At 43.3% G+C, this 57,671-nt stretch carries 44 protein-coding genes and 1 pseudogene (2 of these 45 cut by a window edge); 34 read left to right on the top strand and 11 right to left on the bottom strand.

All coding sequences use genetic code 11. The features are described from left to right. From NYE58_RS17895 to NYE58_RS17915, 5 genes are all read right to left on the bottom strand, one after another. Positions 1-1,142, bottom strand: the start of a protein-coding gene (locus NYE58_RS17895) for an ABC transporter permease (protein ID WP_341002519.1). Its footprint begins 1,447 nt before the window's first position; 1,142 of the gene's 2,589 nt are visible here — the first part of the coding sequence; the start codon lies at positions 1,140-1,142; its stop codon lies beyond the left edge, outside the window. Further along, positions 1,139-1,825 carry an ABC transporter ATP-binding protein gene (locus NYE58_RS17900; RefSeq protein ID WP_076125710.1) on the bottom strand — a complete coding sequence of 229 codons (687 nt, stop codon included), beginning with the start codon at positions 1,823-1,825 and terminating at the stop codon, positions 1,139-1,141. The genes NYE58_RS17895 and NYE58_RS17900 overlap by 4 nt, the downstream gene beginning before the upstream one ends. Positions 1,826-1,907: 82 nt before the next feature. Next, positions 1,908-2,861, bottom strand: coding sequence for a sensor histidine kinase (locus NYE58_RS17905; protein WP_341002521.1), 954 nt, complete (start codon positions 2,859-2,861; stop codon positions 1,908-1,910). Between the two features lie 22 nt (positions 2,862-2,883). After that, positions 2,884-3,570 (bottom strand): response regulator transcription factor, encoded by a 687-nt coding sequence (locus tag NYE58_RS17910; protein ID WP_341002522.1) that lies wholly within the window; start codon positions 3,568-3,570, stop codon positions 2,884-2,886. A gap of 493 nt (positions 3,571-4,063) precedes the next feature. Further along, on the bottom strand, positions 4,064-7,543 hold the full coding sequence (locus NYE58_RS17915) for a sugar-binding domain-containing protein (protein WP_341002524.1): 3,480 nt from the start codon (positions 7,541-7,543) through the stop codon (positions 4,064-4,066). A gap of 472 nt (positions 7,544-8,015) precedes the next feature. Here NYE58_RS17915 and spoVB point away from each other — a divergent pair, with 472 nt between their 5' ends. Then, on the top strand, positions 8,016-9,572 hold the full coding sequence (spoVB, locus tag NYE58_RS17920) for a stage V sporulation protein B (protein ID WP_341002526.1): 1,557 nt from the start codon (positions 8,016-8,018) through the stop codon (positions 9,570-9,572). A 1,234-nt stretch (positions 9,573-10,806) separates the two neighbouring features. Here the strand turns inward: spoVB and shc are convergent. Together shc and NYE58_RS17930 are read right to left on the bottom strand one after the other, a co-directional pair. Continuing rightward, positions 10,807-12,699: a squalene--hopene cyclase gene (gene shc, locus NYE58_RS17925; RefSeq protein ID WP_341002528.1), complete on the bottom strand. Its 1,893-nt coding sequence runs from the start codon at positions 12,697-12,699 to the stop codon at positions 10,807-10,809. Between the two features lie 121 nt (positions 12,700-12,820). Beyond that, a complete protein-coding gene (locus NYE58_RS17930) occupies positions 12,821-13,267 on the bottom strand; it encodes an OsmC family protein (RefSeq protein WP_076125698.1) in 447 nt (148 codons plus the stop codon). Between the two features lie 192 nt (positions 13,268-13,459). Here NYE58_RS17930 and NYE58_RS17935 point away from each other — a divergent pair. From NYE58_RS17935 to NYE58_RS17985, 11 genes and pseudogenes are all read left to right on the top strand, one after another. Beyond that, positions 13,460-13,627, top strand: a pseudogene (locus NYE58_RS17935) (formylglycine-generating enzyme family protein); the annotation flags it as partial. A 115-nt stretch (positions 13,628-13,742) separates the two neighbouring features. Continuing rightward, entirely contained in the window at positions 13,743-14,072 is a 330-nt protein-coding gene (locus NYE58_RS17940) for a hypothetical protein (protein WP_341002530.1), read from the top strand. Between the two features lie 225 nt (positions 14,073-14,297). Continuing rightward, positions 14,298-15,653, top strand: a complete 1,356-nt coding sequence (locus NYE58_RS17945) for an extracellular solute-binding protein (RefSeq protein WP_341002531.1) — start codon at positions 14,298-14,300, stop codon at positions 15,651-15,653. A gap of 57 nt (positions 15,654-15,710) precedes the next feature. After that, positions 15,711-16,610 (top strand): carbohydrate ABC transporter permease, encoded by a 900-nt coding sequence (locus tag NYE58_RS17950; RefSeq protein ID WP_341002532.1) that lies wholly within the window; start codon positions 15,711-15,713, stop codon positions 16,608-16,610. Further along, on the top strand, positions 16,610-17,449 hold the full coding sequence (locus NYE58_RS17955) for a carbohydrate ABC transporter permease (protein WP_076125690.1): 840 nt from the start codon (positions 16,610-16,612) through the stop codon (positions 17,447-17,449). Before NYE58_RS17950 ends, NYE58_RS17955 begins: the two co-directional genes overlap by 1 nt. A gap of 104 nt (positions 17,450-17,553) precedes the next feature. After that, entirely contained in the window at positions 17,554-19,320 is a 1,767-nt protein-coding gene (locus NYE58_RS17960; protein ID WP_076217565.1) for a cache domain-containing sensor histidine kinase, read from the top strand. Beyond that, on the top strand, positions 19,310-20,914 hold the full coding sequence (locus NYE58_RS17965) for a response regulator (protein ID WP_341002534.1): 1,605 nt from the start codon (positions 19,310-19,312) through the stop codon (positions 20,912-20,914). The genes NYE58_RS17960 and NYE58_RS17965 overlap by 11 nt, the downstream gene beginning before the upstream one ends. A 201-nt stretch (positions 20,915-21,115) precedes the next feature. Then, positions 21,116-21,508 (top strand): hypothetical protein, encoded by a 393-nt coding sequence (locus tag NYE58_RS17970; RefSeq protein WP_076125684.1) that lies wholly within the window; start codon positions 21,116-21,118, stop codon positions 21,506-21,508. Next, complete coding sequence (locus NYE58_RS17975) at positions 21,495-21,980, top strand: nitroreductase family protein (RefSeq protein ID WP_076184571.1); 486 nt, start codon at positions 21,495-21,497, stop codon at positions 21,978-21,980. Before NYE58_RS17970 ends, NYE58_RS17975 begins: the two co-directional genes overlap by 14 nt. 18 nt (positions 21,981-21,998) lie before the next feature. After that, a complete protein-coding gene (locus NYE58_RS17980; protein ID WP_076276502.1) occupies positions 21,999-23,738 on the top strand; it encodes an ABC transporter ATP-binding protein in 1,740 nt (579 codons plus the stop codon). Continuing rightward, the gene (locus NYE58_RS17985) at positions 23,725-25,590 is read left to right on the top strand and encodes an ABC transporter ATP-binding protein (protein WP_081387453.1); all 1,866 of its coding nucleotides are present in this window, start codon (positions 23,725-23,727) and stop codon (positions 25,588-25,590) included. The genes NYE58_RS17980 and NYE58_RS17985 overlap by 14 nt, the downstream gene beginning before the upstream one ends. Before the next feature lie 318 nt (positions 25,591-25,908). On the opposite strand, the gene NYE58_RS17990 is transcribed toward NYE58_RS17985, so the two are convergent. Then, positions 25,909-26,454 carry a TetR/AcrR family transcriptional regulator gene (locus NYE58_RS17990; RefSeq protein ID WP_076276503.1) on the bottom strand — a complete coding sequence of 182 codons (546 nt, stop codon included), beginning with the start codon at positions 26,452-26,454 and terminating at the stop codon, positions 25,909-25,911. 168 nt (positions 26,455-26,622) lie between these two features. Here NYE58_RS17990 and NYE58_RS17995 point away from each other — a divergent pair, with 168 nt between their 5' ends. Beyond that, positions 26,623-27,369, top strand: a complete 747-nt coding sequence (locus NYE58_RS17995; protein WP_076276504.1) for an SDR family oxidoreductase — start codon at positions 26,623-26,625, stop codon at positions 27,367-27,369. 12 nt (positions 27,370-27,381) lie between these two features. Next, entirely contained in the window at positions 27,382-28,107 is a 726-nt protein-coding gene (locus tag NYE58_RS18000; protein WP_076276505.1) for a RibD family protein, read from the top strand. Positions 28,108-28,183: 76 nt separating this feature from the next. On the opposite strand, the gene NYE58_RS18005 is transcribed toward NYE58_RS18000, so the two are convergent. Next, a complete protein-coding gene (locus tag NYE58_RS18005; RefSeq protein ID WP_341002536.1) occupies positions 28,184-29,311 on the bottom strand; it encodes a glycosyltransferase family 61 protein in 1,128 nt (375 codons plus the stop codon). Positions 29,312-29,666: 355 nt separating this feature from the next. On the opposite strand from NYE58_RS18005, the gene NYE58_RS18010 reads away from it, so the two are divergent. After that, a complete protein-coding gene (locus NYE58_RS18010) occupies positions 29,667-30,647 on the top strand; it encodes an aldo/keto reductase (protein ID WP_076125870.1) in 981 nt (326 codons plus the stop codon). A 460-nt stretch (positions 30,648-31,107) separates the two neighbouring features. Here the strand turns inward: NYE58_RS18010 and NYE58_RS18015 are convergent, their stop codons facing one another. Then, on the bottom strand, positions 31,108-31,971 hold the full coding sequence (locus NYE58_RS18015) for an AraC family transcriptional regulator (protein WP_339248701.1): 864 nt from the start codon (positions 31,969-31,971) through the stop codon (positions 31,108-31,110). 143 nt (positions 31,972-32,114) lie between these two features. Between NYE58_RS18015 and NYE58_RS18020 the strand changes: the two genes are divergently transcribed. Beyond that, positions 32,115-33,611, top strand: coding sequence for a glycoside hydrolase family 43 protein (locus NYE58_RS18020; protein WP_341002538.1), 1,497 nt, complete (start codon positions 32,115-32,117; stop codon positions 33,609-33,611). Between the two features lie 546 nt (positions 33,612-34,157). On the opposite strand, the gene NYE58_RS18025 is transcribed toward NYE58_RS18020, so the two are convergent. After that, the gene (locus tag NYE58_RS18025) at positions 34,158-35,066 is read right to left on the bottom strand and encodes an AraC family transcriptional regulator (protein ID WP_076190385.1); all 909 of its coding nucleotides are present in this window, start codon (positions 35,064-35,066) and stop codon (positions 34,158-34,160) included. Positions 35,067-35,222: 156 nt separating this feature from the next. Between NYE58_RS18025 and NYE58_RS18030 the strand changes: the two genes are divergently transcribed. The 18 genes from NYE58_RS18030 to NYE58_RS18115 form a co-directional block, all read left to right on the top strand. Then, entirely contained in the window at positions 35,223-35,813 is a 591-nt protein-coding gene (locus tag NYE58_RS18030) for an NAD(P)H-binding protein (RefSeq protein WP_341002539.1), read from the top strand. A 15-nt stretch (positions 35,814-35,828) separates the two neighbouring features. Then, the gene (locus tag NYE58_RS18035) at positions 35,829-36,812 is read left to right on the top strand and encodes an aldo/keto reductase (RefSeq protein WP_076276509.1); all 984 of its coding nucleotides are present in this window, start codon (positions 35,829-35,831) and stop codon (positions 36,810-36,812) included. Between the two features lie 289 nt (positions 36,813-37,101). After that, entirely contained in the window at positions 37,102-38,916 is a 1,815-nt protein-coding gene (locus tag NYE58_RS18040) for a hypothetical protein (protein WP_341002542.1), read from the top strand. 170 nt (positions 38,917-39,086) lie between these two features. Further along, entirely contained in the window at positions 39,087-41,447 is a 2,361-nt protein-coding gene (locus NYE58_RS18045) for a glycoside hydrolase family 95 protein (RefSeq protein WP_341002543.1), read from the top strand. 179 nt (positions 41,448-41,626) lie between these two features. Further along, entirely contained in the window at positions 41,627-42,520 is an 894-nt protein-coding gene (locus NYE58_RS18050) for an ABC transporter permease (RefSeq protein WP_051491014.1), read from the top strand. An 18-nt stretch (positions 42,521-42,538) separates the two neighbouring features. After that, positions 42,539-43,402: a carbohydrate ABC transporter permease gene (locus NYE58_RS18055; RefSeq protein ID WP_076125649.1), complete on the top strand. Its 864-nt coding sequence runs from the start codon at positions 42,539-42,541 to the stop codon at positions 43,400-43,402. A gap of 171 nt (positions 43,403-43,573) precedes the next feature. Continuing rightward, entirely contained in the window at positions 43,574-44,599 is a 1,026-nt protein-coding gene (locus NYE58_RS18060) for a response regulator transcription factor (RefSeq protein ID WP_341002544.1), read from the top strand. Beyond that, positions 44,599-46,425: a cache domain-containing sensor histidine kinase gene (locus tag NYE58_RS18065; protein WP_341002545.1), complete on the top strand. Its 1,827-nt coding sequence runs from the start codon at positions 44,599-44,601 to the stop codon at positions 46,423-46,425. The genes NYE58_RS18060 and NYE58_RS18065 overlap by 1 nt, the downstream gene beginning before the upstream one ends. Before the next feature lie 209 nt (positions 46,426-46,634). Then, positions 46,635-48,197 (top strand): extracellular solute-binding protein, encoded by a 1,563-nt coding sequence (locus NYE58_RS18070; RefSeq protein WP_341002547.1) that lies wholly within the window; start codon positions 46,635-46,637, stop codon positions 48,195-48,197. Positions 48,198-48,256: 59 nt separating this feature from the next. Beyond that, entirely contained in the window at positions 48,257-49,456 is a 1,200-nt protein-coding gene (locus NYE58_RS18075; RefSeq protein ID WP_341002548.1) for a glucuronate isomerase, read from the top strand. A gap of 16 nt (positions 49,457-49,472) precedes the next feature. After that, on the top strand, positions 49,473-50,504 hold the full coding sequence (locus NYE58_RS18080) for a glycoside hydrolase family protein (RefSeq protein ID WP_341002549.1): 1,032 nt from the start codon (positions 49,473-49,475) through the stop codon (positions 50,502-50,504). A 47-nt stretch (positions 50,505-50,551) separates the two neighbouring features. Next, positions 50,552-51,718 (top strand): glycoside hydrolase family 88 protein, encoded by a 1,167-nt coding sequence (locus NYE58_RS18085; protein ID WP_341002550.1) that lies wholly within the window; start codon positions 50,552-50,554, stop codon positions 51,716-51,718. After that, positions 51,712-53,514: an alpha-L-fucosidase gene (locus tag NYE58_RS18090; RefSeq protein WP_341002551.1), complete on the top strand. Its 1,803-nt coding sequence runs from the start codon at positions 51,712-51,714 to the stop codon at positions 53,512-53,514. Before NYE58_RS18085 ends, NYE58_RS18090 begins: the two co-directional genes overlap by 7 nt. Positions 53,515-53,751: 237 nt before the next feature. After that, positions 53,752-54,495: a metal ABC transporter ATP-binding protein gene (locus tag NYE58_RS18095; protein WP_280753002.1), complete on the top strand. Its 744-nt coding sequence runs from the start codon at positions 53,752-53,754 to the stop codon at positions 54,493-54,495. Beyond that, the gene (locus NYE58_RS18100) at positions 54,488-55,330 is read left to right on the top strand and encodes a metal ABC transporter permease (protein WP_036677866.1); all 843 of its coding nucleotides are present in this window, start codon (positions 54,488-54,490) and stop codon (positions 55,328-55,330) included. The genes NYE58_RS18095 and NYE58_RS18100 overlap by 8 nt, the downstream gene beginning before the upstream one ends. Beyond that, positions 55,327-56,247: a metal ABC transporter substrate-binding protein gene (locus NYE58_RS18105; protein WP_036677864.1), complete on the top strand. Its 921-nt coding sequence runs from the start codon at positions 55,327-55,329 to the stop codon at positions 56,245-56,247. Before NYE58_RS18100 ends, NYE58_RS18105 begins: the two co-directional genes overlap by 4 nt. 213 nt (positions 56,248-56,460) lie before the next feature. Next, positions 56,461-57,351, top strand: coding sequence for a hypothetical protein (locus NYE58_RS18110; protein ID WP_339174258.1), 891 nt, complete (start codon positions 56,461-56,463; stop codon positions 57,349-57,351). 221 nt (positions 57,352-57,572) lie between these two features. Further along, on the top strand, positions 57,573-57,671 hold the 5' end (the start) of the coding sequence (locus tag NYE58_RS18115) for a BglG family transcription antiterminator (protein ID WP_341002552.1). 1,824 nt of this gene lie beyond the right edge of the window; 99 of the gene's 1,923 nt are visible here — the first part of the coding sequence; its start codon is at positions 57,573-57,575; the stop codon falls past the right edge of the window.

Raw genomic sequence — 57,671 nt, forward strand, 5'->3', positions numbered from 1 at the left:
GCGACAATTGCGGGGACAGACAACGATAGGGTTAAAGGCACGGTGCTGTGGAAAGTTTTCCCGAAATTCTCGGCAACCATAGGAATTACAAGTCCGATACTGCCTATGCCGACCATAATGCCAATAGGTATGCCGACTGCACCAATGCAAAGTCCCTCAAATAGCACAGAATTTCGCAGTTGCCTTGCCGTTGCACCCACCGATGCTAGAATCCCGAACTGGCGTGTGCGTTCGTTCAGCGAGATGTTGAACGAGTTATAAATCAGAAAAATCGAGCCTATCATTATTATGGCAACCAAAATGCCGCCAACTGAGTACAGAAGCGTGTTGAACAGTTTATTGTCCGAAGCGCCCATGAAGCGCAGTACATCATCGTTAAAGACATAAGCTCCTGCTCCGACTGTACTGCTTGCGTAAGCCGTTACACCGTGCGGATTTTTCAGTGTGACAAATATACTGAAGTTGTCCGCTTGGTCTTTAGGATCTGCTTTCGTTATCAAGGTGTATCCCGGTGCGGAATGTTCCTCAAAACTGGGTCTTTCGCAGATACCTACAACCTTGTAGGTTCTCTCTGATTTTGGAACAAGGGTTTCTTTGTCCTCTCCCGATTCACCCCCGGTCTGATAAGGGTCGTGTTGGCCGAGATTCTTGTTTCCATTCAATCGGCTTCCAACAGAAAGTGAAAGTGTGTCGCCCAACTTAAATCTAACACCGCCCTTTGCAGTAACGTGAGACGGGACGAGAATCTCCTTGCTATTTTCAGGAAGCCTGCCGGAAATCAGGCTTGTGGGTAAGGTATCAAAGGCTTCCTCACTGAATCCGGCGATGAAAAGATAGGGCTTTTCAGGGCTTTTCCCGCCTTCAAGCGTTGCATAACCGATATTTTCAAATGCTGCGCTGTTTGCAACTTTACTGTCATGGGTTCTCTCTTGCACGAAAGAGGAATCAACATCCAAAAACTCAACGTGCCAACCGCCGTATTTCGCAATAGAACCGTTTACCAGATAATTTAACAGGGAAGTGCCAAAGGTAGCGACAGCCGTAATCATGGCGGCGGACAGAACAACTCCGATCACCGTGACAATCGTTCGGGAACGGCTTTTTTTCATACTTTGCAGTGTGACTTTGTTAAAAATATTCATGGCCGAACCACCTGTTCATCCCGCGTTACTTTGCCGTCTGTTATACCGATAATACGGTCTGCTTGCAGGGCAATATTTTCGTCATGGGTGACGAGGATCAGGGTCTGCCCATATTTTTTATTGCTTTCTTTGAGCAGCTTGATGATTTCATGTCCATTTCGGCTATCTAAGCTGCCCGTGGGTTCGTCGGCAAGCATGACCGCCGGGGCATTCATCAAAGCGCGTCCTATGGAAACACGCTGTTGCTGACCACCTGAAAGCTGATTGGGTAAATGCGTTTTTCGATCTTGCAACCCAAGCATTTCGAGCAGGTCATTTAGCCTTTCCTCGTTGACCTTGCGCTTGTCCATAAGGATAGGCAAGGTGATGTTTTCCACTACATTCAGAGTGGGAATGAGGTTGTGAAATTGGTAAATCAGTCCAACTTGCCGTCTGCGGAAGATGGCGAGTTTTTCATTGCTTTGGCTATATACATCTTGCCCGTTCAAATATACCTTTCCGCTTGTCGGTACGTCTACGCCCCCGACGCTGTGAAGCAATGTAGATTTGCCCGAGCCGGACGAACCGATGATTGCGGTGAATCCTCCCTTTTCAATTGTAAGTGAAACATGGTCAAGCGCAGTAACTTGATTATTTCCCTTACCATAGACTTTGCATAAATTTTCAATTTTTAAAAACTCCATTATGTGAGTCTCCTTTCTGATGGGTTACCCATATAATAGAACCTTCAACTTACATCTCTGTGACTTTCAGGTGAGAGATCTGTCACTTTGAGAAACGAATGGTAAAGATTGCGCCGCCTTGCGGGTGGTTTTTTGCGGTAATCGTTCCTCCTTGCCGCGTTATAATCATCTTGCAGAGAGCCAATCCAATCCCGTATCCTGTAGCGTTTGGGTTTTTCCCGCGATAAAACCTGTCAAACAAGCAGTGCAAATCTTCTTTCTGAAAACCCGCACCGCTGTCGTGGATGGCAATCTCGGTAAATAACCGGTTATCCGTACAATCAATCTCAATCCTCCCGTGCTCGCCTGCACTTTCTATACAATTTTTGAGGATGTTTTGAATTGCTTGCGAAATCCAACCTGGATCGCCTTGAATAAGTACTACTTTCGGCACGTCTATTTGCAAATCAATATAGCGCAGTTCTATTGGGATTAGGAACGGGCGAAGGGCGGAGCGTATCAAGCTATTTACATCTATCTGCTCGTTTTGGAACACCACAATGCCCGCGTCCAAGCGAGATAATTTTAGTAGAGAAGTAATCAGCCAATCCATCCGCACAAGCAATTCTTCTGTTTCTCGTATAAATGCTTTCCGTTCGTTTTCATTAGGGCTATTCTCTAACAAAGACAGAATGAGGTTGGCTGATGTGAGTGGGGTTCGGAGTTGGTGGGCTATGTCGGCCAGCGAATCGGCAAGATGTTCTTTTTCTTTTTTCAGCGCATCGTTTTGCTCCCGAATGCGCAGTAGCATTTTTGTTATCTCGCTGTGCAGAATAGAAAGCTCGCCCTCGTCCGACTCTTCAATGTACAGAAGGTCAGCATTATGAAGCACAAGGTCGATTTGATGTGAAATCCGTGCAATGCTTATGTATCGGGCTTTGGTAAACACGAAAAACGCTATGCCAAAAGCGGCGGTAGAGGTAGTGGTAAGGATTCCCGCCGCCATATTGATTGCAAATCCCAGCGTCACAGCGGAGGTGGCAATTAAGGAGAACAAAATGACAAAATGTCGAAACTCTCTATTCCGAAGCATACTCGTTCCCCAATCTATATCCCGTCCCACGAACAGTCAGAATAATTTGCGGACTTGCTGGATCGTTCTCTATCTTCTCCCGCAAACGTTTGATGTACACGGTCAGTGTATTGTCATTGACAAACTCGCCTGCAGCGTCCCACAATTCGTCAAGCAGCCTGCCTCTCGTGATAATACTTTTCGAATTGCTAATAAACATCAGCAACAAGCGGTATTCTAATGCTGAAAGAAAGACCTCGCTACCGTTTTTCTCCACAATGCCACTTGCCATATCGACATGAAGCCCGTGAATTTTAAAATCAGATATGGAACGCCCACTTTTTCGCAAGGCGGCTCCAATTCGTGCAATCAATTCACGCGGACGAAAAGGCTTAGTGATATAGTCGTCCGCGCCCATGTTCAGCCCGGTAACAACACTTGACTCATCGTCAGAAGCCGTCAGAAAGATTATGGGAATATCTTGCGTTTTTTTGATTTCCGTGCAAACCGCAAAGCCATTTCCATCAGGCAAAGAAATATCAATCAACGCCAAGTCAAATTTATTTCCGGCAAGCGCGGTAAGGGCTTCACTCCGCGTAGGGACATGAGAGACTGTAAATCCCTCTGAGCGGAGCAGAAGCACAAGGTTTTTAGCGATTGTCTTATCGTCCTCAACCAAAAATATCTGGTTCATTTATTTGCACCGTCCTTTACTTTACTGCAACTATATCGTCCGTTAGCCGGGTTTTTAGCGTCAATTGGAACAAGGCAAGTATTTCCCATTTTTTCGCTGATTCCTTTGTCGTTATATAATCTATGCATAACACCTCCTTAGATCTATTATATTTCTTTTGACAGAAACATACAGTCCGAGGTATAAACAAAAAATAAAGGGTGTGTAAACTTATATTAAAGGCAGAAATATGAACGCTAAAATGTAATAGGGTTAAATAGTATGAAGCTAAATGTAACAGGAAGAAATCTCTCGAAAGAAAAGAGTCTGCAAATTAAGGATGAATTTCAAAAGCAATGTCTGATAAAAGGTTTAAAACAAGAAAAAAGCCGTAGGACATGATAATCCTACGGCAAATCTCAAAAGCCGAAAACATCCTTATTGAACCGTGACAAATGCGCAGGGGATTTGTTCTGTAATAAAGCTATCCATCTAGTTTAAAGTTGAAAATACCTTACTCTGCTTGGAACTGGAACCACTTAAAATCAAACTGGCTCCCCGGTAGAAATATAAAGGTGACGGTTTGCGGACCGGTTATGCGCTCCAATACAAATTCTCTTTCGCAATAATCACTTGACTGTGTAAACTCCACAAGCTGTCTCTTTTCACCCTCTGGTCCGCTAAATAGAATATGCAGAGTATTTTTATCGATAGGCGAATGCCCGCATAAGGTTAGTTTAGTGCTTCCAGTATGACCGAAGTCCATATCTTTAAAGATGAGAGAGACGTTGTTACCAATATTTTTGATTTGTCCATCTGCCAGCGTAAAGGAATCCCCATAAATCTGATTGTATTCTAGAACGTTAAGTTGTTCGTACGCTTTTAAAGGCTTGTTAAACTGAAAGCCCTTGAGATGAATCTTTTTATGAAGAACAAAACAAAGGGTGGTGACACCTTTTATTCGCTCAGGTAATGGGTAGGTCTCCTCTTGATATACATTCCATATGGATGGTTTTTGATAGGTTACCTGTGTCAGCAGAGCTGCGTTTGGAGCATCCGGTGTACCTTTCCATATATCAATCGTATATTTATCGTTATCTAGCGCGAAGATAGGAAGGGTAAGTTCAGTAGCTCCATAATCACCGAAATCGATGTTGTCAAAACAGATCCAGCTTTCTCCTTCTCTTGCAGTAGCCACTCCGCGTTCATTCCCATTTGTTAAGTTCCGGCTCGTATTGCTATGATAACCAGCGGAAACAAACTCATAAGGATTCAAAAAGGCAGCTCCCATATCTCGAATATGGAATTCCATAAGCGAATACAGGCGCACTTGATCTGCACCGTTTTTCGTTGCACACCGTACATAGACGTCTCCGTCTCCCAAAGCCGAAATTACTGCTTCATGCCCATTTGCCTCAAGAACGGCTATATTAGCGTCAATACCGGCAGCATTCGTAACTCGCCATTCAATTTCCTGATAGGTTGCGTTCTCTGGATGAATTTGCACACGAACCGGAAGTGAACGGGTGTCCTTCGTTAGCTGATTTCCTTGCGGGCATATGATTTCCAGCTTGCGAACGGGAATTTCATCTGATAAATAGTTTTGGGATAACTCGCTCACATCCGATAGTGATTGTGATGAGTGTTGATAAAGTACAAGCTCTTCGTCCTTAGAATGATCTAGCTCTCGTGCTTCAGAAGTCAGTGTAAGCTCAGCAGACTGTAAGCCATGGGAAGATGCACGTACAACGATTGTACCTGACTCCAATGAAGAGGCAATGACCGCAAGCAATTTGCCGCTGAACATCCGGCGACTTGTTCCTTTATATGAATCGTAGTCAGTGCTGTCACCATTATCCAAACCAACAAGACGCCCCGGTCCTTCTACAGAGATTTGAATACGATTATTGGCGTTCTCCACGGGACGTCCTTCTTGATCGAGGGTCGAGATCTCCACAAATACCAAGTCCGATCCGTCAGCAGTCATCTGAGTTTTATCAGGATTCATGACCACAGTGGCCGAATCTCCGAAAGAAGTTACCGTATCATCAGCGATCTGTACTCCGTGTTCATCATAAGCGACTGCTCGGAGAGTACCTTTGCTATAGGGGAGCTGCCATTCCCCAAGCAGCTTTTTACCATGTTTATGGTCAATGTTAACCGTGCCCATGGATTGATCATTAAAGAACAATTCGATTTGTGGTGCGTTGGAGCATACTCGCACATCAATAAGCTGCCCTTCAGAAAAATCCCAGTACGGAAAAATATGAATCATCGGGGCGACCTTGTAATCCGTCCATTCTGCTTGATAAATATAATAGGAATCCTTTTTGAATCCTGCGGTATCCAGTTGACCGAAATACGAGTTTTTAGTGAAGTACGGAGTCGGCTCCCCAATATAGTCAAATCCAGTCCAAATAAATTGTCCAGGTGAGTAGGTCGCATCACGATCTGCGATGATGCAAGCTTCTGTGTTTTTGGCACCCCAGCTAGTAGAACTGTTCCCTAAGGCTGAGCATTGTTCATCATCGTCAGACAATACAGACTGAGCATAAGGGAAGTGGTAGATGCCTCTGCTCTGTACAGTAGACGAAGTTTCACTACCATAAATAATCCAGTCGGGATGTTCCTCATGATGCTGGTCATAGTATTTTTCGGCATAGTTATACCCTGCGAACTTCACTAGATCTGCGCATTTCTGTGCATTCTCCCATGGCATATAGTTGGAACCGATAGTAACCACTGCATTTCCTTTAGGGTCATGAACCTGCACCAGATCACGTAATTCTATGGTTAACTCTTGGCCGCGTTCATCGGCATGGGTGTCGTATATTTCATTTCCGATACTCCACATGAGCATGGAGGGGCGATTTCTATCCCGGCGTACCCAGCTGGCAATATCTTGTTTCCACCAATCCGGATAAAATCTGGCGTAGTCAAAAGGAGTTTTACTGCGTTCCCACATATCGAATGCTTCGGAAACTATGAGCACGCCCATCTCATCCGCTAGTTCCATCAGTTCAACGGCTGGCATATTGTGGGCCGTACGAATAGCGTTTACGCCCATCTCCTGCAGGAGGATAATCTGTCTTTTTAGAGCTGCCTTATTCACCGCAGCCCCCAAACATCCCAAATCATGATGTTGGCATACGCCATGAATCTTCACCTTTCGGCCATTCAAAAAGAAACCTTGTTGGCTGTCAAACTCCATCGTACGGAATCCGAAGGTTTGGATTTCTTCTTCTATTACCTGATCATTCTCCAGCAGTTCAGTTTTTAGGGAATAGCAGTAAGGATGGTTAATATCCCACAGCATTGGATTATTGACGGATAAGAGGGCAGAGCTGGATACAGCAGACCCGACTTGTACTGGACTTTCATTTTCTGCATGAGAGATACAGATACCTGAAGCGTCCAGTATACTGTGACGAATTATGTAGTGTTTTTCGCTTTGCAATAGATCATTGCACAAGACTTCGGTATCTACCTCAACATTCCAGGAATCCTCTTTTTTGTGAGTAGAGATATAAATACCATCAGGCACAATATGTGTCCCCGGATACGTCTTCAGCCATACACTGCGATAGATGCCCGCACCGGAATACCAGCGTGAATTAGGAGACTCATGAACCACTTGAACATAGATTTCGTTGATACCTTCAATAATGTATGGCGTGATATCTATTTCAAAAGTGGAGTATCCATTTTTCCAGACGCCTGCGATATGGCCGTTCACATAGAGAGTGGAGTCCATGTATACGCCTTCAAAACGAAGCGAGACACGACTATTTGGCACTTTCTCATCCATTACTATGCTTTTACGGTACCAGCCTTCTCCGCTTTCATATAGATTATGTGTATCAAAAATTAGCCAGTCATGGGGTAAGGTTACGTCGATCCACTCCGAATCAGCTGCTATCACCGATTCTAAAGTGGACTTAAGCGGCTGTTTGCTGAATAACCAGTCATTATTTAATCTTGTTTTCTGACTCATGAATGAAGTTCTCCTTTATCTTTGGAAAATTTAGAAGTGGTTATTAACGATGTGAATGATTTCCGTAAAGCCTTTTGTACTCTTTTTTATCATATCAAAGATTTTGCAAAAAGACATTCACGAAGAAGAGTAAAAAAACTGTTATAACAACGCTATTGAAATCGCATTCAAAATGATAACATGCCATTGGTAAATTATCTATTTATTTCTTAATATATCTTTTATTGCGGAGGATGAAATTTATACAAAAAACAGTACTAATAAATGATGCAGAGAAGTATCTCTGGTCTATGAAAAATGATTTCGCTACAGAAGCTAATGAAAGTGAGGAAAATTGCCTGGTACACCGGCTAAGATGTGTTGGGCTTATCGCTGATTTAATACTTTACAAATACTTGTCTGCATGTACTTGTGTTTGTTCGAATAAGTTAGAAAGAAGGACAGGACAAACCATAGGTGGAGATGCGTATAAATGGGGATGCGTAAACAAAGTTTTATTCGTGGCACGTTCATATTAACCGTGTCGTCATTTTTCACAAAAGGGCTTGGTTTTTTGAACGGAGTCTTGCTGGCACGTTTTTTGGGAGCAGAGGGAGTAGGGCTGCTTATGATTGCTCATCCACTGCTTCCCTTATTTATTACGCTAACAGAGCTGGGGCTTCCTGTTGCGATTTCAAAGCTTGTATCGGAAGCTGAGGTTAAGCAGGATGAAGCGCGAGTAAAGCGTATTCTCACAGTATCCTTAAGCATTACGGGTACGTTGAGTATTATATTAACTTTAGTGGCTCTGTTTGGCTCCAAATGGATCGCATCGATTTTTTTGGCCGATCAGCGGGCGTATTATGCTATGGTTGCTATTACGCCGATCATTCCAATTATTGCGATGTCTGCTGTACTGAAAGGTTATTTTCGTGGAAAACAGAACATGAACCCACTTGCCTTTTCCGATATTATTGAGAATCTGGCGCAAATCATTGTCATTATCGGTGTTGTCAACGTTTTGTTGCCCTACGGTATTGCCTATGCGGCTGCTGGTGCAATGGCTGCCTCCGTTGTTGGGGAAGGTTTTGGTTTGCTCTATTTATTCGCTGTTTTCAAATGGGCAAATCGAGGTAAGATCAAAACCTTTTCACCACCTACGTCAAGAATTTCACTTAAAGGAGACAGTACGTTGAGAGATTTGCTGCGTATCGGCTTACCGATGACAGGCAGCGGTTTTATTCATTCGCTCTATCATGCCTTTCTACCACTGCTGATTACGAAAAGTCTAGTACTGTTTGGTGTAGGTCTTGAGATGGCGACCAAGCAATTCGGACTTCTGGCGGGTTATGCTCTTCCCATGTTGTTTCTCCCCAGCTTCTTCACACAATCGTTGTCGACTGCATTAATTCCGGCGATCAGCGAAGCAAGTGTGAGCAACAATAGCAAGCTTATGCATAATCGGATGGATATGGCTATGCGATCCGCGCTTATAGTAGGTTTCCCATGTACAATCATCCTGTACTTATGGGCTGTACCCTTAACAACCATGATCTATCATTCGCCAGAAGCGGGCGAGCTGTTAAAGTTAATAGCACCCTTATTTTTTCTTTATTATTTCGGAGCGCCACTGCAAGCAATTTTGCTTGGTTTGGGGAAAGCATCAACCGTTATGTGGAATCATATTCTTACGAATATTTTTGAAGTGATTGCGATCTTTGTTCTAGGTTCTAATATTGGAATCGAAGGGGTGGCCATGGGATTCGGACTGGGGCTCTTGCTGCTGACACTGTTGAATTTTTTATCTGTGGCAGGAACGATCGGGTTTTATTTTGACTTTCGTATTGTATTCAAGGTGGGAGCAGGAGGAATTGTCATGGCGCTTAGCGGGTTGGCGGCTCACGGAATTCTGGAGCGATTGGACCTGGGGCAGATTATTCAACTGTTCGGAGCGTTGCTTGTTTCGTTAATCACCTATGCAGCAACATTGCAGGTAACCCATGCGTGGGAAAGGGCACCGAAACCACCAACGATTACACCTGTTTCTTGAAAGAGGATATTTCGGTAGCATGCTCCAAAAAGTAAAATGAGTAATGCAACCCTCTGTGTACCCGTATGGGGGCGGATGAAAGTAACGGATGGGGAGCAGCGAGATGTTTAACTGTATTTTGTGCAGCTATAATCTTTCAAAACAGTTGTGTATTGAAAATAGCTGTATTTCTTACATCTATTCTCACGAGTTAAAGCCTATTAGATGATGTCTCTTGATTTTAATTGTATAGAATGCAGTTAAAGTCGGAGTTATTCCCTAGCAATATGGATTAAGTGTATAAAATGCAGTTATTTCATCAGATTGCGTTAAAATCTTGCGCTACAAATATACGGAGTGGGGATATCAGAAGTTACAGTCATAATTTGCTCAGGCAAAACGCCAGTGATCCAAAATATCAGGCAGCGATCCTTGATTATCGGAGATTGCGCCTGATTGACTATGTGTTAACTACGCTCAATTGACTCCATGCAAAAATGGAATCTATCTCATAAGTAATCTAAGTGATTTCTAAAGGGCTGCTCCAAATAGCAAATTGGATTGATTAGGTAACATTTTGCGCACACGTATTTGCTATCGGACACAGCTGAGCTTAAGAGCAGATTTAGCTTACATTTGGAATTTTAACGGACCCCATCGCAGTTATTACCATGAAAAACACCAAAAATGGCTCTCTTTTTAAGGAATAATTGCACTGGAGTCCGTAACCTAACTCAAAAGCCTAAAAACAAGCAAATAGCGTCTTCTGAGTCCGAAAAGCTCTAAGCTTGATCAAGACTGGGTGATTTAGAGGTAGGTGCAACGGATAAAAGCATTCGACCCCCGGTTCATAACAGCAAAGCAACAATTCTCCTATAACGGATGATCGCTGCTCTGCTGTTTTTTACTAAAAGAAATAGCAGGCGGTCTTTATGGAAAGAAAACATGTAGTTTAGTTTGAACAGATGAATACGTACTGGAGCAAGTTATTGGAGAGGGTAGGGTAGCTGATATACCAATCCCTATGGCATTGAATGAATGATTTGGTTGCATTACTGGGTCGCACCCGTTTACGGACCGACTGAAATGGAGATGTATACTATTAAGTAAGTACTGATAAGGAGAGTTTGTCAAAAAGGACGGCATAAGGTGCGATTCAAGCTTTTAGGAGACAATTAAAAAGTGGAGCAGGACAACGCTAGTTATTACCGAGTATTACCGAGTATTACTGAGTATTACTGAGTATTACCGAGTATTATCCTTGACCGTATTTTTTTCTGTAATGACTCAGTGTGAGTAGTGGCCAGATATAGTGATAACTATGATAATTGGAATAAAAATTACCGGGGAGACCAGCGCCAGTGGGATAAGAAGTTTTCCAATCCTCTTCATGAATAGACGTGATTAGTCTTTGAAGTCCTTTTTCCACCGCAGCTGTTGGCTCTGGCTGAACGGCGATAATCGCATCAAGTGCCCAGGCGGTTTGTGAAGGTGTGCTTTCTCCTAAAGGAACATATTGTAGTAGCCGGTCGCTGTGACAAGACTCCCCCCAACCGCCGTCCGAGTTCTGAATGCTTAGAAGCCACTTCACTCCTTTTTGCAATGTATCATGATATATAGGGAGCCCAACAGCCTGCAGGCCTGTTAATGATGCCCAAGTGCCATAAATATAACAAACACCCCATCTTCCATACCACGACCCATCCTTCTCCTGATGTTGAAGCAGCCATTTCGTACCCCGTTTAATGAACTCGTGTTGTGTGTTTAAACCAGCGAAGTTTCCGAGAAACTCCAAAGTTCGTCCGGTAAGATCTGCTTCCGAAGGATCAATGGCTGCAGATTTAGCACCATCGATAGCGAGCCATGTGAGCATTTCTTTATTGGTGTTTTTTTCGAATGCCGGCCAGCCGCCGTCGTTATTTTGCATCGATAGGACCCAATTCAGTCCGCGATTCCATGATTCCAGATATGAAGGGTGAATGGTTGATAAGCTTCGGATGGCTCGCAAGGCTGCCGTTGTATCATCTACGTCCGGATTGATTGTATTAGACTCAGAGAATCCCCATCCACCGGGAACTATATCCGGATTATGGATGCTCCAATCAGCAGGTTTATGATGCTGTTTATCCAGAAGATAAGAAGCAGCGTGTTTTATTCCTTTGTGATTAACCGGAATTTGAGCCTCTTGCAAAGCATAGGAGATTAACGCTGTATCCCATATTGTAGATGGAGAGTTTTGAATTGTAGTATTATGATTTGATTGGCATTGCAGTGCGGTGAGACCTCGAATGGCCTGTGTAATTATCGGATGCTGCTGATCATAATCGAGAGCAAGCAGGGCAAAAACCATAAGAATTGTACTGCTGGCATAGCTGTAAAAGGTACCGTCGGATTCGATTCGCTGGAGCATATATTGCTCCGCTTTGTTTTTGGCAGCTTCATGTATGTAGTGTGGACTCCCGAGTAATCTGCTCAAACCCATTTGAATAACATCCTGCATCTCCTGATATCCACGGGTAGGCGATTCATCTGTATCCAATCGTGTCTCCATAAGATCTGACAGATCAGGAGCATGGGTTGTAGTGATCGAAAATCGCCGATCGGCCATAATGAGCATAGGAGTGAGGTGTACTCTAGAGTAGCCAGAGAATTCGAAATAGTTAATTGGGAAGTAAGAGGGAAACAAAAGCACCTCCAGTGGAATCGAAGAAATTGCTAAAGGCCACTTGCTTTGACCCGTTGCGGCGAGAATGACTCTAGTTAAGATACTTGTGACCTTGCCTAAACCACCTTTAGACAGTATATAACGTTTAGCCCGCAGTATTGGCTCGTCTGTTATCTTACTGTATCCAGAATAGAGCAGGGCATAATAAGCTTCGACTGATGTGGATAAGTTCCCAGCTTCTTCGTCCTTATATAACTGCCAGCAACCCTCTCGCTGTTGTGCATCAAGAATGCGATCATGTAGCTGCCGAATGAGCGTTTCATTCTGCAGGTTCAACACCCTAAAGAGAATGATCATATAAGCATCGATCACAATCCCGTTCTCAAAACAAAAATGCCATGAGCCGTCATCCTTCTGCTGTTGTAGCAAGAACGTTGACAAACGTTCGATTTCTTCATCTACTTTACTTAGTATATCCGTCATTTTTTGGGTTCCTCCGAAGGCATCATTTTTAACATTATATGAAGTCGGAGAACAGGACATGAAAAAGAGCTGCTTAGTCGCTTTTACGCAACTTTGCAGCTCTTTTAGCATTATTAAAAGGTTAATTTTCAATCACAATACGATTTAGCTTGAGATTAACCGGAGCAGCAATGGTGTCACCTACAGGGCATTTGCTCTCCAGAAATTGTACGAACTGTTCGACCTTCTCAGCAGGGGATGGAGTCTTTATGTAGAATGTATACCGAATATCGGAATAGCCAGGACGTACTTCAGAGCGGTTGAAGAATCCGTCGAGATCCAAGTCACCTTCCACATCTACTCTGAAATCTTCAAGCTCCACCTCAAATTTAGAGGCGTAGACCCGAGCTACAATGGATTGGCAGGCACCCAAAGAAGCGAGCAAAGCTTCAACAGGATTCATTCCTGTATCCGTGCCCCCTAGACTTGTCGGTTCATCGATGACCAGCTCGAATTGTCTTGCGTTAGTAACGACCTTTACGCCGTCTTGCAAATGAGCAGTTGCTTTGAAAGTTTGAACATTTGGCATGTGTTTACACTCCTTCTTGTGGACAAACTAAGGATGATTTAATGTTTCTTATTTTTTTTGTAATTCATAGTATGTTTCTAGGAATTGTATAGATTATAGTTCTATTCTGTATACCCGTCAATACATGATTAAAATTATAGTTAGGAGGCAGCTAGAGTGTCGACCGAAATTGAGGGCTATTTGGACTATCCTATGGTTGCAATTCCAGGGGGAGAAATAGAATTAAGAGACGATCGGATAAAGCGTAGATGGAAAGCACAATTCAAACCGTTTCTTCTTGCACCCTATCCTGTAACTATGGATCTATCCAATGCTATAATTAATAACTCATCTCAGGGAGATCTAAAGCCGGTTGTGAATATATAGTGAAGATGGTATACACATTACTTGGGATAAGGAGTCAGACGGCTTCCATCTTGCCCGGTCTTATTAATGGGTTATGGATTTGTAAGTGGAATTAGAGGAGGGAATAATTATGTGCGAAGGACACATAGATAAGCACGGTTATAACGAGCATCGAGAATACGGAGAGCATGGAGAAATGAATATAAATGGAGTCAAGGAGGGTTCGGAGCATCCTCACAAAAGCGCTCAGACCTTTCGTCGTGCTAGGGCTATCGCATTTTTGGACAAGCTAATGATTAATCGTTCGGCGTTGCAGCAGCAGCTAAAAGAGTCAGAGATTGAATCGGCAAAACAAGTCATTAGTGGTGAACTAAAAGCTACGGAAGCGATCATCGATGAGTTCATACATATGTTTCAGATTCATGAGATAACTTCTGATAATAGAGAAGAGAGGAGATAGAACCTAAGCCACTCAGCTATATAGAGGTGTTCATTCCCTAAGTTTTGATATGAATGAAAAAAAGACTTCTGAAGAAATCAGAGGTCTTCTTTATGTGTAGCTAATAAAGAAAAATGTCTAATGTAAAGAGAATACATCATTAAGTAAAACGCTTTCATGTTCACTCGATAAATTGATTTATATAATTAGTCCTGTAAGCAATATAAAAATGGGGGGCGAAAAAGAATGAAAAAAGTCAACAAAAAAAGGATTAACCTAACTCTAACAGTGTTGATGGCTATGTCCATGCTTATCACTGCTTGTGGTGGGAACAACGGGAATAACGTGAATTCTGAGGCTAATGCAAACGCAGGCAAAACGGAAAAAAAACCTGCGGCGGAAGAGAAGCTCAAGATTACTATGTGGTCCCAATTCGCGGATCCAAATTCTAAAGACGGCGGGTTTGTTGGTTTTTATAAAGCACTTGAAGCAACCCAGGCTAAATTTCCTAATGTTGAAATCGAGCATGTGGGTGTTGGGGGCGAATCTTATAAAACAAAAGTGAAAGCGGCTTCAGCCGCCAATGAGCTGCCCGACATTTTTTACACCTGGGGTGGCGGATTCTCTGAGCCATTTATAGCGGGGAACCGGATTTTGTCCATTGATGATCTCGCAAAAGATGGAACGCTGGACCAAATTGTACCAGGTACGACAGATAATTTCATCTTCGACAGCAAGCTTTACGGTCTGCCGATCAATATAGCTACTGCTCAAATGTACGTCAATAAAGAACTATTTGAGCAAGCAGGAGCGAAAATTCCGGAAACATGGGATGAGCTTGTTGCTGCGATTGAAGCACTAAAAGCAAAAGGCATTCAGCCGATTGCACTTGGGGCTAAAGACAGATGGCCGGCAATGCAATGGAACGCGATTCTAGCCATCCGGATGGCAGGCGTGGATGCTGTAAATGCCGCTTTAACGAAAACAGGATCATTCGCCACAGCTGAATTCACAGAAGCTGCTGCGAAATACAAACAATTGATTGATGCGGACTCCTTCGGCAAACATTTTGTTGGAACTTCTTATGATGACGCGACAAATATGTTCCTATCAGGCAAAGCAGCTATGATGTTCATGGGCGCTTGGGTCAACGGACAGATTGAAGATGATAACTCTCTGGTCAAAGGTAAAGTGGTACCGATTAAATTTCCAACCATTCCAGGGGGGAAAGGAAATGCTGACGAGTGGTTCGGAGGTTCGGGTGAAACATTCGTGCTCAATGCCGATCTGAAAAACAAGGAAAGAATATGGGAAGTATACAAGTTCTTTATTGAGACCATGTCTAAAGAAGTATTTCTGGCTGGTTCAGGCTCCTCAGCATGGAAAGTTGATGTAGGTGACACTTCTCAAATGAATCCACTGGCTCTGCAAATTGGTGAATTGTCCTCATCAGCAACTGGTTTCTCCTACTGGTGGGATCAAATGCTGAATGGTAATGACACTGAATCTATGTTCGGTTCGCTGATGAAATTCGTCGCCGGAAAAACAACACCTGAAGACTACACGAAAGAACTACAGAGCAAGGTTAATCAAGGACAATAATCTGCGTCAGGCGGCGAGAATTGTTCGCCGCCTGATCGATTTAAGGTGGAGTGAAGCATGCATCAAGTATTCGGAAACAAAAAGGCTATCGCCGTATTTGTTGTTCCTGCTTTGATTTTATACATTCTTGTTGGTTTTTTCCCGATCCTTCAGTCTATGTATTACAGTCTGCTGGACTGGGATGGGATACAACCGGCTAAATTTATTGGTTTAGCTTCTTATAAGGATTTATTTTTTGCAGATACGTACGGCATGGATTTTAATCATTCGATACTTAATACGTTGTATCTGGCAGTTCTTTCTGTTTTCATGCAACTTCCGATAGCTCTGGTGCTCGCACTGGTTCTTGCCAGAGGGGTGTGGGGTGAAAAGCTGTATCGTACTTTGTATTTCATTCCAGTCTTGGTATCCTCCTCTGTCATCGGGGTTATGTTTCTGAAAATCTATCAGCCTGAATATGGCTTGCTGAATACGATACTCAATCAACTAGGCTTGTCCTCCTGGACACATGATTGGTTAACGGAAAGCGGAACTGCACTAATGAGTGTTATGATTCCAATCGTTTGGCAATATATCGGCTACCATATGCTTCTAATGTACGCTGCCATCAAAGGGATTCCTGAAGATTTGTACGAGGCTGCAAAAATTGACGGAGCATCAAGTATAAGAACCGCCTTCTCTATCACTATTCCACTTATTTCACCGATCCTGAAGGTATGCGTCATATTTGCTGTTTTGGGATCATTGAAGTTTTTCGATTTAGTCTTCATTATGACCAATGGCTACCCTACACCGGAAACTAGTGTTCCAAGTACATTGATGTATTCGTCGATTTTTAATCGCAATATGTATGGGTACGGCAGCGCGATGGCCGTGTTTATGGTTGTGGAATGTCTCTTTTTCTACTTAGTTCTACAAAAACTGATCAGAACCTACGATGATAAGGAGGAGAGCTAATGACAACAACACATAACCGCCGCTGGCCAAAGGTTGTTTTGCAGATTGCGTTTCTAATCTTCGCAGTTATTCAACTGTATCCGCTCGTGTGGCTTGTATTTTCCTCCTTTAAAACAAACATAGAAATTACAGGCTCAAATGTGATGGGCTTGCCTAATGAGTGGCGGTGGGCGAACTACGACTACGCACTTTTTAAGGCGAATATCGCACGTAACTTTTTGAACAGCCTTATGTATACAACGGTAACTGTCATTATTTCTGCTCTGTTATCGGCAATGGTTTCTTTTGCTGTCGCAAGAATGAAGTGGAAGCTTAATAATGTGGTGCTTACTTTCTTCATGCTGGGATTGATGATCCCCGTTCATGCTACGCTGCTACCTGTCTTTCAGATGTTAAAAATGACAAGCTTGCTGAATACGCCTTGGGCCTTAATCATTCCTTATACCGTTAGTGCACTTCCTACTACAATCTTTATCATGATTGGTTTCTTTAGAGCGCTGCCAGGGGAGTTGGAAGAAGCCAGCGTTGTAGACGGCTGCAATATTTATCAGGTTTTTTTCCGTATTATGCTTCCGCTTGTAAAGCCGGCTATCGTAACCACTTCCATCTTTACTTTTTTATCCGCTTGGAACGAACTGATGTTTGCCAATACATTCATTAATGATCCTGACTTAGCAACAATTACCGTCGCCATCAATTCGTTTAAAAGTGCCTATGCCACAGAATTTGGACCTATGTTCGCAGGAATGGTTGTGGCTACACTACCCATGATCATTATCTACTTGTTCCTAAGTAATCAAGTCCAAAAAAGCATTATTGCCGGGGCAGTTAAGGGTTAAAGCAATGGGATAGGAATCTTTCGAAAAATGCTATACTAGTGTCGTATTGAAGAAGCTATAAATAAAAGTCCGTATTCGCTTAATTGTCGGTCAGGAGGTTACCGGTGAGGTTTGCACGTATCCGATCACAAATCGTTTTTTACTACTTGGCCTTATTAGTGGTTTCCATGATTGCAAGCGGTATTATGTACCAACGAATCAATGAGAAATTCACCGAGGAAAAGGTAGGTGAGGTATCGCTTCAAACCTTGAACGCCATGAATTCCGGAATCGAATCACTTCTTGACAGCACGAATAATTATTCCAAGATGATCGTGTCGAACAATACGGTTCAGGAAATTTTGGGCAGTGATCTGGCGGGTAACGACATCGGAATTTTAACTTACAAGCTAGAGGTTGCTCTGTCAGATTTTATGCTCGCAGAGCCCTCTATCTCTTCTGTCTATCTATTCGATAATGCAGGACGTAAGTTTGCGATTGATTTGCAGTCTGCAAAACCGATCAGAACGGATGGGATCGAGTCAGCGGAATGGTACTCCGAGGCGGTCGCCTTAGACGGAAAAGCAATTTGGAGGAAAAATGCCGGAGGTATCTTCAATTTTGAGACGAAGGAACCCCAGCAGGATCCACAATATATTTCTCTGATTCGCATCGTAAACGACATGAACACTTCTAAGAAAATAGGAGTATTAGTCGTGAACATTACAGTTCAGGAGCTAAAAAAAAGCTATGAACGTTCGATCAACGATAATAAACCTGATTTAATGATCGAAACTGGATATGAGACACTCCTTGATTTTACACGGCCTGAATTATCGACTTATACAAACTCTTCTATGCTTGATGTGCCGCTCGGCAGTAGCAAAATCGTAAAGATCAAAGATCATAATTATCTGATCTCTTCTCTGGTTTCAATGGATCGTGGTTGGAGGTTTACTAGTGCTCAGCCTCTTGGGGAATGGGAAAGCCCTTATCGTCAATTTAATCTGATGCTGTTAATGATTATGTTGTTTAATTTCATTTCTATATTTTTAGGCTCCGTCTGGATTTCTAGATTCATTACTACACCTATTTTACATATGCTGCGATCCATGAAAAAAGTGGAGATTGGAGATTTCAGTTTGGTTCGGTACGAGGCGAGAACGGATGAGCTGAACCAGTTGAAAGATAGGTATAACAATATGATTATGACCATTGAGCAAGCGCTGAAGCGGGAGAAAGAAGAACAGAAATTGATTCGGAAACTCGAATTGGATATTTTGCAGCAGCAAATTAAACCGCATTTTTTATATAACACGTTAGAATCAGCTGGCTATTTAACTTTGTCAGGAAATAATAATGAGGCGTACCAGATTATTTCTGAGCTTGCAGCCTTCTATCGTCAGAGTCTTAGTAAGGGCAGTGATGTAGTAACGTTAAGAGAAGAAGTAGAGATCACTAAAAGTTATTTGAGTATACAAAATATTCGCTATCCAGAAATTTTCATCAGTGAAATTGAGGTGCCGGAAGAAGCTGAGTATGTTCGGATACCCAAATTGACGCTTCAGCCGCTTGTAGAAAATGCGCTTTATCATGGTATTCGCCCTTTAGGGGAGTGTGGTAAGATTCGCATCCTTGCCCGAATTCAGGGGAATCGACTGAAGCTAGTCGTGGAAGATGATGGTGTGGGGATGAATGAAGACAAACGTCGGGAAATGCAAGCTGAGCCCTATGGGCAAAATGAGTCCAGTTTTGGGTTGCGCGGTACTTTGATGCGTTTGAAGCTGTACTATGGGGCGGACATGAATTGTAGTTTGGTCAGTGCACCGGGAGAAGGAACTCGGATTGAATTGGAACTACCGCTTGAGGAGGGGAATAGTCATGGAGCTTGAACTGCTCAGAGCCATTATTGTGGATGATGAAATTAATGCGAGAAAAATTGTTCCCATCATTATAGATTGGCAAGCGGTTGGTTACAGATTCGTAGGTGAGGCCTCGAATGGAAGCGAAGCGTTAGATCTGATCGAAACCATGAAACCGGATGTAGTATTTACAGATATCAGTATGCCTTTTATGGATGGACTGGAATTAAGCCGGTTGATAAAAGAAAGGTATCCGCTAGTCAAAATTGTGATCATCACTGCACATCCCGAATTCGAATATGCAAAAAGAAGCCTGGACATTGGAGTACAAAATTTTATCTTGAAGCCGCTCCAAGCCGAGGAGATACGAAGAGTTGCGGTAGATCTTCATGGGAAAATCCGGGAAGAGACAGAGCGGTGGAACGAATATCAGGAGCTGAACCGACAGTTAAAAGAACACGCCGTTCAACTAAAAGAAAAATTTCTAAATGATTTGCTATCAGGCCTCTGGGACCCCGATCAGCTGGATAGCCGATTCCATTACTTTTTTCCTGAATCAGCGAACAGCTTGTTTTCAATCATGCTTATTGAACTTCAAATTCCTTTAGAAGAAGGGGAGGAACAACGAATCCTGCAGTCTTTGCGTTGTAAGAGGTTTATTGATTACGCGCTTGAAGAGTATGAGGGAATCGAAGTTTTTTTTGATAACAGTCAACGGATTGTCCTTCTTAATAGAAAAGATAATCAGAATCTTACGAAGATTGGAGAGTGGCTGGCCCAATCGCTCCATGAAAAGCTTGGATGTAAAGCTTGCATTGGCGTAGGTAGTACCTGTACAGATTTCAATAGGATCAAAGAATCCTATAAAGAGGCGCTGGAGGCAGTTAGATATGGTAAGTTAAAGGGCAGTAACGCTATCTATTTTTTTAATGATGAAATTCATTTCGGGGGCCGATCCTGGGAAGTTAAGACGATTGAAATTGAGGAAATTTTGTTTTTTGTAAAAGCTGGTGTCTTAGACAAGGCTGTGCAATCCATTGAGAAAATGTTTCAGGATTTGGAGAAGTCCGAGGCTTTTTCTGTGGAACGAGCTAGGCTGGTTTCCGCCCAATTTGTCTCCACATTAATCAATTCACTCGCTGAAATGGGAGTTATACTAGATAATAATCTTTCTTTCGATATTTCGCCATATAAAAGGATTTTTGAGCTCGATAGCCTGCCAGACATGCAACAGACATTACTTGAACTCACAGAGAAGGTAACCTCTCAAGTAATCCAGGCACGAAGCAAAAAAACTAATAATATTATCCATGAAGTTAAAGATTTTATTCAACAGGAGATGCACATTCCGGAGATGTCTTTATCCTATGTATCGAATAAATTCCACATGAATTCCAGTTACTTTAGCCGGATCTTTAAGCAGGACACAGGGATTAGCTTTACGGATTATCTTCTCAAGTGCAGAATGGAAAAAGCGGTGAAGCTTCTGAATGAAACGGATTGGAAAGCTTATCAAATTGCTGAAAAGGTCGGCATTAAAGATCCATTTTACTTCAGTAACTGTTTTAAAAAAGTAATGGGAGTATCCGTTCAGGAGTATAAGAAAAATAGCTTTTCCCTATAAATCACTCCGTTGAATTTGATAATTTTTCTCTTTAAGCCCGCACTTTATGCGGGTTTTTTATTGTTTTTTTAGATATAAAGTAAGCAATAATGATGTTACAAAATGGAAAAATGATCTTGACAGAAATGGTTTCTATCGTATACATTTGTATACATGAAGAGCACGTATACAAATGTATACACCGCAAAAGGAGGAAATAAAATGCGTGAAGGACATGTCGGCAAACGTGGCGGTCATAGGGAACATGGAGAGCACAGAGATCGTGAGGGACGTGGCGAACACAGAGATCGTGGCTTTATGAAACATGGGATGACGGAATCAATGGATCCACATCCTAAAAGTGCTCAAACTTTTCGCCGTGGCAGAGCCATCGCTTTTTTAGATAAGCTTATGGTTAACCGGGCTACATTACAGCGGCAGTTAAATCAGCCTGAGCTTGAATCGATTAAACAAGTGGTTAGCGGTGAATTAAAAGCAACGGAAGCGATCATTGAAGAGTTTAAACAAATCTTTCAGATTCATGAGATCGCTCCAGAAGATACAACATCAAAAGTTAATAAAGAGGAGAGTAAAGAAAAAGATGAAAATAACTGAGCTTATTAAAACCCGTAGAAGTACAAAACAATTCAAACAGACTCCAATTCGTGAAGAGGAGTTACATTCATGGCTGGAGGCTGCAAGTTACGCTCCTAATCATCGTATGACCGAACCTTGGGAGCTTCTTTTCATCGGACCCAATACTAGAGCGAAATTAAAGCATAAGACGGATTTTGGCAACGCACCTGTTGTTTTTGCAGTTCTGTCTAAGCCTGCCGCAACTGCGTTTGAACGCGATGAGAATGTTATGGCTGCTGCTTGTTTCGTACAAAATTTCTTATTAGCTGCACATGAAGCAGGTGTAGGTACGTATTGGGCTTCGCTGGGGGCTTTGCCTCATAATCGTGAGATTCTTAGTGTTCAAGAAAATTACGATGTTATTGGGATATTTGGAATGGGGTATCCGGAGGAAGTGCCGAATGCGAAACCCAGAACACCGATTAGTTCTAAAATCACGTATTTATCTTAAACAATTGAAGGTGGCGGAATGTGGAAGCTTAAGCATTATTTGAGGCCATATTGGGTGTGGTGTGTGTTGGCACCATTGCTGATGCTGGTCGAAGTGACTATGGATTTACTGCAGCCCACGCTCATGGCAAGCATTGTGGATAAGGGTGTCATGACAAAAGATTTGTCTCATATTTTCTCGACCGGACTGATCATGCTTGGTGTAGCGTTTATCGGTCTAATTGGTGGGGTGGGCTGCACTATTTTTTCGAGTATTGCTTCTCAAAACTTCGGAAATGATTTGCGGATTAGCTTGTTTGAACATATTCAGAAATTTTCTAATAAGAACCTGGATCAATTGAAGACGGGCTCACTGATTACACGATTAACAAATGATGTGGTACAGCTGCAAACCTTTGTGCAAATGATTTTGCGGAGTATTCGATCTCCCTTGCTATTAGTCGGAAGCTTGGTGATGGCGATCCGGATTAGTCCTATGCTGACCCTCATCCTAGCCGTTGCCGTGCCACTCTTGAGTTTAATTTTGTATGGGTTAATCCGACTTTCTTTTCCTTTATTTCAGAAAATGCAGGTCAAATTAGACGGTGTGAACACAGTGTTGCAGGAAAATTTATCAGGCATTCGTGTAGTCAAAGCATTCGTCCGCGCTAACCATGAACAGAAACGCTTTAATACAGCTAACAAGGATTATACAGAAATTGCGATAAAAGCGGTACGGTTAATGTCATTAAATATGCCGCTAATGATGCTTGTACTAAATGCCAGTATTGTTGCTGTACTATGGTTTGGGGGAGTGCAAAGCTGGAACGGTGGGCTGCCAGTTGGTCAGCTGATCGCTTTTATTAACTATATAACCCAATTGTTGATGTCAATGCTGATGTTAAGCAATATGTTGACCTTCTTCTCACGAGCCAAGGTTTCTGCCGATCGGGAGAATGAAGTATTTTCCACCATTAGTGAGATTACAGAAGTTGCCAACGCTAAAAAAGATGCCATACACAACGGTCGGATCGTATTTGACAATGTATCTTTTGCTTATGATCCTACGGATGAAAATCTAGTGTTAGACGATATTAATTTCACTGCGGAGCCAGGAGAAACAGTGGCCATTCTTGGTGCCACCGGTACTGGTAAATCATCATTGGTCAGCCTCATTCCCCGGTTTTACGAAGTGTCCTCTGGATCCATTACAATTGATGGCTCCGACACTCGTATGATTGTCCTTGAAGATTTGCGTAGCAGAATCGGATATGTTATGCAGCAGGCTATTCTGTTCAGCGGTACTATCCGCGATAATATCCGATACGGCAGACCGGATGCCACAGATGAGGAAGTGAAAGAAGCAGCAATAGCCGCTGAAGCTCACAATTTCATTTTAGAACTTCCACAGGGTTACGATACAGAGCTCGGCCAGCGTGGCATTAACCTGTCCGGTGGGCAAAAGCAGCGGCTTTCGATTGCACGGGCACTTTTAATTCAGCCAACAATCCTCATTATGGATGACAGCACTAGTGCGCTCGATGCAGCGACAGAGTCACGAATCCGGCAGATGTTAAAAACACGGCTGCGCAGCAGCACGAATATTTTGATAGCTCAGCGTGTCACCTCTGTAATTGATGCTGATCGTATTCTGGTATTAGAAAACGGCCGAATTGCTGTACAAGGTACACATGATGGACTTATGAACAGCAGTGAAATATACAGAGATATCTGGAGATCACAGATGAAGGGAGAGGAGGTGCCTTATGTCAAAGCTTAATAATGGCATGAACACCACTCCTTTTAATCGATCAGGCGGATTCGGACCTGGATCTGGATCTGGACCGGGATCTGGCCCCGGACGGGGCGGAGCTGTGCCAATCGTACGTGCTAAGAATCAAGCGGGAACACTCAAACGCATCTGGATGTATTTGAACCGCCAGCGGTTCGGGTTAATCATTGTGTATGTATTTACTGTGTTAAATGCAATTCTTTCGTTGATTGGGCCTTATCTAATCGGTAAAGCGATTGATACTGCGGTAATTCCTCACGATTATCAGGGTCTTATTCGTTTTTGTCTACTCCTAATAGGTATTTATGGGCTAAGCAGTGTGGTTGCTTGGGTGCAAGCCTATGTTATGACATCCGTCTCACAGAATACCGTGTTTGAGCTGCGTCGTGATCTGTTCAGCAAATATCAACAGCTACCGATTAAGTTTTTTGACACGCAAGCTAACGGAGAACTAATGAGCCGGGCAACCAACGACATAGAGAGCGTATCCAGTACACTTAATCAGAGTGTGACCCAGTTATTAAACAGTTTGATCACCCTAAGCGGTTCACTAGTGATCATGTTAATGATGAACGTTCCGTTGACCGTAGTTTCACTGATAACGATCCCTCTTGTGTTATTGTCCAGCCGTAAAATCATAGGTTTAAGTCGAACTTATTTTAAAAATCAGCAACGCCATCTAGGTGAGTTGGGTGGATTTATCGAAGAAACCATCAGCGGACAAAAAGTAGTCAAACAATACAGCAGGGAAGAGACAGAAGTGAAACGGTTCCGCAAAATCAGTGGAGAGTTGAATAAAGTCGGCATTAAAGCACAAATTGTTTCCGGATTAGTGGGACCGGTCATGAACATGATTAATAACCTTGGATTTGCGATCATTGCCGGGGTGGGTGGCTGGATGGCTTTTCATAACATGGCTACGGTTGGCGTAATCGTTAGCTTCCTTACGTATTCCAAACAGTTCGGACGACCGATCTCCGATCTTGCTAACCAGTACAATCTAATTCAGTCGGCAATTGCTGGTGCGGAGCGTGTGTTTGAAGTTATGGATATGCCATCCGAATACGGTGACGGTGATGAACAAAGTGACGATCTGCCAAGGTTAAAAGGGAATGTTATTTTCAAAGACGTTTCATTTGCTTACAAGCCGGATTCACCGATTCTGAGCGGGGTTACGTTTGAAGCAAAACCCGGAGAGAAAATTGCGCTTGTTGGCCCAACGGGAGCTGGAAAAACGACCATTGTCAACTTGCTGATCAGATTCTATGATTTGAGCGGCGGCTCCATATTCATTGATGGCCGCGATATTGGAGAGCTGGATAAAAATGCACTTCGTAGTCAATTGGGAATGGTATTGCAAGACGCGCATGTATTCTCGGGAACGATTCGGGAAAATATTCGCTTTGGCCGTCTTGATGCGACTGACCAAGCGGTAGAGGAAGCGGCAAGATTGGCCAATGCAGACGCCTTTATCAATAGACTGCCGCATGGATATGAGACTATTCTCCATGCGGAAGGCAGTAATTTGAGCCACGGCCAGCGTCAGCTTTTAACGATTGCCCGCGCCATTCTAGCTGATCCAGCTATTTTGATCCTAGATGAGGCAACCAGCAGTGTGGATACGCGTACGGAAATGCATATTCAACAGGCGATGGAAAAGCTAATGAAGGGACGAACAAGCTTTGTGATCGCCCATAGGCTTAGTACCATCCAGGATGCTGATCGTATACTCGTTATTCAGGGTGGCGGAATTGCCGAGCAAGGCAGTCATAAAGAGCTTCTTGCGCTGCAAGGCGTTTATTACGAGCTGTACAATACCCAGTTCAAACGAGCGATTTAAAAGAATCTTTACTTGAACTGATAACATTTGTAAGTAGATGCTTTTATCGGACTCCTCTGACCTTAAAGGCAAGATTTTCTGATTTTCAGAAGATTAAAGGACCCCACTGCAGCTATTGGCATGAAAAACACAAAATATAAGTCACTTTCTAAGGAATAACGTCCTTGAGGTCCGAAGCCCTGTTTCAAGAGCTGAAAACTACCAAATAACGTCATCTGGGTCCGAAGTCCTTAAAAAGATGTGTAATCTATTGCCGTAATTAATGCCCGATAAAAAAAAGCGGCGATTCTCCTATAATAGGTGAATCGCCGCTTTTTTTTATAAATTCCTCTCTAATAACGTTCCGAGTTGTTCAGCCAAGACTTGATAGGTCACAGGTCTTTCATTCTTGAACCACCATTCCACTACCCCTGCATAAGCCGATGCAACAAAACTAATAATAACCTCTTCATGTAACCCTTCGTTTATGCCTTCGGTGGTAGTTACTTCATGTCTAAACTCATCGAGAAGAAAGCTTAAGAAACGATTTCGGAAATAAGGAGCACCTTTACTCGCTAGCATCATAGAGAAGAAAGAATAATTTTTATCGAAGTATTCCGTCCAGGTCAACGTTGCCTCGATAAAATCCAATTCAGACGCCGATTCACAAAGTGTTCTTAGGACCTCTATATGTTCTTCGATAAGTTTATCTAACAAATCATATTTATCCAGATAATGAAGGTAGATCGTTCCCCGGCTTACATTTGCTGTGTCGGAGAGATCCTGTATGGTAATGTCGTCAAAATTTTTCTCAGACATTAGTTCAATAACAGCTTTTTTAAGCGCATCTTGAGTTTTGAGTATTCTTCTATCCACTTTAGACATTCGTGGTTCACCTAACTTTCAGAAAATACTGAACACATTCATAGGATCTGTTCAGTATTGAACAAAACAGAATCATCGTACAATTGAATGTATTTTGTAACTGTTTATAATAATAGACTATAGTCCATTAATGAATCAATATTCAATATCGAAAGGATGTTTATTCGCATGTCTAATATCCAAGATAAAGTCGTAATTATTACAGGTGCTTCTAGTGGGATTGGGGAAGCCGCTGCTAAAGAACTAGCCTCTAAAGGAGCTAAGCTTGTCCTAGGCGCACGTCGTGAGGAACGTCTACAAAAGCTACAAGGAGAAATTGAACAAAGTGGTAGAACGGCCATCTACAAAGTAACAGACGTGACTTCCCAAACACAGATGGAAGAACTGGCTGCTTATGCACTTAAAAAGTTTGGCAAAATTGATGTATTAGTTAATAATGCGGGAATCATGCCACAAGCCTTTCTTTTTAAGAAAAAGGTGGATGAATGGGATCAAATGATTGACGTAAATATCAAAGGGGTTTTATATGCGATTGCAGCTGTTCTCCCCTCAATGAGAGAGCAAAAATCAGGTCATATTATTAATCTGTCATCGGTTGCTGGTCATAACATTTACCCAGGGGGTACAGTATATTGTGGCACCAAACATGCGGTTAGAGCAATTTCTGAAGGGCTTCGTCAAGAAGAAGCGATGAGTGGAACCAATATTCGTGTCACCAATGTTTCTCCAGGTGCCGTCAGCAGCGAATTGTTAACTACTACCTCAGATGCAGAGTCAAAAGCTGGCTTGGATGAATTTTACAAAGTGGCTATTGATGCAGACAGCATTGCACGTGCGATCACATTTGCCATTGAGCAACCGTCAGATGTAGCTATCAATGAAATGATTATTCGTCCAACTGTTCAAGTTGGTTAAAAGGGGATCATTATGGACAGACCCTATATTATTTGCCATATGCTTACCTCATTGGATGGTAAAATCATCGGAGATTATTTGGATGAAGAACGGACTGCCTATTTTATTGATGAGTACGAAAATATTCATGATCGGTATGGATGTAAAGCTTGGATATGTGGCAGGATTACCATGGAGGAGAATTTTACATTAGGCAATAAACTAGAATTAGAGCAGAGTAACCTTTCAAGCATTCCAAGAACAGACTATATCGTTCAAAAAGATGCCTCAACATATGCAGTAGCTGTAGATCCCACTGGAAAATTAGGCTGGACCAAAAACTACATTTCAGAAGGAAGTCACAATAGAACAGAGGATCATATCATTGAAGTGCTTACAGAACAGGTATCTGATGCTTATCTAGCTTATCTGAAAAATCTAGGAATCTCATATATATTTGGTGGAAAAGAACGATTGAATTTTTCTGTAGTCGTGGGAAAGCTGAAACAATTATTCTCAATCGATAAATTGATGCTGGAGGGTGGGGGCATTTTAAACGGGTCTTTCCTGAATGAAGATTTAATTGATGAGTTGAACCTGGTTATAGTTCCCATCGCAGATGGTGCCGCTAATTCTGTGACCTTATTTGAAATGGATGCATCTATGAAACAACAGCCCCCAGCAAATTTTAGCTTGAAGAGTGTAGAAAAACTTGCGGATGATGGGCTATGGTTGAAGTATGTAACACGGCGTGATTAAATCTATGTTTCTTAAAAAGCGCAAAGCAAAATATGCTTTGCGCTTTTTGAATTCGAGAAAGTAGTAAGCAATCTTCTCATTCCAAGCCTGCCAGATGCATCGTTTGTTTCAGACGATCTACGTTCACATAGATGTCCTCCAGTCCTGGAAAACGAATCGCAGGATCGGGAACACCTTGCCCGTACACCATATAATATTCGAGATTATTATGGTTGCTGATCATCCAATAGGTTGGAACAACGTGCTGGGCATGGAAAATTTCAATGACCTGTGTTCCAGGCTGGCAAAAAGCCAGATTAGCGAGTCCAGCACCATGTGGACCTACGATTACTTTCGCTGAGGCGAATAATTGGATTTGCTGGGCAACCGTCCAGTCCTCTAGACAAATCGGTACGATATTAAAATTCTCAAGGCAGCGGATGACATCATCTTCATTAACCAACCGTCTTGAGCTTGCTTTTTTTCGTGAAATATAAAAACGTTCCGGAGTGACTAGTGTTGTTTCTCTATGCGGTAACAAAAATCTGCGCAGTGTATCCGTGGTCCAAGGAGGATAATGTGAATTCATCATTAAGGAAGGGACGAGTAGCTGGTCAGCCTGAACATATGCTTCTGAATTCGTCCGGATCACCAATGACTCGGATATCCCAAGCATGGTCCATGTTTGTTCCACAAAGGGTCCATACGGATTTGGATTCATGATAATAGTGGAGTAAGTGATTCCGCTCGATTGAAGCATCGCTAATCTAGGAAGCACATCATACATCCAATGAAAATAGTTATGGGCTCCGCAAAAGGTTAACACCGCCGCGGTCCCGGCAAAATGTTGAAGCTGCGGATCATTCCACCGGTGAAACACTGGGTGCTCATCTGCTTCAAGCATCCTATATTGCTTGGCGTCATATTCTTGGGAAAGATCAAAGATCAATTTCCCTTCTGGTGTTAGAACAGCACCAGATTCTCCCCATACCTTCCCTCTGGAAATGGTGGCAACGTATCCGCCAAAGGGCTTCAAACAATAAGGTGTTAGTGCTGAAGCAATACTCGTTTCAATGCTTTTAGGCGCTCTGAACTCAGCCGCCCGTCCGAAGTCAAAAGGAACGACATTCCCCGCTTCCTTTGTACTGTTTTCGTTGTGGGAAGTAAAGTCCCAGATGCTTTGGTAATATCCTTGGGGTGGTACCCCTTGTGCAGAAAATAACATCATGTCACCTCATATTCCCAAGTAGAAGCGCAGAAAACTTATTAAGCTATTTTATGAAATGAAGAATCTTCGGACACAGACTTACACGGAAAGAGGCGGATGAACAAGATTTGATTCAAATGCTGTTATTACTTGATTAATAGGCTTGACATGGACCAGGATTGAATATAAATTCAGTTTATTCAAACGCCGTTTAAATCATCGATTAGGTGCAATGTACTGCTGGAAGTGTTAACTATTCCCCAGTTCCTTTTCATCGGTATGCGTTGGAGCTGTTTTATGAATTAATATGTACCCCTTTAAGACAGGGCATTAGGATATTACAATTTAATTGGAAAGTGTGGATTCGAGATATATGAAGTATACAAAACTTGGAAAAACGGGGCTGGACGTATCCCAACTGTGTTTAGGTTGTATGAGCTTTGGCGTTGCCGAACGTTGGATCCATCAATGGGTGCTTGATGAGAAGCAGAGCCGTGTTATCATAAAAAAAGCGCTTGACCTGGGTATTAATTTTTTTGATACAGCGAATGTATACTCCGATGGAACGAGTGAAGAAATCGTTGGACGAGCGCTTAAGGATTATGCCAATCGAGACGAGATTGTTTTAGCAACTAAGGTCTTTAACCGTATGCATGAAGGTCCGAACGGAGCAGGATTATCCCGGAAAGCAATTATGAGTGAGATTGATAAGAGTCTCAAGAGATTGGGAACAGATTATGTAGATCTATATCAGATTCATCGCTGGGATTATCACACACCTATCGAAGAAACGATGGAAGCTCTTCATGATGTAGTGAAGGCTGGTAAGGCAAGATACATAGGTGCCTCAGCAATGTATGCTTGGCAGTTTCAAAAAGCGTTATATGTAGCGGAGAAAAACGGTTGGACCCGATTTGTATCTATGCAAAATCATCTCAATCTTATCTATCGTGAAGAAGAACGAGAGATGTTGCCGCTTTGTAAGGAAGAGAATATTGGTGTTATTCCCTATAGTCCCCTTGCATCAGGAAGACTTACGCGAGACTGGGCGGTATCAACTCATCGTTCAGAAACTGATCAGATTCAAAAATCTAAATATGATGGAACTGCCGATACCGATCAATTAGTCGTGGAGCGAGTTGCGACAATCGCCGAAAAACACGGTGTTCAACGGATTCATATCGCTCTTGCTTGGTTGCTTCAAAAAGAACCTGTTACGGCACCTATCATCGGGGCTACAAAAACATCGCATCTCGAAGATGCCGTAGGTGCGTTATCCATTACTTTAACCTCTGAAGAAATTGCGTTTTTAGAGGAGCCTTATGTACCACATTCCATCGTTGGTTTTAATTAATAAAAAATCAATGGGGGAGGATAATCCCGTAGAGCCGAAGTCAGCGATGTTTACCAACGTTTAACTGTATTTTGTACAGCTATATTCCTTCAAATCACTCAGCTCGGGGATATAAGTGTACTTCGTACATCTATTTCCTTGATTTTCTACCCATTAGGTAGGTTTGGTTGTTTTTAGTTGTATAAAGTGCAATTAAAGTATGAAGGTTCTTTCTGCGTACGGAATAAGTGTATAGAATGCAGTTATTTTCCAGATTCGATTAAGACGTAGAGCTAGAAGAATGCGGAGAGGAACTTCCGATCGCTTCAAGTCCAAGGGTTGTTAAAAGCGATTAGCGACCATTAGTCTGTTTATATTCACTTGCCCATAATCTGATCAGGTAATGCGCATTAATTCAAAAACACCAGGGAGTAATTTTCCAATAATAGGAGAATCGCTGCCTGGTGTTCTTTTTTTACACTCAAAGCTTGTTCCTATAGACCTTGGGTGACATCCCATAGATTTTAGTGAATTGGCGAGTAAAATAATTACTATCACTAAACCCGCATTCATGTGAGATTTGGGTGATACTGAGATTAGAATGCTTTAATAGCCCGCAAGCCCGTTCCAGACGTAAACGATGAAGATAAGCGATCGGGGTTGTCTGATAGTAGGAGCGAAAGATCCGGTTTAAGTGTCTGACTGATATGTCCGAATGTTTGGCGATCTGATCCAGTGTTAACGGCTCAAGATAACGATCTTCCATATATGAGAGTGCATTCGCCAAATGCATCAGATGGTTCCCCTGAATCCCTTTTTCCTGTTGGTCATATTGTCTGGACAAATAGACGACCAGTTCCATAAACTTGGAGCCCAGCATGGTCTGATAACCCTGTAGCTTGTTGTGATATTCTTCAATCATGCCCGCAATGAGAAAAGAGACATACTCCAGGTTAGGAATCGGCAAGCTGAGTTTGCTTGTGTAGGAATGTTTATGGCGATACAGGGGTTCCAACACAAATAAGGCTTGAAAGCCGTTGGATGTCCGCAAATCTGCCCCAGCTGTCGATAGCATTTCAGGCTGAAACATAATATTGCAGATCTTGAAATCCTGAGGATCTTTAAAAGCATGCGGGGTCGAACCATTAATTACAAACACATTTCCCTTTTTGATAAAAGACTCCTCAGTATTAACAATATGTGTAGCTGTGCCACTCAATACAATTACGAGCTCTGAAAAGTCCGCATGTCTATGTAGATCGGTGTCTTCGTCGTGATAGCCGTATTGAATAAAAAATGGAAATTGACGATCAGATGTAAACCATTTTAAATAAAATTCACTCAACTCGTTACCCTCCAAAAGCTTGTCTAGATGAATGTCTATATCATGCTATTTTAGGACCGAATAATCAAGGCTTTCTATCCAGTGGAAGCAGTATAATCCTTGACATAGGTTTCAGTGATTAAGATAGAGAAGGAGAATACTACATGAAATATAACAATCCGATTATCCCGGGGTTTTATCCAGATCCAAGCATTTGCAGAGTAGACGAGGATTATTATCTGGTAAACAGTTCATTTGCCTATTCTCCGGGAATACCCATTTGGCACAGCAAGGATTTGGTGCATTGGAAGCAGCTTGGGTACTGTTTGACTCGTGAGAATCAGCTTCAATTTGATGAATCCGTGGTGTCCGGAGGTGTTTGGGCGCCGACTCTTCGTTATTATAACGGTCGTTTTTATATGGTTACGACAAATCAGGATAGCGGAGGTCATTTCTACGTTTGGGCGGATGACCCGGCAGGCGAATGGTCGAATCTACTTTATGTGGAGCAGGAAGGCATTGATCCCTCCTTGTTTTTTGACGATGGAAAGGTTTATTTCACAAGCACAGGCTCCGAGCAAGGGATGGGGATCTACCAATGTGAGATTGATATTGAAACGGGTCAAAAGCTTAGCGATACACGCTTGATCTGGACTGGTAGCGGAGGGAAATTCCCTGAGGGTCCACATCTTTACAAAATAAACGATTACTACTATTTGATGTGTGCGGAAGGTGGGACAGAGTATGGACATATGGAGACTATTGCAAGAAGTAGATCGCCATATGGGCCTTATGAATCGTCTCCTCACAATCCCATTTTGACACATCGAAGTTCAGATTACCCCATTCAAGCTACAGGGCATGCCGATTTAGTTGAAGCACAGGATGGTAGCTGGTGGGCGGTATTTCTGGGGATTCGACCAGTAGGTTATCCTTACCGTCATCATCTTGGCAGAGAGACATATTTGGCTCCTGTTCAGTGGACGGAGGAGGGGTGGCCAATGATTGGTGATAACGGAGTGGTTGGTTTAGAAATGGAAGCTGACCTGCCTTCACCAATGCCGTGGGAAGAAGAGCCTGAAACCGACGATTTTGATCAATCTGACCTAAGAATGAGCTGGAATTTCATTCGTAATGCTAATAAGGTGGATTGGTCATTGCAGGAACGGGGAGGGTGGCTAGCTTTACGTGGATCAGATGTGAGATTAAATGAGAAGGGTACGCCTGCTTTTATTGGCTGTAGACAGCGGCATTTGAATTGTGGAATTACCACCAAAATGGAATTTAGCCCTCTTGAGGGTGACGAAGCTGGTCTTGTAGTTTTTATGGATCAGAAGTATCACTACGCAATTGGACTAACGCAGATGGAAGATAAAAATGTTATTGCGCTGCGCAGACAGGTAGGGAGCATTAGTGATGTGGCATATTCTTCGGCTTTCGAAGGAACAGGGGTAGAATTGAGAATCCAGGCATTACCTGAAAAATATATATTTTACTATCGAGGTGTGGATCAAATATGGCATCTGCTTGGCGAAGCCGAGACACACTTGATATCTACTGAAGTCGCAGGCGGATTTACTGGAGTATTCTTCGGCATGTATAACTACTCTCCTTATGGAACAACTGCTTATTATGATTGGTTTAGTTATCAAAAGAAATAAAAGGCGGTCGGCTACGTGATCGTCAGAAAAAGCAGTGTTAGCTTGTGAAAAATACAAAGCAGCGATTCTCCAAGTATGGATGAATCGCTGCTTTGTATTTTTTGGTTGTTGGATTTAGTTGTTTTTTGGTTGTTGGATTTAGTTGTTTATTGGTTGTTGTTGTTGTTGTTTGGATATCGTTGTTTTTTTGTCGTCGTTGGTTGTCTGCCTCAGCTTGTATTTATCAACCTCTTAGGCTTAAGGACTCAGAGGACGTTATTTGCGTATTTATCACTTTTTAAGCATAGTTTCGGACCCCAGTGCAGCTATTACTTCGAAATAGATTCATATTGAGTGTTTTTTGAGCCAATAGCGGCTATGCGGTCCTTTAGCATCCCAAATGTGAGATAGTACTGCGTTTAAGGTCCCCTGGGTCCGATAGTGATCAGCAGATAGGATAAACCTGATAGGACCAGCCCGATAGAATCAGCGTGTGCGCAAAGGTTACCTATACATGTTGATCTTTAGCGGATAGTTCCATATTGTGAATGAAGAACACGTTCGCTTTTATCCTATGAGCATATTTTCCTTCAAACGCTTGATGTCTGCTCTAGGTGGTGAACCAAACATCCGAGAATATTCGCGGCTGAATTGTGATGCACTTTCATAGCCAACACGGAACGCGACATCCGCTGCATCCGCTGATTCAGATAATAAAAGGCGGCGAGCTTCCTGTAAGCGCAGATGCTTTTGAAACTGAATAGGACTCATGGCAGTTACCTCTTTGAAGTGTCTATGGAACGAAGAAATACTCATATTGGCTGTTTCAGCAAGCTCTTCAATCCGCAAAGGTTTATCACAGTTCTCGATAATCTGTTCGATGGCCTCCCGAATGCGGTAGGTGCTGCTACCTTCCATCGCAATTTGAGCGAGTGTAACTCCATAAGGTCCCTGCAGAAGCCGGTATAGAATTTCATCAGTATAAATCGGAGCCAAAAACGGAATGTCCTTGGGATCATCCAGCAAACGTACCAATCTCAGGATCGCATCCAATAGTGATAACTCTATCTGCCCGACATACATAGCTCGCTTAGCATTTTCTTTCGGAGCGAGTTTAAATTCGGAATCATTTAGTACTTTCAAAATCTGACTCTGCGTGAATTCTAGCTTAAAGCTTAAATAGGGTGCGTTGGGAGAAGCTTTTATAATCTGACCGATAACGGGTAAATTCATTGATGATATTAGATAATTTGCGGGACCATACTCAAAACGCTCCTTGGCCAATAAGATCTCCTTTGTTCCCTGCGCAATGAAACATAAAGAAGGTTTGTATACTCTGTATACTGGCTCGGTTACATTGGAGTTACGAATCACAAACAATGAGGGGATAGCGGTCTCATATACTCCATCCTGGCTCGAATGATGTTCAATCAATCTGGCGAGTTCTTCTTTCCGCTCTAGTAATTCTTTAGACATGTGCTCCTCCTAATGTTTTGTTCTTATTCAATTATAAAGTAAAAACATCTTTTGTGTTAGTGATAGTGAGAGGAATAGGCAATCATTTAAGATAATTGAGATAACGGCGTTCACTTCATTTATCGCATAATTAGAACTAAGAAAGGGGTTTTGAAATTGAGCAATGTTTTGATCATAGGCGCTAATGGCGGAATTGCACGACATGCGATTGATTTGTTTTTGAACGAAACCGATGCCCGGTTAACACTATATCTCCGCAACTCGGACAGATTAAGCCATATAACATCCAGCCGCACTCGAGTATTTGAAGGAGATGTGTTGGATAGTGAGCAATTAAAAGAAGCGATGATCGGGCAAGATGTTGTTTATGCTAATCTGGCAGGTAATTTGGAGAAAATGTCTAAGACCATCGTTGAAGCAATGAACACCACTGGTCTTAAACGTTTGATTTTTATCAGCTCAATGGGCATTTACGATGAAGTTCCAGGAGAGAAGTACAGCAGTATATTGGATCCATATCGTAAATCTGCAGAAATTATTGAAGCTTCAAATCTTAACTATATAATTCTGAGACCTGGATGGTTTACCTATAAAGACGAGATAGACTACGAAACAACTCAGAAAGGTGAACCTTTTAAAGGGAGAGAAGTGTCGCGAAAAAGTGTGGCTGCATTAGTTGTTAAATTGGCCGAGTCACCAGATATGGAAATTCGCCGCAGTTTAGGAGTAAACAAACCCAAAATCTAAAGGAGACACATACTAATGGAATATACAAAACTTGGTCGTACTGGTTTGGATGTATCTAGAATTTGTCTTGGTTGTATGAGTTACGGAGTACCTGAACGTGGAATGGCTCCGTGGTCGCTAAATGAGGAGCAGAGCAGACCCTTTATTAAAAGAGCACTGGAGCTTGGCATCAACTTCTTTGATACGGCTAATGTATACTCTGACGGAACAAGCGAAGAAATTGTCGGACGTGCCTTAAAAGAATTCGCTCGCCGCGATGAGGTAGTCATTGCTACAAAGGTGTTTTTCCGGATGCATCAGGGACCAAATGGAGCAGGACTTTCACGCAAAGCGATTATGACCGAAATAGACAACAGTCTAAAACGGCTGGGCACAGATTATGTGGACCTATACCAGATCCATCGTTGGGATAATGACACTCCTATCGAAGAGACCATGGAGGCCCTTCATGACGTAGTAAAGGCAGGTAAAGTTAGATATATTGGAGCGTCCTCTATGTATGCTTGGCAGTTCTTGCAGGCACAGCATGTTGCTGAGCGTAACGGTTGGACTAAATTTGTCTCTATGCAAAATTACTTGAATCTACTCTACAGGGAAGAAGAACGGGAAATGTTGCCTCTTTGCCGGGAAGAAGGAATCGGTGTGATCCCATGGAGTCCGCTTGCTAAAGGTCGACTAACCCGTGATTGGAATGAACAAACAGCTCGTTCAGAGATAGACGAAGTCGGAAAGGCATTTTATGCAAAAATGGCTGAGGCTGACCGCAAGGTTGTTGAGGTAGTTGCCGGAATTGCGGCTAAGCGCGGGATTCCACGTGCCCAAGTAGCGCTTGCTTGGGTTCTGCAAAAAGAGCCAGTAACATCGCCTATCATTGGTGCAACCAAAGCAAATCATCTGGAGGACGCCGTTGCAGCGGTATCAGTGAAGCTGGAGCCAAGTGAAATAGCGAGTCTGGAAGAGCCTTATGTGCCACACCCAGTTATAGGAAATCTAAGCTAGATAAAAAGCGTGATACCCTTGGGGATCGCGCCTTTTTTTTACCTAAGCTAAACTTTCATCTACCATTTAGTGCCTTTAGAAACTTGTCTTTAGTTTGGCTTAATCGTTGCTCAGCACCATGCGGGTGCAAGGGTTTGCATAAATAGGTGAATAAGAAAACACATTCCAATCGATAAAAATGACATGTTAATTCTTCTTAAGCCAAGGTAATATGTATCCGATATGTGAGAGTGAATATAGAAAAGGAGATGAACTCTTTATTATTAATTCCACATTGAAGCATACGCACATGAATACTGAAATTGGCCAACCAGCCATCCTCAATCCAAGTCAGGTGTACCCGACGGTTTCCTTCACACCGTGTGTTAACGGAAGGGTTGCCGGTGAATTGATTTTTGATAGAACGAAACTGGTGACTGAGTTGCCTGAGACTTCTATGGTTAAAGACTCGTTAATGGAATGGACACCGTTAGGCACGGCTGATCTACTGGGTACTTATGAACTGCGAATGACCCTCAAGCAGGACGGAAAAGCTCCTCAGTATGACTCATATTATTTTACCGTGCTGGATCCAAAGAGCATCCCCGCGGGACAGAGCACAATCGCTTTCCTTGGTAACGATGGAATGATGATGTATATCGGTGATTATCGAGGTAATCGGATCTTGGACTTTTCTAATGCGGGTTATAGGGGTGGTGGTGTTGAGATCCCGAATATTCCCGTTAAGTCGACCGTTCTACCCTTGGACGGTGACGCGACGGACCGTATTCAGGTGGCAATTGACCAGTTGGCTATGCTCCCGCTCGATAAGAACGGCTTCCGCGGGGCAGTCCTTTTGAAAAAAGGCAGATATGAAGTCGGAGGCACGTTGTTCATTAAAGCAAGCGGGATCGTCCTTCGCGGTGAAGGTCAGGACAAAGAGGGCACTATTCTTTATGGTACCGGAGCGAAACTGCGAAATCTAATTGAAATTGGTGAAAATGCAGATCTTATGCTGGACAGCAACTCGAAGCAGATGATTTCAGATTTGTATGTGCCCTCAGGCTCGCGTTCTTTCCATGTAGAAGACGGGAGTGCTTACCGTGTAGGCGATCAGATCATAGTCCGCAGAATAGGTAATAAAAACTGGATTCACGAAATTGGTATGGATAACATCTATAAGCGCCCGGGTGGAACCGTAACCCAATGGTCACCGTTCAATCTGGATTTTGACCGAGTCATCACTGCTATTGTAGGTAATACGATTACGGTCGATGCCCCATTGGCGAATGCTATCGAACGTCAGTGGGGCGGCGGAGAGATCTATAAATATACAGACCATGCCCGCATTCAGCAGGTGGGGGTAGAGAAAATGAGGGTAGAGTCCGATTTTGACCCAAGTATTATAGATATTAAGATGGATAACGATACAACAGATTCTTATTATGCGGACGAAAAACATGCTGAACGTTTCGTCATGTTCAACAGTGTGAAGAATGGCTGGGTTCGAGAGGTGAGAGGTTACCATCTGTCCTATTCTCTCGTTCAAATGAAGCGTTATTCCAAATGGGTTACGGTTCAGGACTGTCAAATGTACGATATGATCAGTGTGGTTACTGGGGGTCGCCGTTATGTCATACATCAGATGGGCCAGCTAAATCTCGCTCAACGTATTTATACAGAGACGGCGCGGCATGCGTTCACCGTCGATAGCTGGGTACCGGGGCCGAATGTATTTCTGGATGGAGAAGCTGTTAAAAATTATAACACCAGTGAACCTCATCATCGCTGGTCAGTCGGAGGCCTGTTCGATAATATCAAAGCTCCCATCTCTATTCGGGATAGGGCGTGGTTAGGCAGCGGACATGGCTGGGCAGGTGCGAATTATGTGACTTGGAATACACAAGGAGAGCTCACTTTACAGCGGCCACCAACCGCTCAAAACTACGCCATTGGCCATGTTGGTAGCAAGATACCCGGACTGCTTCCTAACGATTATGATTCCCGGCCCCGTGAAGATGGATATTGGTGCAGTTGCGGTCAACATGTCGTCATTAATAGTCTCTACAAGCAGCAGCTGATGGAACGTCTAGGTCGAAATGCGCTCAATAATATAAAAAAATAATTTACAGTAGGGTGCGGAATTTTCCGCATCCTTTTTAGTTTGGATCATAAAAAAACACAACCCCTAACAATCTATGCCATGGAGAGACATCAGGATCAAGAGTAGCATAGGAAGTGGAGTTACTGACGAATGATATGAACTGAAAATAGGAAAGGCCAGGTGAACAAGAGTTGAGTGAAAGAAGACGAGCGAAACAAGAGGTAGCATTACCGGCAACCAAGCAGGAATCAGAACGTCTTCGATTATGGTATACAAGCCCGGCGTCAAATTGGAATGAGGCTCTTCCCATAGGAAATGGGCGCCTCGGGGCAATGGTGTCCGGTATGATCGGCCAAGATAAAATCCAGCTTAACGAAGATTCAATTTGGTACGGCGGCCCTGGACGTGCAGCTAATCCTGCAGCTCAGCCATATTTAACAGAGATTCGGCAAATGCTGAAAGACGGCAGGCAGGCGGAGGCAGAACATTTGGCACGAATGGCTATGACTGCTTCACCAAAATATGAGCAGCCGTACCAGCCACTTGGAGATTTGATTTTAAAGTTTCTGGATTCCAGTGAGGTTATAGAAAAATACGAGCGGGAGCTCGACTTGGAGCAAGCGGTCGTTACGGTATCGTACCGTTGTGGCGGGGTTCGCTATTACAGGCAATATTTTATAAGTGAACCGGACGGTGTATTGCTAGTCCGATTGACAGCTGACAGACTTGGCAAGATCACGTTGGCTGCGAATCTTATGCGTCGTCCGTTCGATACCGGCTGTAGCACTGGTCCTGCAAACACAGTTTTAATGAATGGGGAATGCGGAGCGGATGGCGTTCGCTTTTGCACAGCACTAAGGGCAGTTCAACAAGGAGGCCGCCAGAGGCTCATCGGGGATTTCATCTCTATTGAGGGGGCAGACTCCGTCACCCTTATGCTGGCAGCGCAGAGTACCTTTCGCGTAGATCAACCTGAAAAAGCCTGTCTAGAGCAATTGGATCAAGCTACGGCTCAGTCTTTTGCAACACTAATAAAGCAGCATAAGGAGGAGTACAAGTCCCGGTTTGCTCGATTTTCAATCGATTTAACTAGGGGTGGAGACCTGTACGCTGAGCTTCCTACCGATAAGCGATTACAGCGGTTACAGCAAGCAAAAGATGAAAGAAGCAATCCCAATGAGTCTGGTGATCCGGGACTAGTTGCACTATATGTACAGTATGGGCGCTACTTACTGCTTTCCAGTTCTCGACCAGGTACGTTGCCTGCTAATCTGCAAGGCATATGGAATGATAGCTTTACCCCGCCATGGGAATCAAAATATACAATTAATATTAACCTCCAGATGAATTACTGGCCTGCCGAAGTCCTAAATATGGCTGAATGCCATGAAACGCTGTTTGATCTGATCGAACGGATGCAGTTGAACGGTCAAGAAACGGCAAAAGAAATGTATGGCTGTCGCGGTTTTGTTGCTCATCATAACACTAACTTATGGGCGGAAACCCGACCAGAAGGCATCCTAATTACCTGCACGGTCTGGCCAATGGGTGCTGCTTGGTTATGCCTTCATTTGTGGGAACACTACCGGTTTGGACTGAATCTTTCTTTTCTCAAGGAAAGGGCCTATCCAGTGATGAAGGAAGCAGCGATTTTTCTGCTTGATTACATGGTAGAGGAAGGTGGCTTACGAATTACTGGGCCTTCAGTCTCCCCGGAAAACCGCTTCCTTCTTTCGGACGGAAGCAGCGGCAGCCTCTGTATGGGACCATCCATGGATTTGCAAATCGCATATACATTGCTATCCGCCTGTTCGGAAGCGGCATTAATTATCGGAGAAGAAGATACAATGTTTCTCTCTGAACTACATGAGACGCTTGAACACATTCCACAGCCGAGTGTGGGCAGTCATGGACAGATTAAGGAATGGCTGTTTGACTACGAAGAGCAAGACGCAGGTCACCGGCATATTTCTCAGTTGTTCGCATTACATCCGGGGGAACAGATTGACATGAGGCACACCCCTGAGCTTGCCGCAGCAGCCCGGCGAACGCTTGAACGCCGCCTTGACGGAGGTGGAGGTCATACCGGCTGGAGCAGGGCATGGATCGTCAACTTTTATGCCCGTCTAGGTATGGGTGCGGAAGCCTATGAGCATTTAATTAAACTGTTAGCCTCCTCCACGTATTCGAATCTTTTAGACTGCCATCCACCCTTTCAAATAGACGGCAATTTTGGTGGAGCAGCAGGGGTAGCAGAAATGCTGCTGCAATCCCACCGAGGAGAACTTCGACTATTACCTGCCCTTCCCAAGGAGTGGTCTTCAGGCAGCATAAGGGGGATGAGAGCAAGAGGTGGTTTTACCGTTGATCTTTCTTGGAGCCAAGGAAAGCTGGATGAAGCGACGATTCACTCTACGGTTACCGCTGAATATCGAATTTGGTCTGCCGTTCCGCTCGATCTGCCAGAACAATCTCTTATTAGCGATGGTCAGGGATTTGAATATACTTTTTCTTCAGTTGCAGGGAAGTCCCGCAAGATTTGTGCACAATAGTCAATCGTAATAAAACACAGGCAAGCCGAAAAATCTCCATTTTGAAGACCTGGATATTGGATTAACATTAGCCATACAACAAAATCCAAACTGCAACCAAAGGAGCGATATTTATGCCACAACAAGTGCCAGCCGCATTGCCAGCGAGCAGGCCAGATCTTTCCCCATTCCAAAGACGAATGACCAATTTGCGCAAATATAAAGCGCTGTATCTCATTTCACTTCCGGGCATTATTTTTTTTATCGTATTTAAATACTTACCCTTGGCGGGTTCCATCATGGCCTTTCAAAACTACAACATATTCAAAGGTTTTACAGGCAGTCCGTGGGTTGGCCTTGATCAGTTCCGGCGGATGTTCACCTATCCAGAGTTTTTGAGAATTCTTGAAAATACTATCCTGATCGGCCTATATGATATGGTCTTTGCGTTTCCGGTTCCCATAATATTCGCCCTCCTTCTTAATGAAGTGAGAAAAGCTTTCTATAAACGGATTTTGCAGACCGTCGTTTATTTGCCCCATTTTCTCTCATGGGTCATTATTGGGGGGATTATGATTGGCATTTTGTCCCCAACGACAGGTATCGTGAACCAGATCTTAAATGCTTTTGGGCTCGACTCCGTTTATTTTCTGGGCGAGGACTCGTATATTCGTACCATCCTGGTTGGAACAGGCATATGGAAAGACAGTGGATGGGGAACTATTGTTTATTTAGCCGCACTCGCTGCTGTGAATCCTGAGCTGTACGAAGCGGCCCGGATTGACGGAGCAAATCGTTGGAAACAAACCTTATCTATAACGATCCCGACGATCTTGCCCACTATCATGATTATGTTTCTGCTTCATATCGGTAACTTCCTTGATTTTGGCTTTGAGCGAGTGTTTGTATTTATCAATTCGCTTAATGAGACCAATGGAGATATTCTCGATACTTATATATACCGAGTGGGTCTTATTGATCAGCAATACAGCTATACAACAGCTATAGGCCTCTTTAAATCGGTCGTCGGACTGTTGCTAGTCATGATCGGGAATACGCTTAGTAAAAAAGCATCAGGGGATGGACTTTACTAGAAAGGAGTCGAAGAGTAAATGAAAAATAAAGGTCGCCTATTTGACGTTTTCAACTATATATTTCTGATGCTGGTCGGGTGCTTGATGGTCTTCCCTCTGCTGCATGTGCTCGCCAAATCATTTAGCAGCACTCATGCCATTAATGCAGGCGAGGTTAAGCTATTCCCTGTAGATTGGACGCTTATGAATTATCAAGTTATTCTTGGGGATACCTCCATCTGGAGAGCTTTCATGGTAAGTATATTTATTACCGTTGTCGGAACGCTTATTAATCTGATTTTAACTGCATCACTGGCCTATCCTTTATCCAGATCCGAATATTCGATGCGCAAAGGAGTTCTGATTTTAATCCTAATTACGATGATATTTCACGCTCCGCTCATACCGAACTATATGGTCATCAAAAACTTGCACTTGATCGACTCTTTATGGGTATTAATCATCCCATCGGCCATCAGTGCATATAACCTGTTCATCATGCGTTCTTTTTTCTCAGCCCTGCCTACTGAGCTGATAGACAGCGCGCGAATGGATGGAGCGGGAGAGCTGCGCACGATGTGGAGCGTCATCCTTCCTTTGTCCAAACCAGTTATGGCAACTATGGGCTTGTTTTACGCGGTATCCCATTGGAATTCTTATTCATCGGCGTTGTATTTTATCAATACACGAGCGCTTTATCCACTTCAGCTGCGGCTTCGGGAAATCGTACTGAGTAACGACCTTGGGCAAGCGGGCAGCTTATTAGAAAACGTAAATGAAGTATCTCCGGCAGGTGTGCAAATGGCAGTTATTGTCGTCTCCGTCATACCGATTATTATCGTGTATCCGTTTCTGCAAAAGTATTTTATCAAAGGGATGTTAATCGGATCTATTAAGTCTTAAATTAATCAGCTTGCATCATCCTTTAAAAGAAACAGCCATCTGCTTATCAAAATATGGTAAGATATAATCCAAACTCAAAAATGGAAGCGTTGCCAATAATCGCAACTTCAAATCAATTTCATACCACAAGACAACTGATTCTGATTCCATTCCGGAAGGGATTTGATACAAGTGCGAGTATTGATTGTAGAAGATGAGCCTGTCATTCAAAAAGGATTGGTGAAGATGGTCCAGCGTTATCCGGTCTCATTCACCGCGATTTATACAGCCGACGACGGCGAAGCAGCCTTAGAAACTATCCAAAAGCTAGAACCGCATTTAGTGCTGACAGATTTGCGCATGAAGCGGATGGATGGCCTTGATTTATGTGAACGAATTCACCGTGATTACAGTCATGTCCAGGTGGCAGTCATTTCCGGGTACAATGACTTTCAATATGCACAACGAGCAATGGCCTATGGCGTTAAACGGTATTTACTGAAGCCGGTTCTCCAGCAGGATGTGCATGATATGCTGAGAGAACTGATATCCGGCATGACAGGCAGCATTATTCCTGTTCATAAATACGTGGATTGGGCCGAACAGCTGGAACAACACATCTGGCTGCTGCAACGTGATGAGACAAACCGTCTGCTTGATGAAAGAGAAACATCGGGTTTATTTGAAGGATTGAACGTCTTTAGCATGGATGCAGTGCTGAGTGATTGTCTGCAAATGATCGTAGATCGCTTGGAACGCCGAGGCTGGAAGCCTCCGTCCCGGTGCTGTGGAGGGGTAAAAGCCGCCAATACGAAAAAAGAAACGATGTTAGCATTTGTCGCGATAATAAACGGTATACTTGCGGAGCTGCAGCTTACTCGCAAAGGCAACTATAAGGACCCGGTTGAAGAAGCAAAAGCTTTCATTGATAAACATCTGGCTGAGGATGTGTCGTTAGAAGAAGTAGCCAAACGGGTGGGACTTGCCCGCACCTACTTCAGCGCATTATTCAAAAAAATGACGGGGGAAACCTTCGTACACTATCGGATCCGGAGACGAATGGAGGAAGCGCGCAGACTTCTTGCCGTACCCACCATGACAATCAGTGACATCTCGATTCATGTAGGTTACGAGGATTATCCTCATTTTACGAAGACATTTAAAAATCTCGTGGGTGTGTCACCTTCGGAATACCGTGCTTCGTTTGGCATTGAATAATGAGAGCAACCCTCAGCCGGAAGCTGCTATTTTATTTTACCATTGTCATCTTACTTTCCCTGTCAGCGCTGGGGATTTCCTTTTACAGCATTTCTGCCAAGCAATTGCAGTCAAGCACTGAAAACCAAATGATTCAGATCGTAAATAATGCAGTTCATCATACCAATCTCTATATTTCATCCTATCAACGGTCCACCGTGGCGCTACTAACGGATTTGAGAGTTAAAAGATATATTGATCTATCAGCAGATCGTGAGGAATATGAAAATTACCGCTACACGACCGATATTCGCGATGCTATTGTTGAACCTGTATGGATTCGCAATCCCGAGATTGAAGCCCTATATATTATCGGGTATTCCGGGAATGCGCTTTATTATTATAATGGCGGTTCAGCGCCATCTTTTACACAGGAAGACACCGCTAGACAGATCCGGTATTTCAAAGAACATACAGATGTCAGTGGACAGTTGAATGTAATCAATTACAGTATCCGTGGGGATCAAACGCCGATGTTGACCTTAATCCGCAGCATTCGCGGTCTTCAGTCACCAGAGATGAAAGGATTCGTAGGCATCGAAGTCAAAGCGGAGGAGCTCTCTACGTTATGGAAAGGAATCGATCTTGGTCCCGAAAGCTATTTTTTTATTGTAGATGGCGAAGGCAGGATTCAATATCATAACGATCAAAACAAAGTAGGGACGTTGATTCCCGATAGTCTTGGCAAGCAAATTGAGCAAGCAGGAAAGGCGATGTTCCGCAGTTCGGCAGAGGGCGTGGAAAAATCTTATATCAGCCGTAATGCGGAATATTCCGGTTGGCATCTGGTTGTATCCATCCCAGACACTCAGCTGCAAAAGCCGCTAATTACCATCCGGAATTATATTATTGTTGTCGCGATTTTGACATTTATGATAGCGCTGTTTCTGGCAAGCCGATTTGGTAAGTCCGTTACTACACCCATCCGTATACTGATGAAAGGAATGAGCCAGACCGAAAAAGGAAATTGGGAATTAATCTCCCTTCCGAAAAGCCAGGATGAGGTCACTGGGCTTATCGTTCGTTACAATCTGATGGTAACCCGCTTGTCAGAGCTTGTGGACACCGTGTATCAGTCAGAACTGAAGAACAAGGAAATGGAAGCTGAGCGGCAGAAGGCCGAATTCCAATCCTTACAACTGCAGATCAACCCTCATTTTTTATACAATACGCTCGAAACGGTGGTCTGCTATGCAGTAATTCAGGATTCAGATGAAATATCAGAAATTGTCGGAGCCCTGTCCTACATGCTGCATTATTCGGTGCGCACCAATCTTGAAGAGATAACCGTAGCAAATGAGCTGAAGCATGTCATCCATTATATGGTCATTATCAATCACCGGATCGGAAGGCCGTTTGAAATCGATGTGCGGATAAAGCCTGAAATGCTTCTGCGCAAAATGGTTCGCTTGACCTTACAGCCACTTGTGGAAAATGTGTTCCAGCACGCCTTTCGTTATGGTGTTGAAGATTATCACACGATTACGATTGATGCTGGAGAGGATGGCGATATCTTCTGGGTCAGCATTACGGATAATGGCAGCGGGATGACCCCGGAGCGGCTTGAAGAACTTCGCCTCAAACTGAGTGAAAATCGACTCGCCGATGTGGAGGAAGGGAAAGGAAGCCCAGGCGGCATCGGTGTGCAAAATGTTCATCGCCGGATTCAGCTTGTCTTCGGAGAAGAATTCGGCGTTGACGTAGAAAGCAGTCCAGAATGCGGAACACGCATGATCATGAGAATGCCGATTTCCGGAAGGAAGGAACATCAAGTACTTAATGCATAGGTGCTAATCGCCGAAGAGAAAGAGGATCAAAAGGCTGTCCTGAGGTCCGAGCCGCGGACTTTTTGGGATGGTCTTTTTTTATAACGACAACCGATCACAAAAAAACACATCCCACAATAATCCACCCCATGGGAGTGCTGTTGATACAGCTTTATGATGGGTACAGGTAAACCAAATACCTTTTTATACTAATAAGGGGGATTATCCAGATGAAAAAATGGGTTAGTCTGATCCTATCCACGGCGCTTGTCTCAAGTCTCGTCGCAGGATGCGGAAGCAATGAAACATCGGACGGTAACGTCGATGCAGCAGGCGAAACAAAACCGTTTAAATTTAGTATTTCGTTAAACACAAGCGGAAACGCTTACACGGAAAGTTCTAAAGACATTAACACCGATAAGTGGGTCAAGGAGTTGGAGAAACGGGCGAATGTCGATTTAGATATTAAGTTAATTCCTTTGAAGGACTTTGATTCCAAAATGGCTGTTATGTTTGCCGGCGGTGATATCCCGGATGTGGTTCAAAATGTCGGAGGGGCTACGGATAAATCGATGGCTGGGTCGGTTCAGGCTGGTGTTTTTATGCCGCTGGATGATCTGCTGAAGGAGAATGCGCCCAACCTGATGAAGGTTGTCCCGCAGGAAGCATGGGATGAAGTCAGCTACGACGGAAAAATATATGGCATTCCGACTTGGCTCAGCAATCCATCTCGACGTGCCACCTTTATCCGAACTGATTTATTGGAGAAAACTGGCCTTCTGGTACCTGTAACGATTGAGGATTTCTTGAATGTGCTGCGCGCTTTTAAGAAACTCGGTGTGAGCGCTCCTTATCAGATGCGTGAGAACTTCAAGTATGCAGATATCGCATTTGGTGCATATGACGCGCTTGGCTATCAGTTTACAGAGGACAATGGAGAGATCGTACCCAAATTTTATAATTCCGAGAATATGGAAAAAGCACTGAACGTATACAAAACGATGTATGACGAAGGCCTCATTCAGAAGGATTTTGCGACAATCCAAACGGCACAGTATGGTGAAAATATTGCTGCAGGCAATGCAGGGATCTGGACAGCTAATGCGCAGAATCTCCTGGATTTCCGGACCCAGATCGCCGCGTCCAATCCGGAAGCGAAAGTGGATATTATCTCGTCGCCAACCGGTGACCATGGACAAAAAGGATACGGCTTGTATAGTTCGGTCAATACCTCACTGTATATCAACAATAAAGTCAGTAAAGAAAAGGCTGCCCGGATTATCCAAATGTTTGAATGGATGCAGACCCCGGAAGCTAGTAATTTCTATAGCTTTGGGATTGAAGGCGAGAATTACACGGTAAAAGACGGAAAAGTTGATTATAAGCTGCCAGAGAACAAGGCTGCCCAAGATGAAGAGAAATTCCGCACACAGCTGCGCTGGGTAGGGGACGGAACAATCAACCGCGAACGAACTGAGCTGCTTACGGGTGGTAAAGATGTCTTGAAAGCATTGGATGAAACTCTGAGTAAAGAAGGCTTAGGGGGCATCGGATTTGTACCTGATCTGGAGTCTTTCAGCAAGTTCCCTGATCTTGCCTCCAAACGTCCCGATCAGGCACCAAAACTGATCATAGACCATATGGTCAAAATGATTTATGGCAAAGAACCGATTAGCGATTTCCCAAAAGTCATCGAGGAATATAAGCAAAAGGGCGGCGAAGAAATCTTAAAAGAAGCAACAGAACGCTACAAAAATAATGAGGGAATCCTTAATCAGCAAAGCCGGAAATAGAAAGATTCTCAGGAAGCCTCTTCATTCGAAGGGCTTCCTGCCAGTTAGGAGGGAGTATGATGAGTCAAACTGCTTTGTGTGATGAAATCATGCGTATGCCTGTAATCGATACACATACCCATCTTGTCGGCGATAAGCTAAACGCGGCTGACTTCTGGGAAATAGCCGATTATTTCTGGTTGAACCAAGAGCTTCAGTCAGCAGGATATCCGGCAGATGCGGACCAACTTTCGAAAGAGAAACGGACTGACTCTTTTGTTAGAGCTTACCACGCTTCCCGTAATACGATGATGAATCGTGCTTTTACAGCAATCATGAAAGATTTGTACGGTATCTCCATCACTGATTCAGAGTCGGTGTTCAAAGCGGATATAACGGTTAAACAGCAAAGTAACGATCCCGGCTGGGCGCAAAACGTAGCTGACCGCCTGCATGTGCAGCGGTTTATTGTAAACCGTCCGGAGCATGCCAACTTTGCACACATGAGAGAAAATGCTCTACTGATTCCTCGAATTGACTCCTGGCTGCCTGAGCTGGCAAAGAATATTGCAGATGCCTCTGATCCCAGCCGGGAAGCGGCTTATACTCAAGCGAAAAAGTTTATTAGCGAGCAGTTGCACTCATATCAGACGATGGGCTGTCCGGGAATCATGACTACGTTGCCAGCCTTTGAAGCCAATGCTCATGATGTTTACAATCTTAGCAGCGTAACTGAACCGGATGAAATCATGATGCTGCTCCTTCATCATATCTGTTCGGAACTGCAAGTAAGAGGAATGTTCTTGCAGCTGTTTCTCGGCGTCGAACGCAGATGGTGTAATACATCGGCTGCGCCAGTTAACGATCCGCTACGGATTGTTAAACTGTATGGTTTGTTTGAACGGTATTCCATTCCGTTTGAGCTGGTGGTGGCTTCAGAATTAAATAACCTGGATATTGTGCAGGCTGCATGGAATTTCCCTAACGTTCATGTAGGTGGGATGTGGTGGTATAACTTCAGACCCAGTACCTATTTGCAGAGCATGCAGTATCGGTTGGAGGCACTCGCCCCGCTCAAGTGTTCGCTCATTGTCTCGGATGCGCGCTGTATCGAATGGACATATGGCAAGCTGCTGCTCGTTAAAAAAATACTTGCGCGCTTTTTGGAAAGTCAAATAGCGGAAGGCTGGATCAGCCGGGAGGAGGCGCTGAATATTGCTGCGGAATGGCTACATGGCAGTGCTGCTAAACGTTATGGACTAACAGATGTAAAGCAATAAGCCGTGGAGGTAGAAAATGACTTTTTCATTGATGAACCGAATGTTGCCTGCTCCTTTGAACGGAGGGTTCCGCATGGAGGATTGGTGGGTGTGGTGCGGATCAGCTGTGCGTGGCGAGGATGGGCGTTTTCATTTATTTGCATCCCGTTGGCCGAAGTGGCTGCCGATGCATCCGGGATGGTTACTCCGCTCAGAAATTGTCCGCGCATCTGCCGATAACGCGGAAGGACCTTATACGTACGAAGAAACCGTACTACCCGCAAGGGGAGCGGAATACTGGGACGGACGAAGCACCCATAATCCGCATATCCTTCGTTATGGTGATAAGTATCTGTTGTATTATATGGGCTCAACTCATCCATTCGCTGAGCCGCAGCCTAATGAAACAGTGGAACTTGACGACTATCGGGTGATTGCCGCTCGTGCCAACAAACGTGTTGGCTTAGCTATAGCCGACAGTGTATTCGGACCATGGACAAGGATGGACGCACCTATTCTGCCTACACGTCCGGGCAGGTTCGACAGCTTCCTCACATCCAATCCGGCTCCTTGTATTCGCCAAGATGGCTCCTTGCTATTGGTATATAAAGCCCGCAAATACGAGGGCAATTCCTATGGACAGATGACGCTTGGCATTGCCGGTTCACCTAAGGACGAAGGGCCATATAGAGTAATTAACAACGCACCGCTGTTTCCAGCAGAGCGGTCTCATATTGAAGATCCATTTATCTGGCGGACCACGGACGGGTACCAAATGATCGCCAAGGATATGGATGGCCGGATATGTGGAGAAAAGCACGGTGGGATATTTGCATCATCTCCGGATGGAACCGACTGGCAGCTGGCTGATTCAACGCAATCGTATTCCCGGCGGGTACTCTGGGAGGACGGCACAGAGCAGTGGATGGGCAGCTTTGAACGTCCGTTCCTATTATTTCAAGAAGGGGTCCCTACCCATTTATTCGCTGCAGTAGCAGATGGACCGGGAGGGTTCCGAAATGCGAAGCACACTTGGAATATGGTAATTCCACTACGGACAACGCTTTAAGAAATTAAATTTCATAAATATCATCAGTGTTTACAGGAGGAACTAAAATGAGTGAAGTAATACCAACTCAACAAACTCGCGGACTGGTAATTTCGGAGTTTACTCTGGAATGGGCGGATGGCGCTTGGCAACAAATTGTAAATAAAGTGGAAAAGACTAGTAAGCGAATTGGTGTTAGTTTTCCGCATGCTTCCGTGAGCGGAGTATACGACAACATGCGTCCATCGTGGTGGACAGCAGGGTTCTGGCCGGGTATTTTGTGGCAGATTGCCGCAGAAGGTAATCATCCGGCGCTGCAAGAAATCGCCGAGCAAATTGAAGAGAAATTGGATGAACCTCTTTATGCCCTTACCGTACATCATGATGCTGGTTTTATATGGACACTCTCAGCTTTGGCCAATTACCGAGTGACTGGTAATGAACGCTCCAAGCAGCGCGGGTTGATGGCTGCTGCTCAACTGGCCAGCCGCTTTAACCTGAAAGGGTCATTTATCAGAGCCTGGCATGACACGGAGAAGATAAACCGGGCGGGATGGTCCATCATTGATACAGTAATGAATCTGCCCTTACTATACTGGGCATCGGAAGTTACAGAGGATCCGCGTTTCCGGCATATCGCCGCTGCGCATGCGGAAACGGTAGTTGAGCATTTTTTACGTCCGGATGGATCAAGTTATCATATTCTGGAGTTCAACCCGGAATCAGGCGAAAAAATCGGCGCTATGGCCGGCCAAGGTTATGCGGAAGAATCCGCTTGGGCACGGGGCAGCGCATGGATGATTTACGGTCTTACTTTGTCTTTTCACTATACCGGAGAGAATAAGTTTCTAACGGGAGCTAAAAGAGCTGCGCACTTCTTCTTAGCTAATCTTCCTGAGGATCATGTACCTCACTGGGATTTCAGGGCACCTGATGCAGGCGAAAAGCCGCGTGATACCTCTGCTGGTGCATGTGCGGCATGTGGCTTGATTGAGCTGGCAAAGATCGTACCACAGGCGGAAGCCTCTTTTTACCTGCGAGCCGCAGAACAAATCGTTCGCTCACTTTATGAGAATTATGGGACTTGGGACATTCCGGAAGAGGAGGGCTTGATTCTTTCTGGAACATCCAATCTTCCAGGGGGTGTGCACATTGATACGCCACTGATATATGGCGATTATTTCTTCGTCGAGGCTGTATCTAAACTCCGCGGAGCCGTTCTTCAGTTATGGTAAGGAACGGAAAAACAACAGAAAACCTTCTCGATGATCCGTATAGTATACAGTCGGTCGAAACTCCGATAGATAACGAGCAGGCTCGGCGTATGGAATGGTGGCAGGAAGCCAGGCTCGGCTTGTTTATTCACTGGGGCCCTTATGCCCTGCCTGCGGGTGAATGGAAGGGAAAAGAAATACAAGCTTCTTACAGTGAGCATATTATGCTACGCGCGAAGATCCCAGTGGCTGAATATGTGGAAATGGCCGCAGCGTTCAATCCATCAGCTTTTGATGCAATGAAGTGGGTACGGACTGCCAAGCGTGCTGGCCTAAAATATATCATCTTTACAGCTAAACATCACGACGGCTTCGCGATGTATGACTCAAGTGTATCCGAATATTCGATCGTCAAGCACACCTCATTGGGCCGTGATCCCCTTCGGGAACTAATGGAGGCATGTCGTGCGGAAAAAATGGTACTCGGAATTTACTACTCTCATGCGATGGATTGGCACGATCCAGACTCTCAAGGGAATACCTGGGATTATCCACTGAATATCGGCGCTTACGATGACGTTCAAACGTGGATAAATGATACCGATAAACGCACCCGCTTTGAACGATATTTGCACAGCAAATCAATCCCTCAAGTCCGTGAGCTGCTGACGGACTACGGCAAAGTTGGTTTAATGTGGTTTGATTGCGGAGGCAAACTGACCCGTGAGCAAGGAGAAGCGTTTTTGGCGGCGGTTCATGCAATTCAGCCAGAATGTTTGGTCAATAGCAGAGTATGGAAAGCACCACTTGGAGATTATTCAAATACATCTGATAATCAACTTACGACTCGTAACCTTGGTAAGTACTGGGAGAATATTATTACGTTAAACGACTCATGGGGGTATAAGAGATCCGATCACCATTGGAAATCCCCTGTAACTATCATCCGTCAGATCATCGATGTTGTAAGTAAAAATGGAAATCTGGTAATCAATATCGGCCCAACAGCAACAGGGGAATGGGATCCGGTATCCGAATCCATTTTGCTTGATGTAGGAGATTGGTTAAATACCAATGGGGATAGCATTTACGGTGCTGGAGAATCGCCCACAGCCAAACCGTCATGGGGCAGATGCACTCTGAAAGGAAACACATTATATCTGCATGTTTTCGATCTTAAGAAGAGAAATAAGCTAATCGTCCCCGGTCTGAAGACCGCTGTTCAAAAGGTATTTGCTTTAGATGGAGGGGAGGAGATGATTTTCACAAAGCTATCTGAGCAGGATCTGGAAGTCGAACTCCCCAGCTTACCGAACTTTGCCGAAAATTCTAACAACATGCCGCTGGTCATCGCAATTGTCTGTGCAGAACCTGTAGAAGGTAATCCAGTCCGATTATTGGAATTTGGAGAAGATACCTTACAAGAATTAGGGGTATTTGAAAGTGAGATCGTTGGTCCAACCCTCCGTTACGATACAGGAAAAAAAGACCATGATAATCTGTTGGACTGGAAGGATAGAGAGGATACCGCAATTTGGCATGTCCGGACATTAGGTCCGGTAAGATTTCAGGTTAGTATCGAATATCGCAGCGAAGAAGGAGAGAATGGTGGTGGCGGAGTCTACCTCATCAAGGCAGCGGATCAAATTTTACAAGCTAAAGTTCATTCTACTGATGGGGTTAGTAATTTTCAAAGCTTTCAAGTAGGTGAGCTGTATTTCCCCACGGCAGGAGAATATACGATTCAATTGCAGGCAGAGGGTATTACAGGAGGTTATTTGATGCAGCCTAGATGTTTAAAACTACTGCAACTATGAGATTTTTATATTGAAATAATGCAAAAGAACTCAAATCACATGGGTTCTTTTTTTGTTGATTTAAGGAATGTTGTTGACATATTGCCCTCGGGTAAATATATTGTATATAAGAATAAAAGTTTCCCTAGGGAAACAAATTGGATCAAAGGAATCATTGTTTCTATTGGGAAATAAATTAACAGGATGAACAGAACAGTGCTACATATGAACTTAACAGAGATAAGGAGTTTTTTTATGATTGAAATCAGAAACCTAAACGTAGATTATTTCGGTAATTCTGCACTAGAAAATGTAAATATTGATATCCCCTTTGGGTATACAATCGGAATTATCGGACCAAATGGTGCGGGAAAATCTACATTCATCAAGTCATTATTAGAGGTGATAAAGAAGAGAACAGGATCAGTTATGGTGGAGGGAAAAGATATTTCTGAGTACAAACGGAAGATCGCATATGTGCCGCAAAAGAATGACATTGATCTTTCTTTTCCAATCACGGTAAGGGATACAGTGCTGACTGGAACTTACCCTAATTTGCGAATCTTCCAGCGTCCCGGAAAAACAGAGCGGCAAAGAGTCGAGGAATGTATGGCGATGGTGGATATAAGTGATCTTGCGAATAAACAAATCAGTAATCTGTCCGGGGGACAACTCCAAAGAGTTTTTATCGCCAGGGCACTTGCACAACAAGCAAATGTATTTTTTTTAGATGAACCTTTTGTAGGCATAGATTTAGTCAGTGAGAAAATCATTGTAAAGCTGCTAAAACAACTTCGCGAAGAAGGAAAAACCATACTCATCGTTCATCACGATTTGCATGAGGTCGAAGAATATTTTGACAAAGTCATCATTCTCAATAAGAAATTAATTGCTTTTGGTGACGTTAAAGACACCTTTACGCCAGAGAATATCCTCAGCGCCTATGGTGCCTCCTTAGGTAATCTGGTGATCAAAGGGATGGGGGCGACAGATCATGATTGATTATTTCTCAGGAGTATTAAACATTCCGATATATGCACTTAACGCGGGATTATCTGCTATCATTCTTGGAATTGTATCAGGGGTTTTAGGAAGCTTTATTGTACTTAGAAAGATGTCATTAATGGGAGATGCGTTATCACATGCGGTGTTACCCGGGGTGGCGTTATCTTATATCTTAGGCATCAACATTCTTCTTGGAGCTTCACTATTTGGACTATTAGCAGCAGTTCTCATTCAATTTATTACAAGTCGCAGCAATATTAAAAGTGACACCTCTATCGGCATTATTCTCAGCTCATTTTTTGCGCTAGGTATCGTCCTAATTACTTTTGCCAAAAGCGGGCTTGATCTAACTCACATTCTGTTTGGTAATATTCTGGCCGTCCCACAGTCGGAGTTAATGCAATCCTTTATTATTATGATTGTTGTTATTGCCATCATTTCATTGCTGTATAAAGAGCTTTTAATGAGTTCGTTTGATCCGGTTGTTTCCAAAGCCTATGGGTTAAAAACAGGGTTCTATCATTATTTATTGATGATGCTCCTATCTGTGGTTACCGTATCTTCGTTATCTCAAGTAGGAATTGTGCTTGTGATTGCAATGCTGGTTATTCCGGCTGCTACATCCTATCTCTGGACGAATAAGCTGTTCCACATGATTATCCTGGCTTCTACAATCGGCGCTGTATCCGGGATTATAGGTGTAATTGTAAGCTTTAAATTCAATTTACCTACAAGTGCCACGATTGTTCTGGTCGGCGTAAGCATGTTCGGAATTTCATTTATAATCTCACCCAAAAATAATTTTTTCAGGAAAGGGTTGAAACAAGGATGAAGACCATAAAAATACTCTCTTTGACAATGTTTATCGTACTTCTTACCGCATGCTCAAAGATTAGTGAAGGAGATGCAGACCATGATAAGCTGCAGATTGTTGCAACGTACTCCATTATCGCTGATATGACCGAAAACATTGTAGGGGAGAAAGCTGAAGTTTACAGTATGGTACCCATCGGAACAGATCCGCATATGTACGATCCATTACCCAAGGATACAAGTAAGGTTTCTAGCGCAGATTTAGTGTTTTATAACGGTTTGAACCTAGAAACAGGTAAGGGGTGGTTTCAAGATCTTCTAGATGTGACTAATAAAAAGGATGTTGCTTTTGCAGTCTCAGATGAAGTATCTCCAATGTACCTAACAGAAAAAGGAAAAGAAACACAGGTAGATCCTCATGCCTGGCTGGATATTCAGAATTCAATAAAATATGTAGATATCATCACAAAACGTGTAATCGAAAAAGATCCCGACAACAAAGAATTTTATCTTAATAATCAATCGGAATATGTGAAGAAACTGAATGAATTGGATCAATATGCAAAAGAAGCAGTCGAAAAAATTCCACAAGAGAAACGTATCCTTGTTACCAGCGAAGGAGCATTCAAATATTTTTCCAAAGCTTACGGATTTGAATCAGCTTTTATCTGGGAGATCAATACGGATAGTCAAGGAACGCCAGAACAAATGAAAAACATAATTAAGATCATTGATGAAAATCAAGTGCCTGCATTATTTCTGGAAACTAGCGTAAATCCAAAAACAATGGAAACTATCGCAAATGAAACGGGAGTACCGATACACTCTAAGATTTTCACTGATTCTTTAGCTAAGAAAGGCGAAGAGGGCGACACATACATTAAGATGATCAAATGGAATATTGATAAAGTTATAGAAGGTTTATCTCAATCCTAAATGCCGGCTCCAAGCCTATATTAACCGACCTAAGATTCAGTTTTTTAGCTGATGATTATGTCGGTTTTTTATTGAATAAAATCTACATTCGAGCCTCGAAATATTACGTTTACGCCTTGGAATAACCTGCTACAGGAAATATCTTCTTGTCTACTTTTCAAAAAAATCTTGGTAAGGTAGAGGCTAACACATAATAAGAGGTGAAGAGTTGTCATGATTAAGAAACACTGTTTGTTCTGTGATGAGATTGTTTCCATTGAACCAGAAGGCGATAACGATAGATATATAGGCTGTTCTTGTTCACCAGGCGGGTTTTATAGTCTACGTAGAGACAGCTACGAACCCATTAATTCGCTCCCGCATCAAAAGAAACGCGACATGCTTCATGTAGTATCTGCTTACATACGTGAGCTGACTGATTGTGATGAAAAGATCACTATATGTGCTGATGATTTAGAGTCCATTGTAAATTCACCCAAAATACCTGTGAGCATTGAAGATAAAGGAAACCGTCTACTGCAATATTTATATAGACATTCTGAAGGCCCGGGGGAAGCGGTTGTCATTCAACCCCTCTCTAGCAGCTATAACTTGACGTATTCTCCCAATCTGCAAGAGCTGGTATACATCATAGACAAGTTGATTAGTGATCAGCTTCTGATCAGGGAAGGCATGACCTTTAAGCTTACTGAAACCGGCTGGAATGAAGCTGCGGAAAGCGCTGGAGGTAAAAAACTAAAACCTTGTCTCGTGCTCGTGTCGGATGAAGAAAATTTGTCTACAACATGGCTGGAGAAGTTATTGCCCAAAATAGAACAGTGTGGTTTCCTGCCGCGCTTATTAACACATACGAAAACTCAAAACGGCGAAAAATACGAGTTGGATCAAATCGCAGAAAGCAAACTGATTATCGCAGATTTAACGGGGCAATCCCCAGAGGTGTATTTTTCAGCGGGATATGCACTTGGTTTAAACATACCCGTATTATGGACCGTAAACAGTATTGAGGCGGATAAACTTTTTGTACAGCTTAAGGATATTCGTCCTATTGTGTGGGATTCAGCGGAAGAGCTAGCAATTATACTGCAGCAGAAGTTGAGTTAACCCGTAAATTTCTTGCCATGACTCGTCAAACGAAGCTGAAATTTAAACAGGTGTCTTCTTAAATGAGGACGCCTGTTTCTTATGTTACTGTAAGAACACTATCAAATTTTCTTAGGAAGTGATATTGTAACCGATATAAAAAAATGAGCAAATGTATGTAAATGTATGCTTCAGTTAATATTAGCTCATATTCATACTCTGGATAAGAAAGAGGGATACAATTGTTTTCAAAACGGCAAAAAGAAATACTTTTATACTTAATTAATTCTAATCAACCTGTCACAGCTGCATGGATTTCTAAGGAACTGAATGTTAGCGAT

Source organism: Paenibacillus sp. FSL L8-0708 (genome assembly GCF_038009325.1).
Lineage (GTDB): Bacteria > Bacillota > Bacilli > Paenibacillales > Paenibacillaceae > Paenibacillus_AQ > Paenibacillus_AQ odorifer.

What these genes read in the sequence shown, in the direction of transcription:
- NYE58_RS18010 (WP_076125870.1), top strand. Translation starts at nt 29,667, where the DNA reads ATGAAGTATACAAAACTTGGAAAAACGGGGCTGGACGTATCCCAACTG.
- NYE58_RS18100 (WP_036677866.1), top strand. Translation starts at nt 54,488, where the DNA reads ATGATTGATTATTTCTCAGGAGTATTAAACATTCCGATATATGCACTT.
- NYE58_RS17940 (WP_341002530.1), top strand. Translation starts at nt 13,743, where the DNA reads ATGTGCGAAGGACACATAGATAAGCACGGTTATAACGAGCATCGAGAA.
- NYE58_RS18065 (WP_341002545.1), top strand. Translation starts at nt 44,599, where the DNA reads ATGAGAGCAACCCTCAGCCGGAAGCTGCTATTTTATTTTACCATTGTC.
- NYE58_RS17930 (WP_076125698.1), bottom strand. Translation starts at nt 13,267, where the DNA reads ATGCCAAATGTTCAAACTTTCAAAGCAACTGCTCATTTGCAAGACGGC.
- NYE58_RS17975 (WP_076184571.1), top strand. Translation starts at nt 21,495, where the DNA reads ATGAAAATAACTGAGCTTATTAAAACCCGTAGAAGTACAAAACAATTC.
- NYE58_RS18105 (WP_036677864.1), top strand. Translation starts at nt 55,327, where the DNA reads ATGAAGACCATAAAAATACTCTCTTTGACAATGTTTATCGTACTTCTT.
- NYE58_RS18040 (WP_341002542.1), top strand. Translation starts at nt 37,102, where the DNA reads ATGAATACTGAAATTGGCCAACCAGCCATCCTCAATCCAAGTCAGGTG.
- NYE58_RS17990 (WP_076276503.1), bottom strand. Translation starts at nt 26,454, where the DNA reads ATGTCTAAAGTGGATAGAAGAATACTCAAAACTCAAGATGCGCTTAAA.
- NYE58_RS17970 (WP_076125684.1), top strand. Translation starts at nt 21,116, where the DNA reads ATGCGTGAAGGACATGTCGGCAAACGTGGCGGTCATAGGGAACATGGA.
- NYE58_RS17915 (WP_341002524.1), bottom strand. Translation starts at nt 7,543, where the DNA reads ATGAGTCAGAAAACAAGATTAAATAATGACTGGTTATTCAGCAAACAG.
- NYE58_RS18050 (WP_051491014.1), top strand. Translation starts at nt 41,627, where the DNA reads ATGACCAATTTGCGCAAATATAAAGCGCTGTATCTCATTTCACTTCCG.
- NYE58_RS18025 (WP_076190385.1), bottom strand. Translation starts at nt 35,066, where the DNA reads ATGTCTAAAGAATTACTAGAGCGGAAAGAAGAACTCGCCAGATTGATT.
- NYE58_RS17950 (WP_341002532.1), top strand. Translation starts at nt 15,711, where the DNA reads ATGCATCAAGTATTCGGAAACAAAAAGGCTATCGCCGTATTTGTTGTT.
- NYE58_RS17995 (WP_076276504.1), top strand. Translation starts at nt 26,623, where the DNA reads ATGTCTAATATCCAAGATAAAGTCGTAATTATTACAGGTGCTTCTAGT.
- NYE58_RS18085 (WP_341002550.1), top strand. Translation starts at nt 50,552, where the DNA reads ATGAGTGAAGTAATACCAACTCAACAAACTCGCGGACTGGTAATTTCG.
- NYE58_RS17965 (WP_341002534.1), top strand. Translation starts at nt 19,310, where the DNA reads ATGGAGCTTGAACTGCTCAGAGCCATTATTGTGGATGATGAAATTAAT.
- NYE58_RS18075 (WP_341002548.1), top strand. Translation starts at nt 48,257, where the DNA reads ATGAGTCAAACTGCTTTGTGTGATGAAATCATGCGTATGCCTGTAATC.
- NYE58_RS17910 (WP_341002522.1), bottom strand. Translation starts at nt 3,570, where the DNA reads ATGAACCAGATATTTTTGGTTGAGGACGATAAGACAATCGCTAAAAAC.
- NYE58_RS17985 (WP_081387453.1), top strand. Translation starts at nt 23,725, where the DNA reads ATGTCAAAGCTTAATAATGGCATGAACACCACTCCTTTTAATCGATCA.
- NYE58_RS18005 (WP_341002536.1), bottom strand. Translation starts at nt 29,311, where the DNA reads ATGTTATTTTCTGCACAAGGGGTACCACCCCAAGGATATTACCAAAGC.
- NYE58_RS17955 (WP_076125690.1), top strand. Translation starts at nt 16,610, where the DNA reads ATGACAACAACACATAACCGCCGCTGGCCAAAGGTTGTTTTGCAGATT.
- NYE58_RS17945 (WP_341002531.1), top strand. Translation starts at nt 14,298, where the DNA reads ATGAAAAAAGTCAACAAAAAAAGGATTAACCTAACTCTAACAGTGTTG.
- NYE58_RS18090 (WP_341002551.1), top strand. Translation starts at nt 51,712, where the DNA reads ATGGTAAGGAACGGAAAAACAACAGAAAACCTTCTCGATGATCCGTAT.
- spoVB (WP_341002526.1), top strand. Translation starts at nt 8,016, where the DNA reads ATGGGGATGCGTAAACAAAGTTTTATTCGTGGCACGTTCATATTAACC.
- NYE58_RS18080 (WP_341002549.1), top strand. Translation starts at nt 49,473, where the DNA reads ATGACTTTTTCATTGATGAACCGAATGTTGCCTGCTCCTTTGAACGGA.
- NYE58_RS18110 (WP_339174258.1), top strand. Translation starts at nt 56,461, where the DNA reads ATGATTAAGAAACACTGTTTGTTCTGTGATGAGATTGTTTCCATTGAA.
- NYE58_RS18020 (WP_341002538.1), top strand. Translation starts at nt 32,115, where the DNA reads ATGAAATATAACAATCCGATTATCCCGGGGTTTTATCCAGATCCAAGC.
- NYE58_RS17980 (WP_076276502.1), top strand. Translation starts at nt 21,999, where the DNA reads ATGTGGAAGCTTAAGCATTATTTGAGGCCATATTGGGTGTGGTGTGTG.
- NYE58_RS18000 (WP_076276505.1), top strand. Translation starts at nt 27,382, where the DNA reads ATGGACAGACCCTATATTATTTGCCATATGCTTACCTCATTGGATGGT.
- NYE58_RS18070 (WP_341002547.1), top strand. Translation starts at nt 46,635, where the DNA reads ATGAAAAAATGGGTTAGTCTGATCCTATCCACGGCGCTTGTCTCAAGT.
- NYE58_RS18055 (WP_076125649.1), top strand. Translation starts at nt 42,539, where the DNA reads ATGAAAAATAAAGGTCGCCTATTTGACGTTTTCAACTATATATTTCTG.
- NYE58_RS17900 (WP_076125710.1), bottom strand. Translation starts at nt 1,825, where the DNA reads ATGGAGTTTTTAAAAATTGAAAATTTATGCAAAGTCTATGGTAAGGGA.
- NYE58_RS18035 (WP_076276509.1), top strand. Translation starts at nt 35,829, where the DNA reads ATGGAATATACAAAACTTGGTCGTACTGGTTTGGATGTATCTAGAATT.
- shc (WP_341002528.1), bottom strand. Translation starts at nt 12,699, where the DNA reads ATGACGGATATACTAAGTAAAGTAGATGAAGAAATCGAACGTTTGTCA.